Genomic DNA, 45,848 nt, shown 5'->3' with positions numbered 1-45,848 from the left:
ATGCGGCGGTTGGACGGCTATGGGTGGGAGGCGTAGGCAGGCGCGGGGGGGGTGCAGGAGGGTGGACTACACCGCGTGGGGCTGGAGAGGCCGTGCTCGGCGGCACGGTGCGGGGCGCCCGGGTCATCTCGGCGGCGGAGGGGTCACAGCTTCAGGATGCGTTCGGCGTTGCGGTGGGCGATCTTCTTGCGGTGACCGGCCGACAGGTTCGCGTCGCGCAGGAATCCGACGGCCTGTTCGCTCTTCTCGAAGGGGTAGTCGATGGCGAAGAGCACGTTGTCGATGCCCACCGCCTTGATGGCGGCCTGGAGCATGGTGTCGTCCATGACACCCGAGGTGGTGATCGCGATGTTGTCGACGAGGTACTCGGAGGGCTTCTTCTTCAGCGGCACGCGGGTGTTGATGTTCTGGATCTGCACGTCGAGGCGGGGCATGTGGAACGGCAGGAACTCACCCATGTGTCCCACGATGAGCCTGGCCCCCGGGAAGTCGTCGAAGACGCCGCCGAGGATCACCCGCAGGGCGTGGCCACCGGTCTCGGCCGCCCAGCTGTAGAGGGGGCCGACCAGCTCCGGACGGTCCTCCAGGAGGCCCCAGTCGCCGGTGGGGGCCGGGGTGGGGTGGAGATAGATGGCGGCGCCCAGTTCCTCCAGCGCGGCCCACACCGGCCGGAACTGCGGTTCGTCCAGGTAGTGGCCGTTGGTGTGGCCGTTGACCAGGAACCCGGCCATCTTGAGGTCGCGTATCGCGCGCCTGGCTTCCCGCACGGCCGCCCGGGGGTCCTGGAGGGGCAGTGCGGCGAGCCCGCCGAAGCGGGTGGGGTGCGCGTCGATGATGCCGGCCAGCGCGTCGTTGGCGACCTGCGCGTCCCGTACGGCGATGGCCGCGTCGGGCTGCATCTGCACCCCGGGCGGGGTGAGGGAGAGCACCTGCATGGTGACGCCGTTCGCGTCCATGTCGGCGAGCCGGTACTCGGTGATGTCCGGAAGCCGCTTGAACCACTCGGCGGTGACCTCGGGCTTGAAGGGGATCGCGCCGTTCAGCGCCGTGCCCTGGGTGATGAGACCCGGCAGCATGACGGCTTCCTCGATGGCGACGATCTTCAGCCGACCGTGCGGGTCGGGCTTGCCGCCGTGCGCCTGGGCGGTGCCGGGGGTCATCAGGGTGGAGGCGCCGGCGAGTGCGGCGGTCCCCGCCGCGGTGTTCAGGACCTGACGCCTCGTCCATCGGTGAGTGCTCATGTGTACTGCTTCCTTTCACGGAGCGGATGTTGTTCGGCAGGCGACCCTGCTGCCGGAGGGGGATGCCGTGGCGGGCCCGGTGTGCGGCGGCGGCACTGCTCGAGGCCGCCCCGGCGGATGGCCGCTCCGAGTCGTCGGCAGGACGCGCCGGCGCCGCCGAGGCGGTGGTCGTGGACGTCGGCCGGAGCAGGGAGCATCCGTGTCGCGCGTCCCGTCTCGGGTCTGGTCCGCCCCGGCCGCGAGGCAGGTGCCTCGGACAGGGTGCGGCCGGGGCGGGGTCTGGTGACCGGCGTACGGGCGCCGGCCAGCGGGTTTCCGGATGAGCGCGTCGATACGAAACGGGTGCGTTCGCGGCGCGTTCGTCCGGCGAGGTTCAGGACATACGAGCTGCCGGCGTCGTGCCGTCCGACCGCGCTCGGCCGCTCAGGGTGTCGACGAGGGCGGGGGCGTCCTCGGGGGCCTCGTCCCCCAGCCAGCCGACCACTTGGTCCGGGCGCACCAGGGCGAGACGGGCGCCGAGCAGCTTGGCGTAGTCGGCGGATACCGACTCCGGCAGACGCACCACGGTGAGCGGCACACCCCGCAGGCGTGCGGCCTCCTCGAAGGCCGCCTCCGACGTGCCGAGCCCGAGGGTGAGCAGCGTCAGATGATCACCGAGCAGGTCGTAGAGGGAACGGCCGTCCTCGAGGAACACATGGGGCAGCCGGGCGCCTGCCCATGTGGCGCCCTCTTGTCCCACCGGCTCCGCGGGGACGATCGGTGAGGTGGCGATACGGAGTCCGAGGACCAGGTCGAGCGAGTGGAACTCCGCCGTCTTGGTCTCCTGGATCCGTGCGCTCGCGGCCCGCCGGGCCCGGGCGCCCGCCTCGTCGTCCGCGTCGAGGTTGTCGGCGAGCAACTCGGTCGAGAGCACCCGCATGTTGGCGGTCGCCTCGCGGATGACGCGTTCCTGGACGGGACGGCGCTCGCTCTCGTAGCTGTCGAGGACGTCCGCCCCGCCCCAGCCGGCGAGCACGGCCGCCAGTTTCCAGCCCAGGTCGACCGCGTCCCCGATGCCGGTGTTGAGCCCGTGGCCGCCGAACGGCGGATTGAGGTGCGCGGCGTCACCGGCGAGGAACACCCTGCCGTGCCGCATGCGGTCGACGATCTGCATCCGGGCGGTCCACGGATCGGTGGACAGCACCTGGGCATGCACCGGCCTGCCCACCACGGCGTCGACGATGCGCTGTGCCTCGCGCTCTCCGGACGCCCGGTCCACGCCGAAGGCGATCGCCCACCAGGTGTTCGTCCGGTCCAGCGGCCCGACCAGCGCCGGGGCGTCCTGGTTGACGACCCAGTACTGCACGGCCGGCCCGTGCCGTACGTGCTCCCACAGGCCGGGGCTCTCGAAGACCATGCCGAAGTTCGGGCGCAGGGCCTCGCCGCCGACGTAGCGGGCCCCGATCTCGTCCCGCACGATGCTGCGCGGGCCGTCGCAGCCGATCACGTAGTCGGCGGTGACGACGGCTCGCTCCCCGGCGCCGTCCTCGACGGTCACGGTCGCCAGGTCGTCGTCCTGGCTCACGCCGACGACCTTCGAGCCGAGGACGAGCCGCCCTGGGGCGATCTCCTCGACCGCCTCGCGCAGCACCTCCTCCAGCACGTACTGCGGCGCCTGCTGGCCGGTCTCCGGGAAGCGGTCGTCCTGCGGGGCCAGGCCCAGGACGCCGGTGAAACGGGACAGCTCCCTGCCGGTCAGCGAGGTGCAGAACACGACGTCCTGGGACCAGGAGGCGGGCAGCGGGGCGCGCCCGCGCAGCCGCTCGGCCAGGCCCCAGCGGCGAAGGTGCTCCATTGTGCGCACGTTGAGGGTCTTGCAGCGAGGCCGGGCGTGGGACACGGCGGCGCGCGGCTCGACGACCAGGCAGTCGACGCCGCGCCGGCCAAGCTCGACGGCGGCGGCCAGGCCGACCGGCCCGCCACCGGCGACGAGGACCTGCACGTGCCGCGGGAAGTGCTTGCTGTCGATGGAGGGCATCAGTTCTCGTTCCCGGTTCCCTGCCGCGCTGCGGCCCACTGCGCACACTCCTCGGCGAACGCGAGCTGCCGCAGCTGCGTCGCGAGGCCGAGCGTGTGGTGATCGATGCAGTGACCCGTCCCGCGGGCGACGCCGGCGTCGACGAAGGGCGCCGCGGTGAACAGCGCCGCGAACTCGGCCACGTTCTCCGGGTCGCTGCTCCACAGGGCGTCGAACTCGGCGAGCGCGTTGTGCACGGGCACGCGGATCTTGGGGGCGACGGCGGGCAGGTGTTCCTTCGGCCACTTCGGCGCCTGGACCAACTCCCTGACCGGCGTGGGTGCGTAGGACTCGTGCGCCTGGCGCACTCCCTCCGCCCGGTAGGTGTGCTCGGGGCCGAACATCACCTGGTCCCGCTGGTCGTACGGCAGGTCCACGGTCTCGTCCGCGGGCAGGGAACCCAAGGCCTCGGCCGCCCCGCCGCTCGGAATGACGGCACCCATACCGGTCGCCGAGACACCGATCAGCGGGAAGTCCGGCTCGGAAGCGGCGATCATCAGCGCGATCATGCCGCCGATCGAATGGCCGACGAGGAACACGCTGTCGGCGCCGAGGCGCTCGATGGCCTGCGCCAGGGCGCCGTTGAGCAGCTCCCCGTGCCGGGCGAAGGTGTTGGCGTCCGGCTCCAGCGCGGCGCTGCCGCCGTATCCGGGGCGGTCGAAGGCCACCACCGGATAGCCGTGCGCGACGGCGACGTCCAGGAAGGACCCCTCGGGGGAACCCGCGACGTCGAAGTACCGCGCCGTGTACGTGCCGCCGTGAAGGGCGGCGATCAGGGGTTTGCCGGTGGGCTCGGCGGGCCCGGCGACCAGCGCCGTGATTGTGTGTCCGTCGACCTCGAAGGTCAGAAGGTCGCGCTGCTTGGCCATCTGTGGCCTCCTGCCAGGGGTGGGTTCCAGCGTGCCGCGCGGAGAGCGGACCGCGCGCGGCGAACGACAACGCACAGCTCGCGGGGGGAGTGGGCCGCCGCGGATCCGAGGGTGCGAGCACCCCACCTCCGGGCGTCACCGGGTTCTGTGAGCCTAGGCGCTATATGTGATAACAGCAAGAGTTTCGGAGTTCCGTGGGACACCGGCCCGGACCTTTCGCGGCCTGGCGCGGCTCAAGCGGTCTGCGCTGGGTCAGAGCCGGACGAGTCCGCCGTCGGCCACCGTGCGCAGCATGTCGTCCCCCGATGAAGTGCCGGCCGCCCGGGGTGCGCGACCCGGTCGGGGAGATGGCGTTGACGGTGAAGCCGTACGGGGCGAGGGCGCGGGTGAAGCCGACGACCGCGCCCTTGCCGGCCGTGTAGTGGACCATGTCGGGGGACGGCCAGGCCGAGCGAGTTCGACGCCAGGTTGACGATGCGGCCCCAGCCCTTGAACGGGAAGGCGCCGGCGTTGTTGACGAGGACGTCGACCCGGCCGGCGAAGCCGAGCAGCTCGGGGGCGAGGGCCGCCACCTGCTCCTGGCCGGAGAGGTCGGCCTGGAACTGGACGGCCTGGCGGCCGATCTCCTGGACGGTCTCGACCGTACGGTCGGCCGGATCGAGGTCGACGGCGATGATGTCGGCTCCCCGGCGGGCCAGTTCGCCGGCGATGGCGTGGCCGAAGCCGCCGGCCGCGCCGGTGACGACGGCGACCCGGCCGGTGTGCGAGGACGGGGACCGCGCGGACCGGGTGGACATGGGGATGCTCCTTCGCCGTGTGACGCTGAGGGTGACCGACGGCGGGGCGGTTGGCGCGGACGCGGTCCCGCCCTCGCCCGGGCGGCGCCGTCAGTGGTGCTGCGGCACGTAGTCCTGGGTGATCTGCTTGTACTCGAGGAAGTCCTCGATGGACGCCATGCCCCCGAGCCGGCCCACGCCGCTGGACTTGAAACCGCCCTCCTCGAACTCGACGGTCAGGTTCGCCCAGCTGTTGATGGAGACGAGACCGGCGTCGAGCCGGCGCGCCACGCGCATCGGGCGGTCCGCGTCCCGGCTCCAGACACACGCGCTCAGGCCGTACTCGGTGTCGTTGGCGAGAGCGATCGCCTCGTCCTCGGTGTCGAAGACCTGGACGGTCTGTACCGGGCCGAAGGTCTCCTCCTGGACGATCGGGAGGGAGGAGTCGGGGACCGCGAGCAGTGTCGGGTGGTAAAAGGCGCCGCCGGCCAGCTCGGGGCGAGTGCTCGGGCCGCCGCGGACGATCGGCTTGGCGCCGGCCGCGATCGCCGCCTCCACGGCCGCGTCGACCCGTGCGACCGACCCCTTGTCGATCAGCGGGCCGATCTGGCTGGCCGGGTCGGCGGCCGGACCGGGACGCACACCCTCCAGACGCTGGGCCAGGGCGGCGGTGAACTCGTCGGCGATCTCCCGCTGGACGAGGACCCTGCTGCCCGTCATGCAGAACTGCCCGGCGAAGACGGTGCACGACGCGACGGCGGTGGCGAGCGCGGCCTCCAGATCGGCGTCGGCGAAGACCAGGTGCGGGGTCTTCCCGCCCAGCTCGAGCCCCACTCGCTTGAAGTGCGCCGCAGCCCCCTGGGCGATGAGCCGCCCGGTGGCGGTGCTGCCGGTGAAACTGATCACCGGTACCCGGGGAGACTCGACCAGCAGGCGCGCGACGTCGGAGCCGGACTCGACGACGACGTTCACCACGCCCTTCGGCAGCTCGGGCACGGAGGCGAGGATCTCACTCATGAGCGCGGCGGTCTGGGCCGCCTGCCCCGGCATCTTCACCACGGCCGTGCAGCCCGCCGCGAGGGCCGGGGCGAGCGCCCGGACGCAGAGGTAGGCCGGGGAGTTCCACGGCACCACGATCCCGGCGACGCCGACTGGTTGCCGGATCGACATGGCCTGACGGCCCGGCTGCGTGTCGGTGACCCGGCCGTGCGGCTGGAGCGCCAGTCCCGCCGCGAAGCGCAGCGCGCGCAGGATGAAGTGCGCCTCGAAGCCCGCCTCGTGCCGGAGCTTGCCGTTCTCCAGGCACAGGGTGCCGATCACCTCGTCCATGCGCTCGTCGTACGCGTCGGCGAGGTGGCTCAGAGCGGTGGCCCGCAGCATCGGGTCCAGGCGCCAGGTGCCCTCCGTGAAGGCCCGTGCCGCCGCGTGGACGGCCCTTCGCCCCTCCCCGGTGCCGGCATCCGCGTACGCACCGATCACTTCACCAGTGGCCGGGTCGACACTGACGGCGGTTCGGTCGGAACCGACCCACTCGCCGTCGATCCAGTGCCGTGCGCTGTTCTCTCGGGTCATGTCGGCGACTCCTTGCTTGAGGGAAGGGGAGGGAAAGGGAAGGGAGGGACGGGGCTGAGTGCGTGGCGACACACCGCGCCCCGGGGGGAGGGTCTCCCTAGAGACCGAGCAACCGTTCCGCGTTGAGGTGGGCGATCTTCGCCCGGTCGGCCTCGCTGATCGGTGCCGTCTCCAGGAAGGCGGTGGCCGCCGCCATCTCCTCGAAGGGGTGGTCGGTGCCGAAGAGGATGTGGTCCGAGCCCAGCGCGAGCAGCGCGCACAGCAGCGGAGGGGCCGAGCAGACGCCACTGGTCGTGATGTACAGGTTGTGTCGAACGTACTCCGACGGGTTCCCCCGGGCCAGCTCGACACCGTGGTGGTTGTGGTACTCCCAGCGGGAGTCCAGCCGCCACAGCACGTAGGGCAGGCCTTCGCCCATGTGGCCCAGCAGCATCTTGGCGTCCGGGAAGTCGTCGAAGACGCCGCCGAACACGCACCGCAGGAAGTGGGTGGCGGTCTCGGAGCCCCAGCTCCACATCGGCCCGATGAGTTCCGGGTGCCCCTCGATGACGTGCGGGACGTCGACGCCGTTGGCGGGGTGCAGGTAGAGCGGGACGTCCAGACCCGCGGCGCGCTCCCACACCACGCGCAGCTCCGGGTGGTCGAGGTAGCGGCCCTGGGTGTGCGCGTTCACCAGGGCGCCGCGCATCCCCAGGTCGGAGACGGCGCGCTCCAGCTCGTCGGCGGCCGCCTTCGGGTCCTGCAACGGCAGGGCGGCGAATCCGGCGAAGCGGTCGGGGTGGTCCGCCACCACGCCGGCGAGCAGGTCGTTCACGGCCGTCGCCTGGGCTACCGCGGTGGCCGCGTCCTTCTCGGCCTGGATGCCGGGGGAGTTGAGGGACAGCACCTGCATGTCCAGACCCGCCGCGTCCATCTCGGCCAGCCGCTCCCCGGTGATGTCGAGGAGCCGCCGGGACGCCTCCCGCCACTTGCCCGGCTCGATGATCGCGGCCGCCGAGGCGCCGTGACCCACCAGCTCCGGCGTGACGAAGTGTTCCTCAAGGCCGATGGTTCGCATCGCGGCAACTCCATTTCACTTATATGCATTGACTTCATCGATGGTGAAACGTACGTTCCGTCGGTGTCAACCCTTTGGAACGTCCGAGTAATGGAGGTGCCCGATGTCGGGTACGGAGGACGCCGTCGTTGGTCCGGTGATGGACGGGACCACGGTGGACGTGGCCGTGGTGGGTTACGGACCGGTGGGCATGGTGGCGGCAGCCCTGCTGGGACAGGCGGGCCACCGGGTCCTCGTCCTGGAGCGCTACGCGGGCCTGTACAACCTGCCGCGGGCGGCCAGCTTCGACGACGAGACCATGCGCACGCTCGCCCGCCTCGGCGTGGCGGAGGAACTGCTGCCCAAGGTGCGCGTGCAGCCCACCTACGAGTGGCGCAACGGTCGCGGTGACCTGCTGATAGAGCAGCACTTCGCCAAGGCCGGACGCAGTGGCTGGGCGGAGTGGAACATGATGTACCAGCCCGACCTCGAAGAGGCGCTCGACGCGGTGTGCCGGTCGATGCCGCAGATGGAGGTGCGGCACTCCAGCGCCGTCGTCGCGCTGAACCAGAGCACGGAGAATGTCACGCTCACCGTCGACGGCCCCGGGGGACGGCAGACGGTCACCGCGCGCTACGTCCTGGGCTGCGACGGTGGCAACAGCTTCGTGCGGTCGGCCCTCGGCGTGGGGCTGTTCGACTACGGCTTCTCCGAGCCGTGGATGGTGTGCGACTTCCGCTTCCGCCGCCCGACGCAAGTCCCGCTCGCGTTGCAGCTCGGGGACCCACTGAGCCCGACCTCGATCATCTCGCTCGGCCCCGCGCACCACCGGTTCAGCTTCATGCTCGACTCGGTGGACGACTTCGAGACCGAGCGCGATCCGCAGCGCGTCTGGAAGCGGGTGGCGGCCCACCTGGCTCCCGACGACGCCGACCTCATCCGGGTCGCCACGTACACTTTCCGGTCACTCATCGCGGACCACTGGCGTCGTGGCCGCGTCCTGCTCGCGGGCGATGCGGCACACCAGATGCCCCCGTTCCTCGGGCAGGGCATGTGCTCGGGCTTCCGCGACGCGCAGAACCTCGCCTTCAAGCTGGACCTCGTCCTGCGGGGAGCGGCACCCGACGACGTCCTCGACACCTACCAGACGGAGCGCGAGCCGCATGTGCGCGCGGTGACCGAGAAGGGCATCGAACTCGGCCATCTCCAGACCCTGCGGGACCCGGAGCGTGCCGCGGAGCGCGACCGGACCCTGCTGGCCCGTCGCGCGGAGGCGGGGGCGCCCGAGGCCGTGCGCCTGCCGAGCCTCGTCGACGGCCTGTTCGCCCGGGAACCGGACGCGGGCCGGGGACAGTTGTCGGTCCAGGGCGTGGTGGACGACGGCACCCGCAGCGACCGCCTGGACCAGGTCGTGGGCGGCGGCTTCCATCTGCTCGTCGAAGAAGGACTGCTGAACGCCCTGGAACACGCGGACCTGCTCGACGACCTGGCCCGGGCGGGCGTGCGAGTCGTCGTCCCCGGCGAGCGGGCCGTCGCCCATCCGAAGGCGGCCGTCGTCCACGACATACACGCCACCTACCGCGACTGGTTCACCGAACTGGGCTGCTCGGCCGTCGCGGTCCGCCCCGACTTCTACGTCTTCGGCACGGCGAGCGGCCCCGGCGCGGTGACCGGCCTCGCCGGTGAGCTGCTGAGCGCGGTGGGCGGCGACAGGAGCGCACGCGAGGTGCGAGCGGACGTCTGATGTCCCTTTCCCGTCGCCCCGGGGCGGACGGTGTCGGGCCGGTCACTATGATCGCTGCTGTGAGAACTCAGCGTCCCTCCGACTCCGAGGCCAGTGAGGAATCGCCGGCACGGCAGGGCATCCAGTCCGTCGAACTGGCGATGACGGTCCTGCAGGCCCTTGAGGAGGGGCGGGGGCCGATGAGCCTCACGCAGATAGCCGCGGCCACCGGTATGCAGCCGAGCAAGGTCCACCGCTATCTCGTCAGTCTCGCCCGCGTCGGTCTCGTCGCCCAGTCGCCCAGCTCCGGGCGCTACGACATGGGGCCGGCCATGCGGCGGCTCGGCGTCGAGTCGCTGCGCAGGATGGACGAGGTGGCGCTGGTGAGCGAGCACCTGCCGGGGCTGCGGGACCGAACCTCGCACGCGGTCAACCTGGCGGTATGGGGCGATCACGGGCCCGTCGTCGTGCGCTGGGAGTACGGTGCCCACGCGCTGCCGATCACGGTCCGGGTCGGCGCGACCATGCCGCTGCTGACCTCGGCGATGGGAGGGGCGTTCCTCGCGCACCTGCCCGAGCAGCTCACCGAGCCGGTGTTGCGCGGGCAACTGGAGACGGAGTCGCTGGACGCGGCCACTCGGGACCGGGTCGACCGGATCAAGGACGAGGTACTGCGCGAGGGTGTCTCCACCACCGTCGGCGGCGTCATCCCCGGCGTCACCTCCCTGGCGGCCCCCGTGTTCACGGCGGGTGAGTCCTTCCCGCTCGTCGTCACCCTGGTGATGCCCGCGCGGGGCGTTTCGGAGCAGGACGTGGCTCACTTCTCGGAGGAACTGCTCAACTCGACCCGGGCCATGTCCGAGGTCCTGGGCCACTCTCTGGACCAGCACCGACCGTAGGACGCCCACGCCGCCGCCTCGGCGTCTCGGACGAACTGCCGCGTGCCGGCCACCTCCTTCGACGCGTCGGCGGGGCTCTGATGCGCGTCGCCGACCGCCGCAACCGTGCGAAGGGCGCCGTGCGGCCGCCGGACCGACCGAGCGGCACACGGCACCTCTGCCATGGCGGTGAGCGCAACCATCCACCACCCGAGGCTCGGCCGCTACACCCAGCAGCACACCCGCGACTGGAGCGCCAGGTCGCGGAGGCGGACGCCTTCGTGTTCGTCATGCCGGAGTACAACTACGGCTACAACGCCGAACTCAAGAACGCGATCGACCACCTCCACAACGAGTGGCAGTACAAGCCCGTGGGCATGGTCAGCTACGGAGGCGTGTCCGCGGGAACGCGCGCGGCGCAGATGATCAAGCAAGTGGTGACCACCCTGAAGATGACGCCCGTCTTCGAGGCCGTGTCCATCCCGTTCGTGCAGCAGTTCCTCGACGAGGACCGGCGGCTGCTGCCCAACGACGTCATGACCAGCTCCGCCAAGGCGATGCTGGACGAGTTGGTGCGCTTCACGGAGGCCCTGCGTCCGCTGCGCGCCCCCGCCGCATCGTGACCACCGGCCCGGCACCTGGCGGCGACTACACCCACCCGGTCTGCGTGCGTTTCCACACGGCGATCGAGATGATCGGCACACGCTGGACCGGCGCGATCCTACGGGCGCTGTTCACCGGCCAGTGCCGGTACGCGCAGATCAAGGCCGCCGTCCCTGGAGTCAGCGACACCATGCTGGCGCAGCGCCTTCGGGAACTTCAGCGCAACGGCCTGATCGAGCGACACGTCGTGCCCGCGACACCCGTGCAGGTGGAGTACCGCCTCACGCCCAAGGGACAGGACCTGGAACCGGTCCTCGACGCGATCATCGCGTGGTCGCACAGCTGGATTCCCCTGCCGGGACCGGACCCGGCCTCCTGACCTCTCCCGGATCCGCGACGACGAGCGGCGGCACACACGCCCGCTGCGCCGTCTCTCGTCGGCGGGGTGCCCGTCAAGTCGTGCCGCTCCCGTGGTGGACGTGCGGTAGTCCGTTCCGTCCACGAGGTAGCCGTGCGCCCCGCACCTGGCCGAGCCCGGGCGCAGCCACAGCGCACAGCGCGCCCCACCCGGCCGCAAACCCGGCGACCTTGGCCCGCCGGGTCCTGGACAGGATCGCCCCGAACACGGCGGCGTCGCTCAAGTCCGCTGCGATGCGGCACACGCTGACCGCCTGCCGCGCGTGCCGATCTCGTGCGCAGGTCACGGCCGTGCCGATCGCGACGTCCCGGGCGCCGACAGCTCGGATCAGCGTTGCGTTTCACTGCCGCCTGGCCTACAGCGGTCATACCGATCGCTCCGACCGGGCCACGGCGTCGGGGCGGAGGGACCGACTGGCGGTCAGCCGTCCTCGGAGGCTGTATGCATGTCGGGTCGGATCGGCCGCCGGTACGCGTACGGAGGGGGCGCGTTCAACCTGTCTTGTTCTGGAGAAACTCGGTGAGCGCCGTGCCCGGACGGAACGTGGCTGTTTCACCGTCCATACGGAAGCTGCCGAAACTGCCCAGAGTGACGGTCTCACGTCTGTGCAGCGCATCCGCGATCGAACCCGGGTGTTCCACGGTGCCGAAGAGGGAGTCGAACACTCGCTCAACGTCGGCGAACGTGAGCTGTTCGTCCTTGTTCTCGTTGGTCGCAGCGTTGGTGGTTGCCTCGACGAGCTGCTTCTTGTCCATGTGTCCTGCCCGGGAATTGATGACATGAGTGTGTGACGCCACGATGTCCGTAGTCGGCGGTTGGCGCACCTCCTGTTTCAGCTCGGCGGCGTAACCGGGTCACGTATTGAGCAGCCAGATGGAGAGGTTGAGAGCGGCGGCGAACGTTACCCATGCCGCGTACGGCAGGAGCAGCACAGCGGCGGCACGGCGCCGTCGACCGAAGGCGACGATGGTGGCGGCCAGGGCCACGAGCAGGAGACAGATGTCGACGAAGGCGAGGCCGTAGGCGTCTGCTGCGAAGAACAGGGGAGTCCAGGCAAGGTTGAGAGCAAGCTGGACGGACCACCAGGTCATCGTCACCGCGCGCCCGCTTGTCCGACGGCGCAGCACGAGCCAGGCGGCGACGGCGATCGTGCCGTAGAGCACGGTCCACACCGGGCCGAAGAGCCATCCCGGTGGAGCCCAGGGCGGTTTGGTGAGCGCCTCGTAGGTCTGGCCGGCGTCGGCGGCGGCGAAGCCACCAACCGTGGCCACCGCGTAACACACCACGAGCAGTAGGAGCAGCGTCGGCCAGCCCGCGCACGGTCGGCCGGTCGACTCGCGTTCGTCGTCGCCCGACAGTCCGGCCATGGGTTTCCTCCGATCGGTCACCGGGCCAGGGTGCCCGGATGGGAAGCCGGTACACGGCGTGCGCAGGCGTCGACGGTCCGGGTTGCTCCACACCGGTGATAACTGATCGAGAGGTGCCGTCGAACGACCGTGGAAAGGCGGGAGGCTGCTTGTCTGATGGTCCTAACATCAGACTCGCAAGGAGTATCAGCGTGCCGTCAGAGCGTTCCGACCTCTCCTACACCGTGCCCGGGATGAGCACGCAGGACAGTCAGCAGATCATCGGGATGCTGCAGATGCGTCTCCACTCCCTCAATGACCTCCACCTCACTCTCAAGCACATCCACTGGAACGTCGTCGGACCGCACTTCATCGCCGTGCACGAGATGCTCGACCCCCAGGTCGACAAGGTCCGTGGCATGACCGACGACATCGCAGAGCGCATCTCCACGCTGGGCGGCGAGCCCAACGGCACCCCCGGCGCGCTGGTGAGCGAGCGGACCTGGAACGACTACTCCATCGGCCGCGCCGAGTCGATCGAACACCTCGGTGCCCTCGACCTGGTGTACACGGCCGTCATCCAGGACCACCGTGAGGCCATGCAGGCCACCGAGACCTCCGACCCCGTCACCCAGGACATGCTCATCGAGCAGTTGCGCGGACTGGAACTCTTCCAGTGGTTCGTCCGCGCCCACCTCGAGTCCAGCGGCGGCAGGCTCAGCACCCGCGGTGCCACCACGGAGACCGGCGCCGCCGGCCAGGCTGCCGAGCAGGCCCGCGACCAGCCCTGACGCGCAACCATTGGAAGAGAACGATGCCGGCGACCAGAGCGAGCGCGAGGATGCACTCGCGCGTTCCGGCGCCGGCTGTCCGCCTGAGTCGGACTGCGCAGGGCGACTTGGGGGCGGACCGACGGACAGGGCGTTTCCTGGGGGGTGGGAGCCTGATGGCCTCAGGTGACAGTTCCTGGATGATGCGCTGCCAGACGCGCTCGGGCGGAGTGACCGGCAGCAGGTTCGACGCCTCCACGTCACGCGCGGCGGTCACCACGCGGGTCATCAGCTTCAGTTCTTCGCGGCAGCGCCGGCACGACGCGACATGCCGCAGGGCGCTGATGTCCTCGTCGCTGCTCGCGTGACCAAGTGCCAGCTCCACCAGATGCGACGGTTCGACGTGGCCCACTGGGCCCCTCCTGCGTCTCGGGCTCCATTGTCTCTGCGTGCGCGCCGGTTGCGTGTGACCGAAGGCTGTCAATCCGGCACCGGCTCGGCAGTGACGACGAGGTTGGCGAGGTAGCCGCCCCGCTCGGGCACGAACGGCGGCGCACACGTGATCAGGGTGAGGGCCGGTGTGCCGGTCCGGCGGAACACGGCGGCCGGCAGTTCGTCCTTCGGCACGGTGGCACGCGAGACGACGCGGTAGACGGCCGGTGCCGCCTCGGCTCGCCGTACCTCGACGCGGTCGCCGCGCCGTACCTCGTAGAGCGCGGCGAACTCGCCGAGGGCGCCCGTGTCGCCGTCCACGTGTCCGACGAGTACGGCCGACCCCTGAGGGCTCCCCGGAGCTGGACCGTAGCGGTACCAACCTGCCACGGAAGGGTCTTCGGGGACCGTCATGGCTCCCCGTTCGGTCACGCCGACCGGTCGTACACGGGCGTCAAGGCCCACGTCGGGGACCTGAACTCGCTCAGGTGGCGCGTCCAGTGTCGTATCGGCCTGTGACTCAGGGCGGACAGGCGACGGGGCTGTTGTCGCCCTCTGCTCCGAAGGTGCGGATCCTAAGTCGGGCGGGGCGGGTCCCGGCTCTGACGGCTGACCCGAAATGCCGAGGACGGCTGCCAGCGCGGCAGCCGCCATCGTCAGTCCGGTCAGCCGTCGCGCGGCGTCAGCCACGTCGGCCCGCGACTTGGCGAGCCACCAGGACGCCCGTCACCGTGATGGCCCCGGCTGCCGCGGCCCAGGCCAGCCACTGGTCGGGGGAGTTCTGGTTGGCGGCGGCGCCGCTGCCGCCCGCGTGCACTCCGCTGGGCATCGATTCCATGCCGCTGAACGTCTGGGTGGCCAGGGCCAGGTTCTTGTCCTCGGCGCTGCCCCAGGCGTAGACGACGTTGCTCGTCCCTTCCTTGAGGTCGAGGTCCGCCGGTCCGATGGCCACGGTGTCCGTGCCGGCCAGGACGACATCGGCGTTCACGGTGCCGGCGTCGACCGCGGCGCTGTCCTGGTTGGGGTTGGTCAGGTCGGTGAAGACGGGCTGTCCGCCGGCTCGTACGTCCACGGCGGGCGCGGCCGCGACATGGCGGACCGTCAGGCGGGCCTTGCCGGCGTCCACCTTCGAGACGTCGTTGGTGAACGCCGTCAGCTGGGGTTCGCCGTCGGCGGAGAGGTGTGCGGCGACCGTGGCGTTGCCGCCTTCGGGTACCTTCACCTGCTTCTCGAGGGCCGGTGTGCCGTCGGGGCTCTGGCCCGCTTCGAAGATCTGGATGTCGTAGGTCCCGGCGTCGAGGGACTGCGGGTCGGTGACCGTGCCGGGCTTGAAGTCGCTGAGCAGCTCGTCGCCGTTGGCGTAGACGTCGACCGTCATTCCCGGTATGCCGTGGAAGACGGAGACCATGGATTTGTCCTGTGCCTGGGCGGGAGCCGCCATGGCGGGTGCGGCCACGCCGAGGGCAAGGGCGCAGGCGCCGGCCGAGGCGGCGATTGCGATGGGGGTGCGGGAGGTCATGGGGATCATCCCTTCGAGCGGAGTCTCCGCCTGCTGCGGAGTCTCGGTTGTGTTTCGCTGTTCCGCAGTGCCATGGATGCGTCCGCGGCCCTGCTTCTTCGGGTTCGGTCAGTCGGTCGTGCCGAGTGCGCTTCCCTGGTCGATCACCAGGCGCAGCCGGTGCAGACCGCGGCGGGCGTGACTCTTGACCGTCCCCAGGGGCGCACCGGTACGTTCCGCGATCCGGGCCTGGGTCAGATCCTCGTAGAAGGCCATGCACAGCACCTCTCGCTGAGCGTGAGGCAGCCGGGACAAGGCATCGACGAGCAGCACGCGGTCGAGCACTTCGTCCGGTGCCGCCTGGACGAGCAGGGCGGGCGCGGCCTCGCGAGTGGCCGAGTCGACGAGGGCGAGACGCCTCGTCCTGGCGGCCAGCGCATCGACGATCTTGCGGCGCGTGATGCCGACCAGCCAGGCGCCGAGTGCGCCCCGCTCCGGTCGGAAGCCGTGCCGCCCGCGCCGGGCGCCGATGAAGACCTGCTGTGTCACGTCCTCGGCCTCGTGGACGTCGCCGAGGGACCGGGTGGCCATGGTGTGGACAAGCGAGCCCCAGTGCCGGTAGATGGCCGCGAACGCCGCCTCGTCCGCGGCGACCAGGCCTCGGGCCAGGTCCTCCTCGTACCGGGTCTCCTCCACGGGCGGGACGAGGGCCGTGGTCGATCGCGCGTTCGTGGTCATGGCCTGTCTCCTCCTGCCGTGCGTCGTACGGGGACGGAAGGCCGTCCTCCGAACGGCAAGTCCGCTCGTCCGCCGTGCCGGCCGCCGTGCGGCTGCCTCCAGTCTTGGACGCATAAACGACGCAGGCAATATGCGTCGTTTATGCGTCGCAGAGTGGGTGTATGAGTGCGCTTACGGGAAACGGCGAGGACCGGGGTGACCAGGGCGGTTCGCCGGGCGGCGGGCTGACCACCGGCGAGGTTGCCCGGCGTCTGGGAGTGGCTCCCACGACGGTCCGTACGTGGGACAGCCGGTACGGGCTCGGCCCCGACGCGCGCACAGGCGGCCGGCACCGGCGATGGACTCCTGAGGACGTGGCGAGGCTGGAGCGGATGTGCGCGTGGACGGCGACCGGGCTGCCACCGGCCGAGGCCGCACGGCTGGCGCGCAGCGAGGAGCCATCGGCCGAGGCCCCGCCCGGGCGGACGGCCGTAGGGGCGGGGCGGCCCGCGGCCCGGGGCCGCAGCCGGGCGGGGAGCGGGCTGCAACTCGGTGACGTGCGTCTGGAATGCAAAGGAATCGCCCGTGCCGCCCTGTGCCTCGACGCCGCCACCCTGGACGAACTGCTGCTCGCCGCGATCGCCGAGCACGGACTGGTCGCCGCCTGGACCGAGGTGATCGTGCCGACGCTCCAGGCCGTCGGCCGCGAGTGGGAGACATCGGGCGAGAAGTACGTCGAGGTCGAGCACTTCCTGTCCTGGCACGTCTCCGGCGCGCTACGGCGCACCACGCCCAACACGGTCGCGGACCGCCCCGGCGCCACCACACTGCTCGCCTGCGTACCGGGGGAGAACCACACACTGCCCCTGGAAGTGCTGTCCGCGGCGCTGACGGAGCGAGGCGTTCCAGTGCGTATGTTCGGCGGCGCCCTGCCCGTCGAGTCGCTCGTCGCGGCGGTGCGCAGGACCGGGCCGGCCGCGGTGGGGCTGTGGGCCCAGTCCCGCGGCACCGCCAGCCGGCCGCCATGCTGGGCGCCCGCGGCCTGATGCTGGCCATCACCGACGAGGGCGCGAACACGTACCTCATCGCCAAGGGCTCCTTCCTCGCCGAACTGGGCCAGGGCAGCACACTGGGCCTCGGCAACCCGGTGTGGATCACACTCGCCCTGTTCGGCGCGGGCGCCGTGGTCCTGCGCCGCACCCGCTTCGGCCAGCACGTGTACGCGGTCGGCGGCAACGAGGACGCGGCGGCGCTGATGGGCGCCCCGGTCGCCCGCACCAAGATCCTGATCTACACCCTGTCCGGGCTGCTCGCCGGACTGGCCGGCGCCCTCAACGCCGCCTGGCTGGCCTCCGGCGTGACCATCCTCGGCAACGGCATGGAGCTGGACGCCATCTCCGCCGTCGTCATCGGCGGCACGCTGCTCACCGGCGGCCTCGGCTACGTCAGCGGCTCGCTGGTCGGCGTCCTGCTGCTCAAGGTCATCCAGAACGTCGTCAACCAGATCGGCTCCCTCGACTCCTCCTACCAACTCGTCGTCAGCGGCGCCTTCCTGGCGCTCGTCGTGATCGCCCAGACCTGGCTCGGGCGCAGACGCCGGCTGATGTGACAAGCCCCGGACTCGGCAGCCGTGCCTCAATCGCCCCGGCTGCCGCGTCCGGTCTCCACGGCCGGTGCCACGCCCACCCGCCGGCCGGTGCACTCCCCCCACCACCGACCGACAGGAGTGGCCCACCCATGCCCCCCGTCAAAACGACCGGCCTCGTCGCCAAGTCCTGCGCCTCGGTACTCGTCGGCGGACTGATCGCGATGCCCTCGCCGTCCGGCACCGTCGCCGCCCCCGAGTACTCGACCTCCGAAGCCGGCAACCCGTTCGTCGACGGCTGGTACGCCGGCCCCGACACCGCGCGCTACGACGGGCGCTACTGGGTCTTCCCGACGACCTCCAAGAGCTACGCCGAGCAGACCTACCTCGACGCGTTCTCCTCGACCGACCTGGTCCACTGGACCAAGCACAGCGAGGTCCTCAAGACGGCCGACGTCCCCCGGGACATGACCAACCTCGTCACCTTCCCCGACGGATCGACGTACAAGGAGATCACGCCGGCGGACTACGTCGAGGGGCCCCAGATGTTCAAACGGGGCGGCAAGTACTACCTGATGTGGTCCGAGGGCGGCTGGACCGGACCCGATTACTCGGTCTCCTACGCGATCTCCGACTCACCCACCGGCCCCTTCGAGAAGATCGACAGACTCCTCGCCCAGGACCCCCCGGTCGCCAAGGGATCCGGACACAACTCCGTGATCAACGTGCCGGGCACCGACATCTGGTACATCGTCCACCACCACCACCACCGCCGCCCGCTCAGCGAGACCGACGGCAACCATCGCCAACCCGCCTACGACAGGATGTACCTCAACCCGGACGGCACCATTCGGCGCATCCAGATGGGCGTGAAGGACAACTTCGCCGACGGCAACGCGCTCGGCGGGCGGACCTACGGCGGCTCCTGGTCGGCCGATGGCGGACGCTACCGGGCGGGACACTCACTGGGCGGCAAGGCACTCCTCGACACCGACTTCGCCGACTTCACCTACGACGCCGACGTGCGCCTCGGCTCGGGCGGCGGTGACGCGGGCCTGAACTTCCGGGTGAACCGGCCGTCGGTCGGCGTGGACGGCTACACCGGGTACTACGCGGGCATCCGCCGGGACGGCAGGGTCGTGCTCGGCCGGGCCGCCGACTCCTGGACACCGCTGGCGACCGCGCCCACGTCCCTCGACCCCGGATCCACCCACCGGATGAGGGTCACGGCCGTCGGCTCCTCCATCAAGGTGTACGTGGACGACATGACGACCCCGAGGATCTCCGTCACCGACGGCACGTACCGCAGCGGGGCCAACGGCGTCCGTGTCTTCGACACCGATGCCTCCTTCGACAACGTGGCAGTCGGCCCGGTCCGTTGAACCACCCGGCGGGAAGCGGGGCGAACCCGCTTCCCGCCGGGACCGGAGGAGGCTCGGTGCTGCTTACGGCCTCTCCTCGGTGTACAGGCCCTTCACCTCCTCGGCGGTGAGGGCCTTGTCGTAGGCGTGGACCTGGTCGACCGCACCGTTCCAGAAGTCCGTCGTGTTGCCGTCCCACTGGGCGCGGCCCACGGCCAGCGGCCCGGTGCTCGGGTAGGCCGGCCCGGCGGTCGCCGTGGCGGCCGGCTCACCGTCGACGTACAGACTGAGCCGGTTGTCCGCACCGTCCCGTACGCCGACGAGGTGGTACCAGCGGCCCGTCTCCGGGGTGGTCTCCACCCGCGCCCGGTTCTCGCCGGGCGTGCTGAAGGCGAACGCGCCCTGACCGTACTGGAGGTAGAACGGGCTGGCCTGCCGCCGCGTGTCCTGGCTGACCGCGGTGGCGTAGTTGCCGGGAAGCGCGTCCAGCCGTACCCAGGCGGAGACCGAGTAGCTGCCGGTGGTGTCGAGCACCGGCCCGTCCGTCTGTGCGGACTGGCCCTGACCGTCGAACTTCAGCGCGCTGCCGCTGACACCCGGGGTCCAGGTCGTGCCCGCGGCGAGGGTCAGGTCCCGGCCGTTCGGTCCACTGTCCTCGGCCGTGGTGCCGGAGTTCTCGTCCAGGGACCAGCTGCCACCGCCCGTCAGCGGCTCCCGGTCGCCCGCCGCCGCACCGGCCGCGATGACCTTGCGGTTGACCTCACGGACCCGGACCGGATCGACCTTGATCTCCCGGCGGTCGTACGTGTACAGACCGTTGAGCTCGTTCTCCAGGTCGGTGATCTGCGTGTACACCGAGCCGGACAGCTCCGCGCCGGCCTGGGCCAGGTAGAACTCCTCGGTGTTCTCCACGTACTTGCGGGTCAGCGCCTCCTTGTCGGCCACACCGCTGTAGATCACCGTCGGGGCGCCCGGCCACATGTGCCCCGGCGTGCGCAGGGTGAAGCCACCGTGCTCGCCGTCCATGGCGGCCCTGGTCTCGTCGGGGAAGGGCGGATCCTCGTTGTTGTAGTCGTGGTGGTCGATGATGTCGCCCTTGCCCGAATCGCCCTTGGAGTTGCAGCAGTTGACACCGCTGTGGGCGTTGACGATCCGGGACGGGTCGGCGGCCTTCACGGACTCGGCGAGACGGCCGGTGGCCTCCCGGTTCCACTCGCCCCAGCCCTCGTTGAAGACGACCCAGCCGATGACGGACGGCGAGTTGTGGTGCTGCCGCATCATCTCCATGCCCTGGTCGACGAACGCCTGCTGCCCGGACTCGTCGGGGAAGTTCCCGGAGACGAAGTCCTGCCACACCAGCAGCCCGAGCCGGTCCGCGTGGTAGAACCAGCGCGGCGACTCCACCTTGATGTGCTTGCGCACCGCGTTGAAGCCCAGCTTCTTGTGGGCCTCCAGGTCGAAGGCGAGGGCGTCGTCGCTCGGTGCCGTGTACAGACCGTCCGGCCAGAAGCCCTGGTCAAGGGTGGCCAGCGAGAAGACGGGCTTCCCGTTCAGCACCAGCTTCGGGAACCCGCCGACCTTCTCGACGCTGATCTTCCGCATGCCGAAGTAGCCGCCGACCCGGTCGGTCGACCTGCCGTCGACGAGCTTCACGTCGAGGTCGTAGAGGTACGGGTCGTCGGGGCTCCACAGATGCTGCTTTGCGACGGGCAGGCTCAGCTTCTCGTTGGCGGGCCCGCTGACCCTGCCGACGACCTTGCCCCGCTTGTCGCGGGCTACCGCCTCGACGCGGGCCTTGTCGGAGGCGTCGTCGGACTCGACGGTCACCGCGAGGCTGCTGGTGTCGATGTCCGGGGTCGTGACTACGTTGTCAACGGACGCGCGGGCGACGGGTTCCATCCACACCGTCTGCCAGATACCGGACGACTGGGTGTAGAAGATGCCGCCCGGGTTGCGGGACTGCTTGCCCATCGGCTGGTTGGCGCCGCCGGTGTCGGTGACCGCGACGACGACCTCCTGCGGCCCCCTGCCCTTCAGCGCGTCGGTGATGTCGGCGCTGAAGGCGTTGTACCCGCCGGTGTGCTCCGCGACCTTCTTGCCGTTGACGAAGACGCGTGCTTGGTAGTCGACGGCACCGAAGTTGAGCTTCAGGCGATTGCCGGCCCTGTCACTCTTGCCGACCTTCCAGCTCTTCGGCACGTCCACGAGCTTGCGGTAGAACATGTGGTCCTCGTGCCGCTCAAGCCCGGAGAGCTGCGACTCGACCGGGAACGGCACGATGATCTTCTCGTCCAGGTTCTTGCCGAACACCGGCTGCTCGCCGGCCTCGGCGGCGCTGAACTGCCACGGCCCGTTGAGGTTCTTCCACTTCGACCGTACCTGCTGGGGGCGCGGGTACTCGGGCAGCGGGTTCTTCTCGTCGAGCCTGTCGCCCCACGGGGTGGTGAGCCGGTGGGTGGACGCGTTCTGCGCGTACCGGACGACCTGGGGCACCGTCTCGCCGCCGTCGGTGAGGCCGCCCTCGCCGTCGTAGGAGAACTTGACCTGCTGGTTCTTCTGGATCGGCTCCGCGAGCGTGATGAGGAGCGAGCTGCGGTCGCCGGGCGCCACCCGCACCGACTTGACGGGCATCGCGGTCGTGTCGGCCTCGACCTTCAGGTGCTCCGTGAGCCCCCCGACGTCGCCGACCCTGCCCTCGAAGCGGGCCCGCACCTGCCGGCCGTCCTCGCCGACGTTCAGCTCCAGCGGGTAGACCTCGAAGTCGTCCGGCGGGGTGAACGCCGACATCGGCACGATCTGCTTGGCCATCGTCGGCGTGGACCAGCGCAGGAACATGTTGGCGCCGCCGATGTCCTGGAACATCTCCAGGCGGAAGTCGTGCTTCTCGCCCGCCTTCAGGTGGACCGCGGCGCTCGTCTGCTCGTTGTCCCAGTCCGGCTGCCAGTGGTCGATGACCGGCTCGCCGTCGATGAAGAGCCGGAAGCCGTTGTCGCCGATGGCGTGGAAGGTGTAGTCGCCGGTGGTCGGCGCCGCGATCTGCCCGGTCCAGCGGGCGGTCGTGTGCTCCGTCCTGCCGGTCAGCTCCTGGAAGGTGCTGGTCAGTCCGGAGAAGTTGACCTGCGGGTCGAGCACGGTACCGCCGAGTTCGGCGAAGTCCCTCGCCCCCGGCGCGGACATGCTGAAGTACTCGCCCTTGAGGCCCTGTACCTCGACGGCGGACTTGCCGTCCTTCTCGGCGGTGACCGCGGACTTGCCGGTGGTCGGCTCCGCGGCCGTGGCGGAGGCCGTGAGGCCGCTCGTGGGCAGCACCAGGGCCGCCGCTGTCAGAAGTGCCCACACTCTGGCTCGTGGGCGGGTGTGTGGTCTGGTCATCGGACCCTTCCTCGGAAGCGCTCTTTGCAACGTTGGAAAGCTGGTGTCAGCGGAATGACAACACGCCCTTCCGCATCTGTCCAGACCTCGCGCACCACTTCACTGATCCGCCGTCAACCCAGGTGCGGCAAACGCTCCTTTCACTCCCGACTCACTCCCGACGCGTCACACGAACTTCCAGAGGTGGTCGGCGGTGCCGTTGTCGTCGAACTGGACGACCTGCGCGCTGTTGCCGGTCGACATCCCGTCGACGCCGAGGACCTTGCCGCTGTGCCGGTTCCGGATGCGGTACCAGCCGTCCCCGTCGTCCACCAGCGTCCACAGGTGGTCGGCGGTGCCGTTGTCCTCGTACTGGACGACACGGGCGCTGTTCGCGGTGGACATTCCGTCGACGCCGAGGACCTTGCCGCTGTTGCCGTTGCGGATCAGGTACCAGCCCTCGCCCTGGTCCGCGAGCTGCCAGGCGTGGTCGGCGGTACCGGAGTTGTCGAACTGCACCACACGCGCGCTGTTCTCCAGGGACATGCCGTCCACGGCGAGGACCTTGCCGCTGTGCCTGTTCTGGACGCGCCGGAAGGGCGGTTCCGGCGTCCAGGCCCTGCCGTCGGGTGCGGCCGTGGGGAACGCGGTGATGCGCAGCCTCGCGGCGCCCATGGGGACCAGGGTGACCGTCTCCACGGGGGAGTCGCTGCGGGCCGGCCCGGCCTGCAGGGGTGCGACCACGTTCTCGTCGTCCGCGATCCACTCCTCGATGCGACGGGCCTCGGCGGTGATGCGGACCGGGACCGTCTCGTGGGTGAAGGGGTTGTCGGGCACCGGGCCCCGCGTCGGGGTGAAGTCCAGTCGGGGCGACGCGGCGAGACCGTAGTTCCACGCGGAGGTGGCGTGCACCGCGTACTCGGGGAAGGCGTCGTCGCCCGCGTAGCGCTCGTACCGCTCGCCGATCCGCAGGGAGTAGGTGAGGGGCCCGTGCTGGACGCTGACGGCGTCGTGCTGGTCGGGCCAGTGGCGCAGCGTGGTCCGCTGGGGGAGACGCAGGGACACCTTGTCGCCGTTGCGCCAGGTCCGCCGTACGGTGACCCAGTCGGGTCCGCCCGGCGCGGCCACGGAGCGGCCGTTGACGCGGACCTCCGGCCCGTCGCACCAGCCCGGCACCCGCATCCGCAGGGGAAAGGCGACCGGGCCGGGCGTGGACACGGTCAGCGTGACGGTCTCGGTGAACGGATAGCCGGTGTCCTCGGTGACGGTGACCGTCGTGCCCCCGGCGACCTGCGCGCGGACCCGGCTCGGGGCGTACATCGCCGCCGCCAGTCCACCGTCCGGGGTGGCCAGCCACAGCTCCTCGGTGAAGTACGGCCAGCCCATGCCGTAGTTGTGCGGGCAGCAGCGGTACTGGTCGACGCCGGGCTGGAAGGCCTGCATGGCGAAGCCGTTCTGGAACTGCCCCTGTGTCTTCGGCCGGTCGTCCAGATCGACGCCGTTGGCGCTGGTGACGTAGTGGATGGCCCTGCCCTGCGGGTCAAGGGAGGCGGGCAGCATGTTGAAGGCCAGGTCCTCGCACCGGTCGGCCCAGACCGGGTCGCCGGTGATCCTGGTGAGCAGCTCGTGGCTGGCCATGAACTCGACGATCCCGCAGGTCTCGAAGCCCTGCCGCGGGTCGGTGAAGCCCGGCCGGTAGTTCTCGTCCCCGGCCATGCCGCCGCCGGGGAACTGCCCGTATACGTCCATGACCTGGTCGTAGGCCCGGTACGTGGCCCGGATCAGCTCCGCGTCACCGGTCACCAGCGCGTACTGCGCGGGCTCACGGAAGCCCTGGGCGATGTTGACGTTGTGCCGGGAGGGCGTGGGACCCGTCCAGTCGGCGCCCAGGGTGTGCATCTTGGTGGCCAGGTCCAGCAGGAACGCCTCGCCGGTGCGGCGGTGCAGCCACAGGGCGACGTCGAGGCCGTCGCCCCAACGGTAGGAGACCCAGCTGGTGTTGAAGGCGCCGGGGCCCTGGGCGTTCATGAAGCGCAGGAACCGGGTGATGAAGGGGACGATGCGCGCGTCCCGCGTGTACTCCTCGTACGTGCGCAGCGCCTGGAGCAGCGGCAGGAACGGCCAGAAGTCCGGACCGCCGTTCAGCGACGTACGCAACGCGCGCGGTCCGAAGAAGCCGTCGCTCTGCTGAGTGGCCAGGATCGCCTCGATCCAGGTGCCCGAGCGCGCGAGTGCCTCCCGGTCCCCGGTGGCGACCGCCATCGGCACGTATCCGCGCAGCCAGTACGGCACTTCCTCCCACGCCCCGCGCTCCGGGTGCACCCAGCCCGTGGCCGAGAAGTCGAGGAAGTGCGACAGACTCTCGAACCGGCCGCACAGGCCGTCGAGTTGCAGCCTGAGCTGACCGGCGAGCCAGCCCCGCGCGGTGACGCTGCCCGCCGGCAGCTTGCGGAAGGCCTCGGGCGCGAGCGCACCGGCCGCTTTCGACGTGGCGGCGGTCGCGGAGGTGCTCAGCGGGCCGCCCAGCGCCGCCGTGCCGAGGGCCAGGGCGCCGGTGCCGAGGAGGGCGCGTCTGCTGACGGACATGCGGGTCTCCTGACTGTGGACTCGGATGCTTCGGTGCCGCCGGTCCCACCACGGGCCGCACGGGGGCAGGGCTCCGTGCCGACGGGGGTACGAGGTCGCGGCGTTGTACATCGTTGGAAGGCGAGAGCGCACTGAGGATGAGAGCACACCCCGGGACGACCGTCCAGAGCTGTGACTCGCCCGATGCGGCCGGGTGAGCGCTTCCGGCCAACGGCTGTCGGCAGCGGATCGGACCGGCGTGGAGGGGAGCGAAGCCGGCACCGTTTCGGGCTCTGCCCTACCGCCCGGGACTCCCGGCGTCAGGTGCCGCAACGGGCCGGAGCACCGTCAGACGCCCCTCCTGACGAGCCAACCGGCCGCGGACTTGCGTGGACCGGCGTGGGCGAGCACCGTGGAGAGATGAGTGGAAAGGACGGCCCCACACTCATATCGTCGGTGCAGCGAGCCTTCCGGCTGATGGAAGCCGTCGGCGCGCACGAGGGCGGTGTCCCGGCCAAGCAGCTGGCGCGTGAGACAGGGTTGGCCCTGGCCACCACTTACCATCTCCTGCGCACGATGGTGCACGACGGCTACGTGCGCAAACTCGACGACGGCACCTTCATCCTCGGCGAGAAGCTGGGCGCGCTGCACGGAGGAAGCCGTGATCAGGCGGCACTCAGCCGGGTCCGTCCGACGCTCACGGAGTTGCGCGACGGCCTGTCGGCCGCGGCCTATCTGACGTTCTACGAGGACGGCGAGATCCGGGTCGCGGAGATCGTGGACGGCCCGAAGGCCCCGCGGGTCGATCTGTGGGTCGGTTTCGAGGACGCGGGACACGCCACGGCGCTGGGCAAGTGCGTGCTGCGCGAACTGGACCAGGAGGCTCGCGCCGACTACCTCTCCCGTCACACGCTGAACGATCTCACCCCTCGCACCATCACCTACCCGCGCGAACTGCTACGACGTCTCGACGCCGCTGCTCAGGTGCCTGCCGTCACCGATGTCGAGGAGTACGCCCTCGGCACCGCGTGCGTGGCGGTGCCCGTGCGCCAGGGCGACACCATCGGCGCGCTCGGGATCTCCCTGAACGTCAGCCGTGCCGCCTCCCTCGAGGATGCCGTGGCGCGGCTGGTCGTCACCGCGGAGCGTGTGTCCCGGGGACTCTCGCTCACCATCTGAAATCCGGGCCCTTGTGACCGCGCTGCCGTTCCCGTTTCCTGGATGAGAAGGGACAAAACGGTCGGCGATCTGAGGGATGGATAACGTGAGTGATCAGGGCCTGGCAGGACCGCAGGGGTCGGTCGGTTTCCGCGTGACCCATGGCTGGACCGTCGTCGACGCCACGGGTGAGATCGACATCGCTTTCGCGCCCGTCGTGCGAGCCGAGGTGTTCCGACTCGTGGCCGACGGTCACCGACATTTCGTTCTGGACCTCTGCGGCGCCCCTTTCCTGGACTCGGCGGGGCTCGGCATGATCGTCGCGGTCACCAAGCGCATCCAGGCCCACCACGGCTCGCTGCGCATCGCCTGCGACGACGAGCGTCTGCTCCGCGTCTTCTCCCTCGGCGGGCTGCGTCCCGTCTACTCGTTCCACGACTCCGTGGATCAGGCCACCGCTCAGCCCGCCGACGGCGAGGAACTCGCCGACTGGCCGCACGTACGGCACTGACGCACACGGCGCCCGCTCCGCGCCGGGCCACGGCGCGCGAGCCGACTCCGGGCGTGGCGTCCCCGTGACGGCGAGGGCAGGCTCCCGGAATGACCAGGCGATCGTGGACCTAGACTCGCCGGTATGAACCGATGGGAGCAGCTGACCGGAGGTACGTCCGGTGAGGAGTACGCCGCTCGTTTCGCGGAACTCGCAGAACACGGACAGGACGTACACGGTGAGGCGCGACTGTGCGCCACGTTGGTGCCCCGCGGGGCACGAGTGTTGGACGCGGGCTGCGGCACGGGCCGGGTCCTGATCGAGCTCGCCCGACTCGGATACGACGGCGTCGGCGTGGACAGCGACGCTTCCATGCTGAGTGTGGCCCGCAGCAGTGCGCCGCGACTGACCTGGCTGGAAGCCGACCTGTCCGACTTCGACCCGGCCGCCGCGGGCATCACTCCTGGCTTCGACCTCGTCGTCGCCGCGGGCAATGTCTTTCCCCTCCTCGCTCCGGGCACCGAAGCCGACGTCGCGGCTACGCTGGCCCGCGCGCTGCGCCCGGGCGGCCTGCTCGTCGCCGGCTTCGGCCTGGACCAGGACCACCTCCCCGTACCGCCCGGCCTCACTTTGACGCAGTACGACGCCTACTGCACCGGAGCCGGCCTCACCCTCACCGACCGCTTCGCGACCTGGGGCGCAGACCCGTATGACGGCGGCGGCTACGCGGTGAGCGTCCATCGCCGCTGATACCGCCCCGCGGTCTCACCCGCCCGGAGATCAACGCGGCCGATCATCTTCCACTGCGCGCTGGACGTCGCCGAGATCGTCCGCCGGCTGCAGGGTGTCCGCCGGCTTCAGGATGAAGGAGAGAAGGTCGCCCGAGCGGGTCGGGAGCGTGTCGGCGAGCACGTCATGGTGCCCTGGCGCTGCGTCCGAGGGCTGATCCCGGGACCGGGCCGGGGTCACAGCAATCGGTCGACCAGGCCGTCGATGTAGTCCGGGGTGAGCGGGACCATGCCGAACAAGACGCGGATGTACATCGGCGCCAGGACGTGGTCCAGCACGTCGAACGCGTCGGGTGCGTCCTCGCCGCGGTCGCGGGCGCGATCGAGCATGGACTGCAGTTGCCGGGTGCGTTCGGCGCGGAGGTCGGCTCCAGCCTGCAGACCCTGCTGACCTGTACTCGACAGGGCGACGGCCAGGTGCAGCACCGCCGGGCCGTCGGGTCCGGTGATCTCGCGGGCCACTTGGGCCGCGTACGTGCGCAGGTCGCCGGCGAGGCTCCCGGTGTCGGGCATCGGCGACTGCGCGTTGAGGCGGGTGAGCGCCACGTCGGTGAGCAGGGCTTCCAGGCTGCCCCACCGGCGGTAGATGCTGCTGTCGGCGACACCTGCGCGCGCTGAGACCTCGCCGACGGTGAAGTTGCCGTAGCCGCGCTCACCGATCAGGTCGGTGACGGCCTGGTGCACCTGCGCGCCGATGCGGGCGCTGCGACCGCCGGGCCGCCGGGCTCGCTGTCCCTCGTTCATGCCCCCACCTTAACGCAGTCGGTACTTGCGTTTAAGGGCGCGTCTCTTTACAGTCTCCTAACGCAGCCGACGCCTGCGTTAGGGGGCGAGGCGTATCGCCACCCGCGTCGACCGTGGCCGGCGCAACCAACAATCGAGGGGGATCCCATGGCCGCATCGCATGCGACCGCAGGCAGTCGACCAAACCGGGTCATGCTGCTCACGGTGACCTGTTTGGGCCATGGTGCTGCTCGACAACACGATCGTCGGAGCGGCGCTGCCCGACATGCAGCACCGGCTCCACACTCAGCTGACCGGTCTGCAATGGATCGTCGACTCGTACGTACTGCTGGTCGCCATGCTGTTGATGTCGGGCGGTGTCTTCGCCGACCGGTTCGGCCGCAAGCGGGTGTACCTGTCCGGCGTGGCAGTGTTCACGGTCGCGTCGCTGCTGTGCAGTCTCGCGCCCTCGGTCGGCTGGCTGGTCGCCGGCCGGGTGCTGCAGGGCATCGGAGCCGCGGCGCTGAGTCCGGCCTCGCTCGCCCTGCTCGCCGCCGCCTATCCCGTGCCGCAAGAACGGATGAAGGCGATCGGCCTGTGGGCCGGAATCAGCGGAATCGGTCTGGCCGCAGGCCCCGTGGCCGGCGGCGTGTTGACAGAAGCCTTCGGCTGGCCCGCCATCTTCCTGGTCAATCTGCCCGTCGGGGTGGTCCTGTTGCTTGTCGGCCTGCATCACCTCGGCGAATCCCGCAATCCGAGCGCCCCCGCGATCGACATCCCCGGCACGGTGCTGTCTGTTCTGGCGGTGGGGGTACTGACCTACGGGCTGATCGAGGGTGGTGCCCGCGGCTGGACCTCACCGGTCATCCTGGGCTGCTTCGCCGCCGCGGTGATCCTCCTCGCCGCCTTCGTCACCGTCGAAGCGCGTCGTCCCGCACCGGTGCTGCCGCTGCGACTGTTCCGGCAGCGCCTGTTCAGCGTGGCCAACACCGCCATGGTCGTGGTGGGGTTCGCGCTCATGGGTTCGTCGTTCTTCTTCTCCCAGTTCTTCGTGTACGTCCAGGGCAGCTCGATCCTGCTCGCCGGCCTGCAGACCCTGCCGGTATCCCTCGCCATGGTGATCGTCAGCCCGTACGCGGGCCGGCTCGCCGCCCGGCACGGCTTCCGCATCGTGGTCACCACCGGCCTGGCCTTGGCCGGCCTGGGACTGCTGACCCTCGGCATGGTGCACGCGGACACCGGCTACGGGAACGTGTGGTGGCGACTGGGACTCGCCGGCGCCGGCTTCGCACTGGCCATGTCCCCACTGACAGGCGCCGCCATCCAAGCGGTCAGCCCGCAGGAAGGCGGCCTCGCGTCAGGCATCAGCAGCACCACCCGGCAGATCGGTGCGGTGCTCGGCGTGGCGGTACTGGGAGCCGTCGTCCGCACCCGGCAATCCGGCGGCGCCTCCTTCGAGACCGGCCTCAACAGCGCCTTCGTCGCAGCCGGCGCCATCACACTGGCCACCGCCGTGTTCACCGGCCTGTGGCTGGTGAGGTCCAAGCCCGCAAAAGGCCCCGGGACGCCCCGACGCTCCTCTCAAGCAGGTGGTGAAGTCGTCGCTGATCGACGTCGGTGACGTCACCTACTACGACGATCCTGACGACCTAACCGCGTTCGAGACGCGCAACGTCGTGTACCGCTACGGTCCCGAGCAGCTTGTCATCGGCAAGTACTGCGCGTTGCGGACGGGAACCCGGTTCATCATGAACGGCGCCAACCACCGCATGGACGGTCCTTCCACCTTCCCGTTGCCCACGATGGGGGCTCCTGGGCGGAGCACTTCGACCTGATCACCGGTGCTTGACCCGATCCCTCCTGCTTTGCGGCCGTCGCCGGTTATCAGCCCTTTGACAGCTCTGTCCGTTTCTTCAGGACGGCATCGGCATTTCGGCGGTCCGACACCTATCGCGCAACAGCGCGCAGGTGTACGTTCTCGGGCCGATGGGCTTTGGGAGCGCTCCCATCCAGTTGTGTCCGCTTCGTGCGAGGAGGAACGCATTGAAACGCCTTTTGGTTTTACTGGCGGCCGGCGCAACGGCCGTCGGCCTCACGACGCTCGCCGGGCCCTCGGCGCAGGCGGCCACCGGCTGCAAGGTCGACTACACGATCACCAGCCAGTGGCAGGGCGGCTTCCAGGCCGGCGTGAAGATCACGAACCTGGGGGATTCCGTCAGCGGGTGGAACCTCAAGTTCACCATGGCGGACGCCGGGCAGAAGGTCGTACAGGGCTGGAACGCGACCTGGTCGCAGTCCGGCTCCGCGGTCACCGCCGCCGGTACCGACTGGAACGGCACGCTGCCCACCGGTGCGTCGGCCGACCTGGGATTTGTGGGTTCCTTCACGGGGAGCAACCCGAAGCCCGCGTCCTTCACGCTCAACGGCGTGACCTGCACAGGCTCCGTCACCGATCCGCCGACGGACCCTCCGACCGACCCGCCCGCGACCGGCACTCCGGTGGCCACGAACGGCCAACTGCACGTCTGCGGCGTGAACCTGTGCAACCAGTACAACCGCCCCATACAGCTGCGCGGAATGAGCACACACGGCATCCAGTGGTTCGGCAAGTGCTACAACGACACCTCCCTGGACGCCCTTGCCGAGGACTGGAAGTCGGACCTGTTCCGCGTCGCCATGTACGTGCAGGAGCAGGGCTACGAGACCGACCCGGCAGGCTTCACCAGCCGGGTGAACAGCATGGTCGACATGGCCGAGGCCCGCGGCATGTATGCGGTGATCGACTTCCACACGCTGACGCCGGGCGACCCGAACTACAACCTCGACCGCGCCAAGACGTTCTTCTCGTCCGTGGCCGCCCGCAACGCGAACAAGAAGAATGTGATCTACGAAATCGCCAACGAGCCCAACGGCGTGAGCTGGACGGCCATCAAGAACTACGCCGAGCAGGTCATTCCGGTCATTCGGGCCGCCGATCCCGACGCCGTCATCATCGTCGGCACCCGCGGCTGGTCCTCGCTGGGTGTCTCGGACGGCTCCAACGAGAGCGAGGTGGTCAACAGCCCCGTGAACGCGACCAACATCATGTACGCGTTCCACTTCTACGCCGCGAGCCACAAGGACGACTACCGCGCCGCAGTGAGCCGAGCGGCCTCGCGACTGCCCCTGTTCGTGTCCGAGTTCGGCACAGTGAGCGCGACCGGCGGTGGTGCGATGGACCGCGCGAGCAGCATCGCGTGGCTTGACCTCCTCGACCAGCTGAAGATCAGCTACGCGAACTGGACGTACTCCGACGCCGACGAGGGCAGCGCGGCGTTCAAGCCGGGCACCTGCAACGGCAGCGACTACAGCAGCAGCGGTGTACTGACCGAGTCGGGGGCGCTGATCAAGAGCCGTATCAGCAGTACCGACAACTTCCCGACCAGCTGATCCCGACAGGGCTCCGGGCATGCCCGCAGCCCTGTCACCAGTTGGGAGCGCTCCCGCCGTCAGTGGAGTCTCCGGGCCGCCAACCTCAACGGCGCCCGACCATCAATCGCCGGGTTCCTCGCAACTGTCCCTTTTCACGGATCATCGAACCGGGGCCGCCATCCTGATCCTGTATGCGGGCCCGCGGATGTCAGTGCCGCGGGGCATACTCGTGCCGCGGCGCCGCCCGGGCATCGCAGCACGAGGGGAGGCAGCATGGCTGAGGTGCTGGTCTTCCACCATGGACACGGGCTGACCGCCGGCGTTCGCGAGTTCGCCGAGCACCTGCGACGGGCCGGACACACCGTCCTTGCCCCAGATCTGTACGAGGGGCAGGTGTTCGAGAGCCTGGAGGAAGGCATCGGCTACGCCGAGAACGCCGGGTTCGACACGATCACCGAGCGTGGAACCGCCGCCGCCGAGGGGCTGCCTGCGGATCTCGTCTACGTCGGGTTCTCGCTCGGTGTCATGTCGGCGCAGAAGCTGGCCCAGACTCGCCCCGGCGCGAAGGGCGCGCTGTTGATCGAGGCATGTGTCCCGGCCTCGGAGTTCGGCAGCGCCTGGCCCCAGGACGTCCCGGTCCAGATTCACGGCATGGACGCAGATCCGTTCTTCGCCGGGGAGGGCGACGTGGACGCCGCCCGCGAGGTCGTCGGGGCGGCTGCCGATGCCGAGCTGTTCCTCTACCCCGGCGACAGACACCTGTTCGCCGACAGCAGCCTCCCGTCCTACGACGAACACGCCGCGATACAGGTCAACCATCGGGTACTCAGCTTTCTCGACCGAGTTAAGTAGGACATCAAGATTCGACGACGCCGTTGCGGACGAGTAGTTGGACGGCCCGCGTGGTGTCGGGATGGTGGGCGCCGCGCTCTGAGCCGGTGAGGGGGAGGGGCGCCAGGGGCTCGCGGGTAGATCCTTGGCCGGGAGCGGTGGAGGCTGGACCGTGGGATGGGATGCAGCACAGCCGGTACCGTCCGACGGAGCCCGGCGGGCACCGCCCGACGCAGCCCGGCCGGCCTGTCCCGACCCAGCACATCCCGCGCTGCGCGAGCTAAGCCAGCAGCAGCGGCATGTCCCAGTCGGCCGGTGTGCCGTCCACCGCGTACGAGTCCAGGGCGAGCGCGACGCCGGCGGCCCCGTCGAGGTAGCCGGAGACATCGGAGCCGAACGGCACCTTTGTCATCGTGAAACGCAGCCCGAAAGGCAGTGCCGGGTCGAAGGCGGAGACGAGTTCGGCGGCGATGTCGTCCCGCAGCTCGGCCAGCCGGGGGTCCTGCCACAGTTCGTCGAGCCGGCCGAGCTGGTGCAGGGCCCCGGCCCAACCGTGGCACAGCGCATGGTCGTCGATGCCCCAGGCCGACCGGGGAAGGACGAGCAGCCGGTCCACCGAGGCGCGGGCGAGCTTCGAGAAGTCAGTCCGGTCCAGCGCCCGTCCGGCCAGCTGCAGAGCGCGCGAGACCCCTGGTGCTCCGTAGCACCAGGCAGGCCACTTCGCGTCTCCGTCGTAGGCGGCAGGGCCCCGTTGCCACTGGGAGAAGGAAAGGTAGCCGGGCCAGAACAGGCCGTACCGGTCCGCCACCGCCCAGGTCCGCAGCAGTTCGGCCGTCGCCTCCATGGCCTCCCGCTGCCCCGGCACCCGCACACCTTGCTCCCAGGCCAGGGCCAGCAGGGCGAGCGGCCCGGCGACGCCGTGCGAGAGGCCCAGGTTGAGATGGCCGCCGGGGAACGCCGCCTCGGAGCCGGTCCGGGGCGCGTCCAGGGCCCACCAGCGCGGCACCACTGCGCCTTGGTGCTCCACGGTGCCGAGCGACAGGCGTACGAGGTAGTCGAGCACCGCCGTCAGTGGCTCCTCACAGCTCTCCGACCGGGCCAGCAGATAGCGGCCGACACCCGTCAGGCCACGGACGACCTCGTAGTGCCCGATGGTGGGCAGCGGCCGGTCCTCGACGGGCGGCAGGACAGTCCGTACGAGATCGCGCTGGTAGGCGTCGAAGCGCTGGAGTGCGGAGACGTAGCCCCCGGTGGTGCGGTGAGCGAGCAGCACGGCGAACGCCAGGGCCCCCGGCCCCTTGAAGATCCCGCTCGCGGCGGCGGGCCGGCCCGAGAGGGCGCGGGTGCCTGCCGTGAGATACGCATGAGCGCGCGGCACCTGCCGGGCCGCGTCCCGGGCGGCTCCCGTGAACGCGAGCGCGAGCCCGGGGCTGCCGCTGCCGAGGGTGAGCTCGGCCCAGATCGGCTCGGCGACCCCGTCGTCCGCGGCCTGGGCCGGGATGCGCGTGGCCGCCATCGTGGCGGCGGGGTCCGCGAGCCGGTTCAGGATCTCGGCGGATACGGCGGCAGCACGCTCCCGGAGGTCCTGAGCGGACTGGCCGGCCGGGCGCTCCCGTGTGCCGCCCTCGGTGGTCCCGTTCATCATGTGCTCCCGTGTCCCGCCCCGGGGGGTTCCGGTCATCGTCCGCTCCTGCTCTCGTGCTGCCGACGGCCGACATGGGTCCGCACCGCGCCCCGCAGCACCGCGTACCCGCGGGCCTCGGCCGCCCGGTCGATGCCGAACAGCCGGTTGTGCCGCATGTGCAGCAGCGACAGCAGGGCCTCGTCGCGGTCGGCCTCCGGAGCGGACAGGATCAGCTGCCCGTACGCGCGCGGCTCGGGCGACTCGGACCACAGTGCGACGAGGGACGGCGCCGCGAGTGCTTCCGCCGCCGACGACACCGCGCCCCCCGGCCTGATCAGCCGGTCGGCGACGGCGCGGTGCCGCTGGTAGACCTCGTGCTCCGCGGTCTTCGTGAACATCCGGTCGACCCAGCCGCACCAGTCCCAGTCCCCGAGGGACTCCAGGAGCACCGCGTGCCCGAGCCCGGCGAGCACGGCGGTGGGGAGGGCCCGCGCGGCGCCCCGCAGAGCGCGCACCTGCACGAGCGCCGACAGGCTGTCCGTGCGGAAGAAACGCTCGGCCGCCTCCTGCAGGGCCTCGCCTCCGTACCGGTCGCTCTCGGGCCGGTACGCGTCGAGGGTCATCGTGCGCAGGGCCCCGCTCTCGACGAGGGCCCGTGACACCCGGCTGATCGCGGGCAGCACCCGGCCGTTGAGCGCCACGGGATCGCCGTGGAAACGCAGCCGCAGATGCGGCTCGGGGTCCTGGTAGCGCAGGAAGAACCAGCGGTCGACCTCGTCCTCGACCTCGGCGAGTACGGCCGGCAGATGCTCGGCGAGCAGCGCATCGTGGGCCGACGGCTCCGCGTACCACTTGGCGAACAGCCAGTCCTCGCCCGGCAGATGGAACCGCGCGGGGGCAGGCCGGACCGGCGAGGCGGTCCGCGCCGGCTCGGCGCTTTCCGGCGCCGTAGCCGTAGCCGTACGCCGGGCGGACCGTCGCGCGCCCGCTAGAGGCACCACGATCTCCGTGCTGTGTCCGCCGTTCCAGCCGAGCTCCGCACCGCCGGCCGTCAGGTCCTCGTACAGGACGAACTGGGGATGTGCGGCGGTCAGTTCGGCGCGCAGCAGGTCCCGGTCCCAGCGGTCGCGCAGGTCGACGGGGTACATCTGGTCGTTGCGCGCGATCTGCAGCCGGTCCGGTACGGCAAGGCGCCGACGCCAGGCGTCGAGGCCCTGCTCCCACACCTCGGCGCCCGGTGCCCGGGCCGCGTCGCGCAGCCGACGGCCCGGCAGCCAGCGCTTGGGCATCACTACCACCCGCCCGTAGCGGATGCGCGGCAGATACGCCAGGGCATCATGTCCTGCCCAGTCCCAGCCCGACCATACCCGGGGCCGCGCCGTCGCGAGATCCATGAGGAACCGGGCCACCGGCGGAGCCTGTGTGTCCAGGGCCAGCATGTGCGGCAGCACCGGGCGGACCGGACGGCCGCTCTCCGGGTGCAGCAGCCGCAGCCCGTCGGAGCCGGCGGCGACGAGCAGCGAGCGCCAGTCCAGGCAGCAGGGGTCGTCCCGGTCGTCGGGTACGCCGACGGGGATGCGGTACGGCAGCAGCCGGGGCACCTGGACGATGTTGAGGCCGCGCGGCTCGCGGGGCATCAACTCGACCTGCGCCGCGATCACCGCGTCGCCTGGGGTGACGGCGGTGTCGGCGATGTCGATGTCGGCGGCCAGCCGGGCGAGTTGGCCGGTGAGGCCGGCCGCCGCCGCGAACCGGCCCGCGGTGGCGCCCGCCGTCCAGGCGCCGATGTGCGGGCTGCCGAGCAGCCGGAAGTCACCGCGGTCCAGTGCGGCGGTGCTCTCGGAGAGCACCTGGAAGCAGAGTTCGAGGCTGCGCGGCGGCGCGGCCGCGGGATCGTGCCCGGCGACTTCGGCGAGACGCCGTACGACCTCGTCGGTCAGCACCAGGTCGCCGCCGGACAGGACGGCCTCCTGAAGCAGCTCGCCGATCATCGCGCGCCGGGGACCGTCCGCCTCGTCGCCGGGGCCGCCGCGTGCGTACGCGGGCTCCGCGCCGTACTCGGGGGGCAGGCCGAGTCCGCGGTGCGAGTCGACCAGCTCGCCCAACGGCACGGCGCAGGCGGTGCCGTAGCGCTCGATGAAGCGCTCGCGGTAGTCCCGCATGTACGCCAGCGTCGTCCACTCCGTGGTGATCGCCCAGATCGCGGCCGCGTACCGGCACACCTCCCGCCCGACCGCCTCCGGTACGACGAACTCGCCGGGTATGTGCAGATCCACGTGCAGCGGCGGCCGGGCGTGCGCGTCGCTGTCCGTGCCGGGGACGTCGAGGCGGCGGACCTCGTCCAGGAGCTGCTGCCAGGAGTCGCCGCCCAGCCCCGGGGGGTCCTCCTGATGCCGGGCACAGGCCGCCCGGATGTCCCGCAGCGCCTGCGCGTCGTCAGGAAGCGCCGCGTCCAGGACCGCCTCGATGCCGTCGAGCAGCGCGCCGTCGATGCGGTGCGGGGTGATCGAGGTGAGCAGGAAGCCGTGCTGCAGGAGCCCGGCCAGCTGACGGTCGAGCCGCTCGGCGTCCAGCGCCGGAAAGCGTTCCGCCAGCGAGACGAGCAGACCGGCATACCGCACCGGGGTCCGCGCCCGCTCGCGCACGGCGCTGACCAGAGCGTTGTCACGCACCGACTGCTCCTGACCGCCGGTACGCAGATACAGCCGCCCGTCCCGCAGGAAGCACAGGTCATTGACTACGACGTCCACGCGCCGGCGGACGGAGGGCTCGGTGAGCCAGGCCAGTACCCGGCGGCGCAGCCACGCCCCGTCGAGCCGGACCGCGACCTCACCGGTGCCCGGCTCCGCCTTGGCCGCGGAACCGAACCGGGCGGTACCGACACCCGCGAACAGGCCGAACGGTGTCGGGCGCGCCCCGGCGCGGCGGGCGTACCGCGTCAGGGTCCGCGCGGCGCTCAGGGTCCGCTTGCGGCCCAGCGCGGTCGCGCCTTCGTCACTGGTCAGACCGGCCAGGCTGTGGGCCAGCGAGCCGCTGGCGACCCGGACCGCCTGAGCGAGCAGGGGATCGGAGACGAGTTGCCGCGCCCCGGAGACCGGCTCGGCGGCGTCGACCGTGGCCAGAGCGGCGCCGCGCGGCCGGCTCGCCATCCGGACGAGCACGGGCTCCCGTACCTCGAATGCTGCAGATGCTTGGTGGGCTTCGGACTCCGCCGCCACGTGTGTGCTCCTCGCCGTCGTACGGAAGAGCGGGGCGGGCGCCGGGCCCGCCCCGCTCGGAAGAGCCCCGAGGGGGCCTCAGCCCGTCAGCAACAGATGGGGCAGCGCGTGCCGATCGCGTAGCTGCTCGGCGAGGTGAAGGTGCCCTGGCCGAACGACTCGGCCTGCTCCGGCAGATCGGAGACGCGCAGATCCAGGTCGAGGTCCAGCTCGGGGGCATCCTGGGACAGAACGATCTCGGTACGCATGCTTCTCCCTTGGGTGGTGGGGTGCACGGAATCGAACATCCAGGGCCCTGGTTGTGGGCCCGGACATGCGCAACCTTTACTCACGCCACTGACAGTCGGTAGACAAAATCGAGCCATTGATCAAGGGGTCGGCCACTGCCGGGGGAGGGGTGCGAGAAAGGGCTCCCTCGCATGTGAAAGGCGGCAGCGCCGCCTGAATCGCCCGGGCACCGCGCACATCCGCTCAGGTCGGGGAGCGCGAGTCAGCCAGTCGTCGATCCCCGCGAGCGGCTGGGCAGAGGGGAAGGACGCACAGTCCTGGGAACGACCCGGCATGCGCGTCCGGGGCATCCCCTCCGTCGTGCCCCGTCCTCAGCTGTAGGGCCCCCACCGGCGTTGCAGGGTGTCGTACATGTACCGGGGCAGGCCCTCGATGGCGCTGGTGCGGAACGGGCGGCCGTCGTCGTCGATGCGCACGGTGCCCTTGCGGCCCTGGGAGGACCAGTCCAGCTCCAGGTACCAGCGGCAGTCGCACGACCTGGTCCCGGCCGTGACCAGCAGCACTTCGGGGTCCTTCGCCGAGACGCGGTAGGGCATCCGCACGGCCGGGATCGGAGTGCCGGAGTCGTTCCCGGCGACCGCGCGGGCGATGGGGCGGTCCTTGTCCAGGTCCACGGCGAAGTACCGGGGAGTGATCGAGCCGCCGCAGCCCTGGTCCATGGCGTAGGCGTTGCCCTCGGCCGGCGCCGTACGGCCGACCACGCGCACGCGCAGCGCCTCCAGCACGACGGCCGTGTCGCTGCGCCCCTGCACCGACAACTGCACGAGTGTCTCGCCGCCGTGCACCGCGCTCTGCGTCGCCGCCCATGGCGCCGCGTCCTGCGGGGCAGGCGGAGGGGGAACCTGGCCCGGCGGCTTGGCGATGACGTAGTCGTGACCGCAACCGAGCTTCCATGCCTGGGAGTTGACGGACCAGGTGAGGGGCAGCCCGGCGGGCTGTTCGCCGCGGGGCGAGGCGGATGTCGCGTCGGGCGGGCGAGAGGTGCTCGGCTTCTTCTTCGGGGCGGCGGAGCTTGAAGGCCGCTCGGAGGTGGGGGTGCCGCTCGGGCTGGGGGAGGCGCGTCGTCGCTCAGGCGCCCTGACCTGCGCCGTGCCGGACGCCGTCGGACCGGCGACCCGGGCAGGACCGTCGGCGGACGCACGCCGCCCGTCCGGCAGCGCGGACAGGGCGCCGAGCGTCGCGAGCACGGCACAGACGGAGGCCAGCCCGACCACGAGACGTCTACGGCGGTACCAGGGGCGGCGCGGGAGCGGGCGCGCGGGCGCGCCGGGCTCTCCGGGCGCAGGGCCCGTTTCGGCGCCCGAGCTGTTGGTGGCCTTCGGCGCTGTGTCCGGTGTGGCGACCGGACCGCCGTCGGCCTTCGGCGCCGTGTTCCGTTCGGTGATGCCCTCCACCGCTGTGTCCGGTCCGTCCGCCGCGTCGTTCACGGCTTTTGCCGCCGTGGCGTCGGGCGCGCTCTGAGCGGCTCCCGCCGTACGAGGCCGACGGCGGGCTGCCACTGCCAGGAGCCAACGGCGGTGGAGTTCCAGGCGTTGCTCCGAGGTCGCTCGGCACAGGGCCGCGAAGCGTTCCACGGGGGCGAAGTCGAGCGGCACCGCGTCGCCCGCGCAGTAGCGGTGCAGCGTCGAGGTGTTCATGCCCAGACGGCGGGCCAGCGAGCCATAGCTCCGGTCCGTGCCCTCCTTCAGCGCCCGCAGCAGTACCGCGAACTCCGCCACCTCGTCGATGCCGTCGTCGTCGTCCTGTGCCGGCACAGGTCCCCCCCCGTCCTCGTACGACCCCACCCGGCCCGGGACGGTATCCCAGGCACCCCATGTACCTGCACGTCAGACGGCCTGGGATGGTTCCACCGTGCCCGATCGGCCGTCGGCTGTTGCGCCCGGCCGCTGTGACCGCTGATGCTTTTGGTGCCGCACCGACCAGGCCCGGGCCGACCAGTCGGCCTCGCCGCGGCATCCACGTCCACGCACTCATCCACCGGGGGACACCCATGGCCATGTCCATGCGCATCCGAACGAGCGCTCTCACCGCACTCACCGTCGCCGCCCTCGCGGCGGGCACGGTCCTCACGGCACCGGCCGCCGGCGCCGCGCCGAAGGCCGCCGCGCCCAAGTTCCTGTCGGCGTCCCAGCTGCCGCCGCATCCGACGTCGTCCTGGACCGCCGGGCCGGTCACCGACGGGTTCCCGGAGGAACTCGGCCTCTGCGTGAGCACGGAAGGCGTGCCCTCCTACGACTACCGGCACCGGCAGTTCCGGACCGACCTGGACACCAGCGCCGTGCAGTTGACCGTCGTGACGGGCACAGCCGCCCAGGCCAAGGCCCTGGCGAAGCACTACGACGACCTGATCCGCACCTGCGCCGACCGCATCGAGGAGTCCTCACCCGACGTCGAGGCCGAGGGCCGGGACTACGGCAAGCTGCCGGTCGAGGAGGGCGCCCGCGTCCGCGGCCTGCACACCGAGACGTCCTGGGGCGCCATCGACGTCGCCCTGCTGTCGGTCGGGCGGGACGGCAGGACCGTCACCGTCGTCAAGTGGGGACAGATGGGCAACTTCGGGAACGCGCCCGTGGCCGCGTTCAAGAAGACCACGAGCACGGCCGTCGACAAGCTGTACTGACCGGGCGGCTCCACCGGAAAGGGCCCGGGCCGTCCTCCCGCCACGGGGGTCGGGAGGACGGCCCGTATCGGGAGGCGTTGGACGGTCATCCAGAACGTCGTGCTGACCGAGATGCGCGCGGTACGACGAGAACTGCTGGGCGGGCTGATCTTTGAGAACACCCCCGAACGGCGCGCCAGGAGCGAACGGTACCGCCGGGCACTGGGCTACTTCAGCACTGGGCTGCCCATCCAGTTCCGCGCCGGGATCACTGTGCACCGCCACTGGGTGACCAGCGGTCGGCGAGCCGGCTCAGCCGCGCAGGGCCGACGCGAAGATGCCCGGCAGTCGGGTCGGCCTCGGGTCGGTGGCGTAGGCCGTCAGGGGTGCCATCGTCGAGCGCCCGGTGCGGTTGGTGACGTAGTACGGCGGACGTGGCGACAGCGACGGGGAGCCGGTGAACAGGCCGCGGGGGGAGGGAGCGAAGGGGGCTCGCAGGACGGTCTTCTCCACGTCCTCCAACATGAACGCGTTGTGCACGAACCCGACGCCGCTGCCGATGTCCTCGCGGGTGTGGCCGGGGAAGGCTCCCCACGGTGTGTAGCCGAGGAGGAAGCCGAAGCCGGACCAGCAGTTGACGCCGAGCGTGCCGTAGCGCAGCGTGGCGACGGCGTCGTCCACGGCGGCGCGGTGGTCGCGTTCGGTACGGGGGTGGACCAGCAGTGTGGCGCCGAGGATGCCGGGCAGCCGTTCGTTGGCGAACTCCGTAGCCGCGCGCAGGAAGTCGGGTACGTCGTCGCCCGGCAGACGGACCACGCCCAGGGCGCTCGCGAACACCTCGTCCGTGAGCATCGGGTCATCCGGGTCGGTGATGTCCGGGACGAGGACGCGGCAGGCGTCGTCGCCGTGCGTCTCGGCCTCGGGGTGGGCGCGGGTCACGGAGTCGAGGCGGTCGGCGGCGCCGGGGTAGTAGCCGCCGCGCCGCGGCAGTTCGCGCAGGACGTGACGGATCTCGGAGAGCAGCCGCTCCGTGCCGTCCCAGTGGCGGGGCAGAAGCAGGATCTGGGTGGCGACGCAGTTGTGCCCGGCGTTGTTGAGCTTGCTGGTGACGATGTGCTCGGCCTGGAAGCGGAAGTCCGCCGCGCTCCACGGCCCGGGCGTCACGATGCAGGGGCCGACGCCGTCCAGCTCGCTGGTGAACGGCTTGTCGTTGAGGCGGGTGTTGGCGCGTCGGCGTTCCTCGCCCCGGTGCCCCACACGATGGCGTCGTGGGTGCGCTCGCTGCCGGTGACGTGGATGGGCGACACCACCTACACCGGCGACCACTTCCACCTCGTCGACACCGGCCGCCCGCCACGATGGAGATGACCTCCCGTCGAGCACATGCCTCGGCCGGAGACAGTGCCGACACGGGAACGGACGTGCGACAGTACGCAGCGATCACGACGAGGCGGGCTTGCTCCGCCGGCCGGCCCGGCCGAGCCCGGCCGCGGCCACCGCGCACAGCACCCCCCACCCAGCCGCGAAGTCGGCGACCTTCACCCGCTGCTGCCCGGTCAGTACGGTCCCGAAGACGACGGCGTCGCTCAGGTCGGCTGCGACACGACACGCGCTGACCGCCTGCAGCGCCTGCGGGCCCCGGGCACAGACCATGGCCGTGCCGATGGCAGCGTCCCGGGCACCGACCGCCCGGATCAGCGTCGCCGTGGACTCCTGTACCTGCCCGTCATCGTCGGTGAGACCACAGGGCCGGGCAAGCCAGACGGGCCGCACCATGATCGCCACACTGTAGGCGGCGGTCGCCGCGCCCAGAATCCGCACCAGCTTCACACCCATACTCCTGCTCCTCACTCAAGCACCGAAGCGATCGTGTACCCAGGGCGCACTGAAACACCGGCCAACGCCCCGCATGTCGCCGGCTGCGGCGAGTCCAGGACGGCCACTCGGGCCACCGCGCAGGAGTGCAGGAGTGCAGGAGTAGGGACGTCAACACCAAAGTGTTCTCGGGTCGCTCGACGCGTTCGACCTTCGCGAACTTCGCGCCAGTCCGAGCCGGCGCGACCAGGTGGGAGGCGTTGACGGTGAGCCAGCGGGCCTGTGCGGACTCGATGAGCTTGTATGCCGGCCCACGCAGAGATCGCTGGCCGATACGGTGAGTGACGCAGTGGGTATGTTCGAACACGGTAGAGCCGGGTCGGATGCGTGTGACGGCGATCCCGATCGGCAACTACGTCGCTGAGGAGCGATCCGTAGCCACGATGATGCGATCCCAGGAGCCGCTGATGTCCGAGAACCCGAACAAGGCGCAACCGCCGGTCGTCGACCGCGCGACCTTCGAGCAGCAGTTGGAGGGGCTGCGGGCAAGGGAGAAGGCCCACACCCGCGAAGGCGACGCGATCGCCGCCGCCCGCCGCAGGCTCCCGATGGTCGAGGTGGCCGCAGACAGCCCGCTGCTGGGGCCGGACGGTCCCATGACGCTTCTGGACGCGTTCGAAGGGCGACGCCAGTTGATCGCCTACTACTTCATGTGGTGGCCGGGCCGGCCAGCCGCGGAGCAGTGCGAAGGCTGCACCTGGGTGATGAGCCACGTGGGCGAGCTGGCCTATCTGCACTCCCGTGACATCACCTTCACCGTGTTTTGTCAGGGACGGAACACCGCCTACGGCTTCGCGGATGCGCAGACGTCGTACGAGGAGAGCCTGCGCTACCGCGCCTTCATGGGCTGGACGATGCCGTGGCATTCCGCCCAACCCTCGCTCGAGTCGCTTCTTGCCGGCCGGGAGCTCGGCTTGTTCCACCTGGTGTGCTACCTGCGCGACGGCGACCGTGTCTTCGAGACGTACTGGACCAAACGTCGCGGGGCCGAGGCGGTGGACTACAGCTACGCGCTCATGGACCTCACGGTGTTCGGACGCCAGGAGGCCTGGGAGGACTCACCGGCAGGCTGGCAGCGCCTCGGGCACGCCACGCGGACCCTGGGCGGGGCTCCCGACTGGCCGCCGCTGGGGGAGGAGTGGTCGGTTGGACGTCCCACAGCACAGTGGCCGCGCGTCGACGCCGGCCGCTCTGATGACTTGGGCGCCACCGGCACCGGCCGGGCGACCGAGAGCGGTCACTGCCACTGATGGCGGATGGGCGATCGAGGGCCATTCGCATTGCGGGCAGTCACCGCGGCTCCTCCGCCGCGGATACCTGTTCACGCAGGTCTGGAGGGCGCACGCCGGTCCATCGGGTTTCGGTGTGACGCAGCCGCTCCGCCTGGTCGCCGCGGGTGCCCTCGGTCCGCCATCCGCCCGCCCGCGCCGATTCGTGGTGATGGGCGACCGGCGGGACGAAATAGTCGCTGTCCTTGGGGCGGCCCGTCGATGATCCTCGGGGGCGGGGCGCCGGCTCCAGGTGCGGGATGTACTTCGAACACTGTACGTAGGCTTCGTCCACTCTGAGGTTGACCCACAGAGCGGGCTGACGACTGAGTGCGGAGTCGACGGGCAGGTACGGATGGGTGTGTCGTTGCTCCCCGTCGCCGACCACATGCGCGGTTCCGTTGACGTGGAGACCTATGTGGTGGTGGGTGAAGTCCATGAAGAGCATGCCCAGGTGGGGGTTCTCCAGGATGTTTCCGTTGCCGGCGTGGACTCCGTTGCCCCGGTACTCGGGGTAGGTCAGGGTACGGTCATCGAGGTCGATGACGAATCCGGGCGGCCCGGCCCGGAAGCCGGTGTCGCAGTTGCCGGCCGCGTCGGCGGTGGACAGGAAGACCATGGCCTGGCGCCTGATGAAGTCACGCATCTCAGGTGTGAGGTGGGACTGCACCTGACGGTCGTAGAACGCGGCGGCGCGGTCTGTCGTCCCCAGATGGCTCTGAAGAAGGTGTTCTCCGGCGGACCCAGGTCCTGCGGGTCGGTCGCTCATGCGCGGTTGTCCTGTTCTTCTTCGACGTGAGCCGAGTCCAGGGGGGCATCCAGCACCGGTACGCCCAAGGGGTCGTGGTGAATCGCGGAGGCGGGCATCCCGCAGCGCTGCAGCGCCTCCCGGGTCGCGGCGATCATGCCCGGCGGTCCGCTGACGAACGCCTCGGTGCCTCCCCATGGCCCGGACGCGGCGATGACCTCGGGGAGGGAGCCTTCCGCTCCGGGGATGCGTTCGTGGGACACGGCAGCCCTGACCGTCAGCCAGTGGTACCGCTGCGACATCCGCAGCATGTCGTTCAGCCCGTAGAGCTCGTTGCCGGTACGCGCGCCGACGAACAGGCTGACCCGCCGTTCCGCGTTTCGCGGTTGCTCGTCGGCGATCTGCTCGATCAGAGCCTTGACCGGAGCCAGACCGGTGCCGCCCGCCACGCACAGCAGATCGCCCTGGAACGCGGAGGAGAGCACCATGTCACCCTCGGGAGGGCCGAGGCGGACGACGTCACCCACCTGCGCGCGGTAGACGAGTGCGTGGCTCACGTGCCCGCCGGAGACGTGACGCACGTGGAAGGTCAGGGTTGAGTCGGGCCGGGGGGCGTTCGCCGGTGAGTAGTGCCGCCACACCCGGGGCCGCCACGGCGTTTCCATGCTCACATACTGTCCGGCCTGGTACGGATACACCGGATCCGTCGCCACGGTGATCTCCGCCAGCGCGTTACCCAGGCGGCGGTGTTCGATGATCCGTGCTGCCCAGGTCGCGGGGCGCAGCCGGGTGTCGTCGTTCGCGGCGAGCATCATCGTCTCGGAGGCGATCCCGTAGGCCCGCTGCCAGGCCAGAGCTATCTCCGGGGTCCAGGCAGGCCCGGCATAACGAGCGAGCGTTTCGAGCAGACACTCGCCCACGGCCGCATAGTGACCGGGTTCCGTCCCGAACTTGCGGTGGTCGCGACCGAGTCGGGCACAGAAGCGGGCCAGGTGCTCAGGGGCGTCGACCAGATCCACGATGCGCAGCAGTGCCCGCAGCAGGCGGTCCCGCTGGATGTCCATATTCTCCGGGAAGAGACCACGGACGTCGGGGTAGCGCATGAAGAGGATCGCGTAGAAGTAGACGGCCAGCTCATCGACCTGCGGTTCCACTACGGCCACGCTGCGGCGGATGAGATCGCACTCGAACTCACTCAGCGGCTCGGGAAGGGAGAACGCTCCCGCAGGCTGTTGCCACTCCGGGGCCGCCGGTGAGGGGCGAGCCGTGCTGTCGTATCCATGGAGGCGGACACCATCGGTACCGAGCGTCACACGCCGCCCCACGGGCCGGCCGACGATGCTCTGTACGTCATGGTCTCGCGTTGCTTTTTCACGTCGCTCTTCTCTCCCCTGTGATCACCTGTACGTCTGAGTGATGCATCACAGCTGAACATCTGTCACACGGCAACGCCGAGTTGAGTGGCGCCAATCCGGACAGGTGAGCGACGCGATTAGAGGGTACGTTCCCTCAGGTGCACGTAGGGTGACCGGGCTGTGAGCAAGTAGCGAAGACTTCGAGGACGCCCGCGCATCAGTCGCGAGCGTTGAGCTCCACTTCCGGCCCCGCCATGGGCGCGATCGGCTCGATCGCTTCGCTCGGCGCTGTTTCCACTGAACCGGGCGGCAACGTCTCCGCCGGACCGGTCGGCGAAGTCCCGTCTGCCGCTGACGCCGGGAGAGTTCAACGCCGCAATGGACCGAGCCCTGACGGCGCTGATGGCGACCTGAGGGACCCCTCGGGCCGCACGGACGCAGGGGACCCCTCGGGCCGCAGACAGGACATCGAGAACCAGGTCACCACCTGGCGGCGCGCAGCACGCCGTCACTGTCAGGCAGAGCAACGTCGAACAGCGGGTGCCGTTCGTCGAGGGTCAGGGGCAGAGAGCAGGCTGCTCTAGGTGTACTGCCCAGCCAGGTTGGTCGAGTTTGTGCGACGACACGGTCTGAATCTGTAGGACGGCGAAGGCCTCCGGTTGTGGAGTGGAGCTG

The 45,848-nt window shown here is 70.5% G+C and carries 37 protein-coding genes and 4 pseudogenes; 18 read left to right on the top strand and 23 right to left on the bottom strand.

The features are described from left to right. Positions 1-143 precede the first annotated feature (143 nt). From ACFCZF_RS24000 to ACFCZF_RS23975, 6 genes are all read right to left on the bottom strand, one after another. Positions 144-1,241, bottom strand: a complete 1,098-nt coding sequence (locus tag ACFCZF_RS24000; protein ID WP_375924034.1) for an amidohydrolase family protein — start codon at positions 1,239-1,241, stop codon at positions 144-146. Between the two features lie 373 nt (positions 1,242-1,614). After that, positions 1,615-3,258 carry an FAD-dependent monooxygenase gene (locus ACFCZF_RS23995; protein WP_376673395.1) on the bottom strand — a complete coding sequence of 548 codons (1,644 nt, stop codon included), beginning with the start codon at positions 3,256-3,258 and terminating at the stop codon, positions 1,615-1,617. Then, positions 3,258-4,166, bottom strand: coding sequence for an alpha/beta fold hydrolase (locus tag ACFCZF_RS23990; protein WP_376673394.1), 909 nt, complete (start codon positions 4,164-4,166; stop codon positions 3,258-3,260). The genes ACFCZF_RS23995 and ACFCZF_RS23990 overlap by 1 nt, the downstream gene beginning before the upstream one ends. 233 nt (positions 4,167-4,399) lie before the next feature. Then, the gene (locus ACFCZF_RS23985) at positions 4,400-4,963 is read right to left on the bottom strand and encodes an SDR family NAD(P)-dependent oxidoreductase (RefSeq protein WP_376673393.1); all 564 of its coding nucleotides are present in this window, start codon (positions 4,961-4,963) and stop codon (positions 4,400-4,402) included. 90 nt (positions 4,964-5,053) lie between these two features. Further along, a complete protein-coding gene (locus ACFCZF_RS23980; RefSeq protein WP_376673392.1) occupies positions 5,054-6,514 on the bottom strand; it encodes an aldehyde dehydrogenase family protein in 1,461 nt (486 codons plus the stop codon). Positions 6,515-6,611: 97 nt separating this feature from the next. After that, a complete protein-coding gene (locus ACFCZF_RS23975; RefSeq protein WP_375924044.1) occupies positions 6,612-7,571 on the bottom strand; it encodes an amidohydrolase family protein in 960 nt (319 codons plus the stop codon). A 103-nt stretch (positions 7,572-7,674) separates the two neighbouring features. Between ACFCZF_RS23975 and ACFCZF_RS23970 the strand changes: the two genes are divergently transcribed. From ACFCZF_RS23970 to ACFCZF_RS23955, 4 genes and pseudogenes are all read left to right on the top strand, one after another. Beyond that, positions 7,675-9,294 carry a bifunctional 3-(3-hydroxy-phenyl)propionate/3-hydroxycinnamic acid hydroxylase gene (locus ACFCZF_RS23970; protein ID WP_376673391.1) on the top strand — a complete coding sequence of 540 codons (1,620 nt, stop codon included), beginning with the start codon at positions 7,675-7,677 and terminating at the stop codon, positions 9,292-9,294. A 59-nt stretch (positions 9,295-9,353) separates the two neighbouring features. After that, complete coding sequence (locus tag ACFCZF_RS23965; protein ID WP_375924048.1) at positions 9,354-10,172, top strand: IclR family transcriptional regulator; 819 nt, start codon at positions 9,354-9,356, stop codon at positions 10,170-10,172. 183 nt (positions 10,173-10,355) lie between these two features. Continuing rightward, positions 10,356-10,774: pseudogene (locus ACFCZF_RS23960) on the top strand (NADPH-dependent FMN reductase); the annotation flags it as partial. Further along, positions 10,771-11,133 (top strand): winged helix-turn-helix transcriptional regulator, encoded by a 363-nt coding sequence (locus ACFCZF_RS23955; protein ID WP_376673390.1) that lies wholly within the window; start codon positions 10,771-10,773, stop codon positions 11,131-11,133. The pseudogene ACFCZF_RS23960 and the gene ACFCZF_RS23955, both read left to right, overlap by 4 nt. Before the next feature lie 530 nt (positions 11,134-11,663). Here ACFCZF_RS23955 and ACFCZF_RS23950 read toward each other — a convergent pair. Further along, positions 11,664-11,927: an HU family DNA-binding protein gene (locus ACFCZF_RS23950; RefSeq protein ID WP_375924052.1), complete on the bottom strand. Its 264-nt coding sequence runs from the start codon at positions 11,925-11,927 to the stop codon at positions 11,664-11,666. Positions 11,928-12,026: 99 nt separating this feature from the next. After that, positions 12,027-12,539, bottom strand: coding sequence for a TspO/MBR family protein (locus ACFCZF_RS23945; RefSeq protein ID WP_375924054.1), 513 nt, complete (start codon positions 12,537-12,539; stop codon positions 12,027-12,029). Between the two features lie 191 nt (positions 12,540-12,730). Between ACFCZF_RS23945 and ACFCZF_RS23940 the strand changes: the two genes are divergently transcribed. Beyond that, a complete protein-coding gene (locus ACFCZF_RS23940; protein WP_375924056.1) occupies positions 12,731-13,309 on the top strand; it encodes a Dps family protein in 579 nt (192 codons plus the stop codon). Positions 13,310-13,464: 155 nt separating this feature from the next. Continuing rightward, on the top strand, positions 13,465-13,656 hold the full coding sequence (locus ACFCZF_RS23935; protein WP_376673389.1) for a hypothetical protein: 192 nt from the start codon (positions 13,465-13,467) through the stop codon (positions 13,654-13,656). A gap of 112 nt (positions 13,657-13,768) precedes the next feature. Here the strand turns inward: ACFCZF_RS23935 and ACFCZF_RS23930 are convergent, their stop codons facing one another. The 3 genes from ACFCZF_RS23930 to ACFCZF_RS23920 form a co-directional block, all read right to left on the bottom strand. Further along, the gene (locus ACFCZF_RS23930) at positions 13,769-14,374 is read right to left on the bottom strand and encodes a class F sortase (RefSeq protein ID WP_376673434.1); all 606 of its coding nucleotides are present in this window, start codon (positions 14,372-14,374) and stop codon (positions 13,769-13,771) included. Positions 14,375-14,402: 28 nt separating this feature from the next. Continuing rightward, positions 14,403-15,239 carry a DUF4397 domain-containing protein gene (locus ACFCZF_RS23925; RefSeq protein ID WP_376673388.1) on the bottom strand — a complete coding sequence of 279 codons (837 nt, stop codon included), beginning with the start codon at positions 15,237-15,239 and terminating at the stop codon, positions 14,403-14,405. A 108-nt stretch (positions 15,240-15,347) separates the two neighbouring features. Then, positions 15,348-15,956, bottom strand: coding sequence for a sigma-70 family RNA polymerase sigma factor (locus ACFCZF_RS23920; protein ID WP_376673387.1), 609 nt, complete (start codon positions 15,954-15,956; stop codon positions 15,348-15,350). A 161-nt stretch (positions 15,957-16,117) separates the two neighbouring features. Between ACFCZF_RS23920 and ACFCZF_RS23915 the strand changes: the two genes are divergently transcribed. The 3 genes and pseudogenes from ACFCZF_RS23915 (at position 16,118) to ACFCZF_RS23905 (ending at position 18,902) form a co-directional block, all read left to right on the top strand. Continuing rightward, positions 16,118-16,981, top strand: coding sequence for a MerR family transcriptional regulator (locus ACFCZF_RS23915; protein WP_376673386.1), 864 nt, complete (start codon positions 16,118-16,120; stop codon positions 16,979-16,981). Further along, positions 16,954-17,544: pseudogene (locus ACFCZF_RS23910) on the top strand (ABC transporter permease); the annotation flags it as partial. The gene ACFCZF_RS23915 and the pseudogene ACFCZF_RS23910, both read left to right, overlap by 28 nt. A 128-nt stretch (positions 17,545-17,672) precedes the next feature. Next, positions 17,673-18,902 carry a family 43 glycosylhydrolase gene (locus ACFCZF_RS23905; protein WP_376673385.1) on the top strand — a complete coding sequence of 410 codons (1,230 nt, stop codon included), beginning with the start codon at positions 17,673-17,675 and terminating at the stop codon, positions 18,900-18,902. Positions 18,903-18,965: 63 nt separating this feature from the next. On the opposite strand, the gene ACFCZF_RS23900 is transcribed toward ACFCZF_RS23905, so the two are convergent. Both ACFCZF_RS23900 and ACFCZF_RS23895 read right to left on the bottom strand, forming a co-directional pair. Then, positions 18,966-22,253: a LamG-like jellyroll fold domain-containing protein gene (locus ACFCZF_RS23900; RefSeq protein ID WP_376673384.1), complete on the bottom strand. Its 3,288-nt coding sequence runs from the start codon at positions 22,251-22,253 to the stop codon at positions 18,966-18,968. A 165-nt stretch (positions 22,254-22,418) separates the two neighbouring features. After that, positions 22,419-24,818 (bottom strand): RICIN domain-containing protein, encoded by a 2,400-nt coding sequence (locus ACFCZF_RS23895; protein WP_376673383.1) that lies wholly within the window; start codon positions 24,816-24,818, stop codon positions 22,419-22,421. 399 nt (positions 24,819-25,217) lie between these two features. Between ACFCZF_RS23895 and ACFCZF_RS23890 the strand changes: the two genes are divergently transcribed. The 3 genes from ACFCZF_RS23890 to ACFCZF_RS23880 all read left to right on the top strand — a co-directional run bounded on the left by ACFCZF_RS23890 (position 25,218) and on the right by ACFCZF_RS23880 (position 27,195). After that, a complete protein-coding gene (locus ACFCZF_RS23890; protein WP_376673382.1) occupies positions 25,218-25,976 on the top strand; it encodes an IclR family transcriptional regulator in 759 nt (252 codons plus the stop codon). An 85-nt stretch (positions 25,977-26,061) separates the two neighbouring features. Beyond that, positions 26,062-26,466: an STAS domain-containing protein gene (locus ACFCZF_RS23885; RefSeq protein WP_375923559.1), complete on the top strand. Its 405-nt coding sequence runs from the start codon at positions 26,062-26,064 to the stop codon at positions 26,464-26,466. A 123-nt stretch (positions 26,467-26,589) separates the two neighbouring features. Then, positions 26,590-27,195 carry a class I SAM-dependent methyltransferase gene (locus tag ACFCZF_RS23880; RefSeq protein WP_376673381.1) on the top strand — a complete coding sequence of 202 codons (606 nt, stop codon included), beginning with the start codon at positions 26,590-26,592 and terminating at the stop codon, positions 27,193-27,195. Between the two features lie 30 nt (positions 27,196-27,225). On the opposite strand, the gene ACFCZF_RS23875 is transcribed toward ACFCZF_RS23880, so the two are convergent. Next, positions 27,226-27,357, bottom strand: a complete 132-nt coding sequence (locus ACFCZF_RS23875; protein WP_376673380.1) for a hypothetical protein — start codon at positions 27,355-27,357, stop codon at positions 27,226-27,228. Between the two features lie 53 nt (positions 27,358-27,410). Next, a complete protein-coding gene (locus ACFCZF_RS23870; protein ID WP_376673379.1) occupies positions 27,411-27,977 on the bottom strand; it encodes a TetR/AcrR family transcriptional regulator in 567 nt (188 codons plus the stop codon). A 147-nt stretch (positions 27,978-28,124) separates the two neighbouring features. Between ACFCZF_RS23870 and ACFCZF_RS23865 the strand changes: the two are divergent. The 4 genes and pseudogenes from ACFCZF_RS23865 to ACFCZF_RS23850 all read left to right on the top strand — a co-directional run bounded on the left by ACFCZF_RS23865 (position 28,125) and on the right by ACFCZF_RS23850 (position 32,219). Further along, positions 28,125-29,577, top strand: a pseudogene (locus tag ACFCZF_RS23865) (MFS transporter). Beyond that, positions 29,546-29,799 (top strand): annotated as a pseudogene (locus tag ACFCZF_RS23860) (antibiotic acetyltransferase); the annotation flags it as partial. The pseudogenes ACFCZF_RS23865 and ACFCZF_RS23860, both read left to right, overlap by 32 nt. Before the next feature lie 200 nt (positions 29,800-29,999). After that, entirely contained in the window at positions 30,000-31,385 is a 1,386-nt protein-coding gene (locus ACFCZF_RS23855; protein WP_376673378.1) for a cellulase family glycosylhydrolase, read from the top strand. Positions 31,386-31,640: 255 nt separating this feature from the next. Next, on the top strand, positions 31,641-32,219 hold the full coding sequence (locus tag ACFCZF_RS23850; RefSeq protein WP_376673377.1) for a dienelactone hydrolase family protein: 579 nt from the start codon (positions 31,641-31,643) through the stop codon (positions 32,217-32,219). A gap of 259 nt (positions 32,220-32,478) precedes the next feature. On the opposite strand, the gene ACFCZF_RS23845 is transcribed toward ACFCZF_RS23850, so the two are convergent. From ACFCZF_RS23845 to ACFCZF_RS23830, 4 genes are all read right to left on the bottom strand, one after another. Next, on the bottom strand, positions 32,479-33,879 hold the full coding sequence (locus tag ACFCZF_RS23845; RefSeq protein ID WP_376673376.1) for a lanthionine synthetase C family protein: 1,401 nt from the start codon (positions 33,877-33,879) through the stop codon (positions 32,479-32,481). Further along, positions 33,876-37,040: a lantibiotic dehydratase gene (locus tag ACFCZF_RS23840; RefSeq protein WP_376673375.1), complete on the bottom strand. Its 3,165-nt coding sequence runs from the start codon at positions 37,038-37,040 to the stop codon at positions 33,876-33,878. The genes ACFCZF_RS23845 and ACFCZF_RS23840 overlap by 4 nt, the downstream gene beginning before the upstream one ends. 86 nt (positions 37,041-37,126) lie before the next feature. Then, on the bottom strand, positions 37,127-37,288 hold the full coding sequence (lanA, locus tag ACFCZF_RS23835) for an SCO0268 family class II lanthipeptide (protein ID WP_375923583.1): 162 nt from the start codon (positions 37,286-37,288) through the stop codon (positions 37,127-37,129). 351 nt (positions 37,289-37,639) lie between these two features. Next, on the bottom strand, positions 37,640-39,082 hold the full coding sequence (locus ACFCZF_RS23830) for a helix-turn-helix domain-containing protein (protein WP_376673374.1): 1,443 nt from the start codon (positions 39,080-39,082) through the stop codon (positions 37,640-37,642). A gap of 242 nt (positions 39,083-39,324) precedes the next feature. Between ACFCZF_RS23830 and ACFCZF_RS23825 the strand changes: the two genes are divergently transcribed. Next, entirely contained in the window at positions 39,325-39,948 is a 624-nt protein-coding gene (locus ACFCZF_RS23825) for a hypothetical protein (RefSeq protein WP_376673373.1), read from the top strand. Between the two features lie 291 nt (positions 39,949-40,239). On the opposite strand, the gene ACFCZF_RS23820 is transcribed toward ACFCZF_RS23825, so the two are convergent. Together ACFCZF_RS23820 and ACFCZF_RS23815 are read right to left on the bottom strand one after the other, a co-directional pair. Beyond that, entirely contained in the window at positions 40,240-41,184 is a 945-nt protein-coding gene (locus tag ACFCZF_RS23820; protein WP_376673372.1) for a hypothetical protein, read from the bottom strand. 183 nt (positions 41,185-41,367) lie between these two features. Then, the gene (locus tag ACFCZF_RS23815) at positions 41,368-41,763 is read right to left on the bottom strand and encodes a hypothetical protein (RefSeq protein ID WP_376673371.1); all 396 of its coding nucleotides are present in this window, start codon (positions 41,761-41,763) and stop codon (positions 41,368-41,370) included. A gap of 446 nt (positions 41,764-42,209) precedes the next feature. Between ACFCZF_RS23815 and ACFCZF_RS23810 the strand changes: the two genes are divergently transcribed. After that, complete coding sequence (locus ACFCZF_RS23810; protein ID WP_376673370.1) at positions 42,210-43,052, top strand: DUF899 family protein; 843 nt, start codon at positions 42,210-42,212, stop codon at positions 43,050-43,052. A gap of 40 nt (positions 43,053-43,092) precedes the next feature. Here ACFCZF_RS23810 and ACFCZF_RS23805 read toward each other — a convergent pair whose 3' ends face one another. Together ACFCZF_RS23805 and ACFCZF_RS23800 are read right to left on the bottom strand one after the other, a co-directional pair. Then, the gene (locus ACFCZF_RS23805) at positions 43,093-43,839 is read right to left on the bottom strand and encodes a pyridoxamine 5'-phosphate oxidase family protein (protein ID WP_375911073.1); all 747 of its coding nucleotides are present in this window, start codon (positions 43,837-43,839) and stop codon (positions 43,093-43,095) included. Beyond that, on the bottom strand, positions 43,836-44,981 hold the full coding sequence (locus ACFCZF_RS23800; protein ID WP_375911076.1) for a globin domain-containing protein: 1,146 nt from the start codon (positions 44,979-44,981) through the stop codon (positions 43,836-43,838). The genes ACFCZF_RS23805 and ACFCZF_RS23800 overlap by 4 nt, the downstream gene beginning before the upstream one ends. Positions 44,982-45,848: the final 867 nt, after the last annotated feature.

It is taken from the genome of Streptomyces sp. NPDC056296, from assembly GCF_042268605.1.
GTDB lineage: Bacteria > Actinomycetota > Actinomycetes > Streptomycetales > Streptomycetaceae > Streptomyces.
This window is presented reverse-complemented; position numbering and strand designations above follow the sequence as displayed.

Excerpts from the sequence above, each read along its gene's own strand:
- ACFCZF_RS24000 (WP_375924034.1), bottom strand. The coding sequence starts at position 1,241 with ATGAGCACTCACCGATGGACGAGGCGTCAGGTCCTGAACACCGCGGCG.
- ACFCZF_RS23995 (WP_376673395.1), bottom strand. The coding sequence starts at position 3,258 with ATGCCCTCCATCGACAGCAAGCACTTCCCGCGGCACGTGCAGGTCCTC.
- ACFCZF_RS23990 (WP_376673394.1), bottom strand. The coding sequence starts at position 4,166 with ATGGCCAAGCAGCGCGACCTTCTGACCTTCGAGGTCGACGGACACACA.
- ACFCZF_RS23985 (WP_376673393.1), bottom strand. The coding sequence starts at position 4,963 with ATGTCCACCCGGTCCGCGCGGTCCCCGTCCTCGCACACCGGCCGGGTC.
- ACFCZF_RS23980 (WP_376673392.1), bottom strand. The coding sequence starts at position 6,514 with ATGACCCGAGAGAACAGCGCACGGCACTGGATCGACGGCGAGTGGGTC.
- ACFCZF_RS23975 (WP_375924044.1), bottom strand. The coding sequence starts at position 7,571 with ATGCGAACCATCGGCCTTGAGGAACACTTCGTCACGCCGGAGCTGGTG.
- ACFCZF_RS23970 (WP_376673391.1), top strand. The coding sequence starts at position 7,675 with ATGTCGGGTACGGAGGACGCCGTCGTTGGTCCGGTGATGGACGGGACC.
- ACFCZF_RS23950 (WP_375924052.1), bottom strand. The coding sequence starts at position 11,927 with ATGGACAAGAAGCAGCTCGTCGAGGCAACCACCAACGCTGCGACCAAC.
- ACFCZF_RS23945 (WP_375924054.1), bottom strand. The coding sequence starts at position 12,539 with ATGGCCGGACTGTCGGGCGACGACGAACGCGAGTCGACCGGCCGACCG.
- ACFCZF_RS23935 (WP_376673389.1), top strand. The coding sequence starts at position 13,465 with ATGGCCTCAGGTGACAGTTCCTGGATGATGCGCTGCCAGACGCGCTCG.
- ACFCZF_RS23930 (WP_376673434.1), bottom strand. The coding sequence starts at position 14,374 with ATGGCGGCTGCCGCGCTGGCAGCCGTCCTCGGCATTTCGGGTCAGCCG.
- ACFCZF_RS23925 (WP_376673388.1), bottom strand. The coding sequence starts at position 15,239 with ATGACCTCCCGCACCCCCATCGCAATCGCCGCCTCGGCCGGCGCCTGC.
- ACFCZF_RS23920 (WP_376673387.1), bottom strand. The coding sequence starts at position 15,956 with ATGACCACGAACGCGCGATCGACCACGGCCCTCGTCCCGCCCGTGGAG.
- ACFCZF_RS23915 (WP_376673386.1), top strand. The coding sequence starts at position 16,118 with ATGAGTGCGCTTACGGGAAACGGCGAGGACCGGGGTGACCAGGGCGGT.
- ACFCZF_RS23905 (WP_376673385.1), top strand. The coding sequence starts at position 17,673 with ATGCCCCCCGTCAAAACGACCGGCCTCGTCGCCAAGTCCTGCGCCTCG.
- ACFCZF_RS23900 (WP_376673384.1), bottom strand. The coding sequence starts at position 22,253 with ATGACCAGACCACACACCCGCCCACGAGCCAGAGTGTGGGCACTTCTG.
- ACFCZF_RS23895 (WP_376673383.1), bottom strand. The coding sequence starts at position 24,818 with ATGTCCGTCAGCAGACGCGCCCTCCTCGGCACCGGCGCCCTGGCCCTC.
- ACFCZF_RS23890 (WP_376673382.1), top strand. The coding sequence starts at position 25,218 with ATGAGTGGAAAGGACGGCCCCACACTCATATCGTCGGTGCAGCGAGCC.
- ACFCZF_RS23880 (WP_376673381.1), top strand. The coding sequence starts at position 26,590 with ATGAACCGATGGGAGCAGCTGACCGGAGGTACGTCCGGTGAGGAGTAC.
- ACFCZF_RS23870 (WP_376673379.1), bottom strand. The coding sequence starts at position 27,977 with ATGAACGAGGGACAGCGAGCCCGGCGGCCCGGCGGTCGCAGCGCCCGC.
- ACFCZF_RS23850 (WP_376673377.1), top strand. The coding sequence starts at position 31,641 with ATGGCTGAGGTGCTGGTCTTCCACCATGGACACGGGCTGACCGCCGGC.
- ACFCZF_RS23845 (WP_376673376.1), bottom strand. The coding sequence starts at position 33,879 with ATGACCGGAACCCCCCGGGGCGGGACACGGGAGCACATGATGAACGGG.
- lanA (WP_375923583.1), bottom strand. The coding sequence starts at position 37,288 with ATGCGTACCGAGATCGTTCTGTCCCAGGATGCCCCCGAGCTGGACCTC.
- ACFCZF_RS23825 (WP_376673373.1), top strand. The coding sequence starts at position 39,325 with ATGTCCATGCGCATCCGAACGAGCGCTCTCACCGCACTCACCGTCGCC.
- ACFCZF_RS23815 (WP_376673371.1), bottom strand. The coding sequence starts at position 41,763 with ATGGGTGTGAAGCTGGTGCGGATTCTGGGCGCGGCGACCGCCGCCTAC.
- ACFCZF_RS23810 (WP_376673370.1), top strand. The coding sequence starts at position 42,210 with ATGTCCGAGAACCCGAACAAGGCGCAACCGCCGGTCGTCGACCGCGCG.
- ACFCZF_RS23805 (WP_375911073.1), bottom strand. The coding sequence starts at position 43,839 with ATGAGCGACCGACCCGCAGGACCTGGGTCCGCCGGAGAACACCTTCTT.